Source organism: Streptomyces sp. CA-250714, assembly GCF_050936705.1.
Classification (GTDB): Bacteria; Actinomycetota; Actinomycetes; order Streptomycetales; family Streptomycetaceae; genus Streptomyces.
Genome location: NZ_JBNJMI010000001.1, coordinates 1876448 through 1934118, shown reverse-complemented (window position 1 = coordinate 1934118; position 57671 = coordinate 1876448). Strand labels below are relative to the sequence as shown.

Genomic DNA, 57671 nt, shown 5'->3' with positions numbered 1-57671 from the left:
GCACCATGCTGCTGGGCTCGATGGCCGCGTACGTGATTGCCCGGTTCACCTTCCCCGGCAACAGGTTCATCTTCCTGCTGTTCGCGGGCGGCATGATGTTCCCGGTGATCCTGGCGCTGATCCCGCTGTTCACGATCATGGACAACATGTCCCTGCTGGACACCCGCCCGGGCCTGATCATCGCCTACATCGCCTACTCGCTGCCGTTCACCACCTTCTTCCTCACCTCCTTCTTCCGGACCCTGCCCAGCGGGGTCCAGGAGGCGGCGATGATCGACGGCGCCTCGCACACCCGGACGTTCTTCCAGGTCATGCTGCCGATGGCCAAGCCGGGGCTGGTGAGCATCGGGATCTTCAACTTCCTCGGCCAGTGGAACCAGTACCTGCTGCCGCTGCTGCTCAACAACGAGGACGAGAACAACTACGTCCTGCCCCAGGGACTGGCCGCGTTGACGGTTTCCCAGGGCTATGCGGGAGACTGGGGCGCCCTGTTCGCGGGGCTGACCATCGCCATGGTCCCGGTGCTGGTGGTCTACGCCGTCTTCCAGCGTCAGGTACAGGCCGGACTGACTGCCGGTGCGCTCAAGTAGGCCGCCCCGAACCGGCCGGTCGGGACAGTGATTTCAGGTTGGCCACGAAAGTGGCCTAGACCTGTGCGGCGGAATATGCCGTGAGTAGTCTCTGCGCCGTAGCGGCACGGGGATCACCTCGCCAGGCAGTCGGGGCTCTCCTCGCCCGACGTTGCCTGGGGGATCCGGGTCGCGCCCGGAGTGACGTACCACCTGCGAGCAAGTCGACACCGATGTCGAAGGGTTGAGCAACATGAACAAGAGAGCAGTCGCGGCCGGTGCCGCAGTGCTCGCCATGGCACTGAGCGTCACAGCCTGTGGCGGTGACAGCGGTGGCTCCGGGGACAAGAACACCATCAAACTCGTGGCCGCCGACTACGGCGACAAGAAGTCCAACGCCTCCAAGATCTACTGGGACTCGGTCGCCAAGGACTTCGAGAAGAAGCACAAGGACGTCAAGGTCGACGTCCAGGTCATCAACTGGAACGACATCGACAAGCAGGTCAAGACGATGATCCAGAGCGGAAACGTTCCGGACCTGCTCCAGACCGGTGGCTACGCGGACAAGGTCGCCGACGACCTGCTCTACAAGGCCGACGACGTACTCTCGCCCAAGACGAAGAAGAACCTCATCCCGTCGTTCGCCAAGGCCGGCGAGGTGGACGGCACCCAGTACGGCATCCCGTGGGTCTCCTCCTCCAGGGTGCTCTTCTACAACAAGAAGGTCTTCAAGGAGGCGGGCATCAAGAACCCGCCGAAGACCTGGGACGAGCTGTCCGACGCGGCGAAGAAGATAAAGAGCTCGAAGGCCGCCGACACCCCCTACGCACTGCCCCTCGGCCCCGAAGAGGCGCAGGGCGAGACGATGATGTGGGAGCTGGGCAACGGCGGCGGCTACACCGACAACAGCGGCAAGTACACGATCAACAGCAAGAAGAACGTCGAGACCTTCGAGTGGCTCCAGGACAACCTGGTCAAGCCCGGGCTGACCTACTCCAACCCGGCCACCACCGACCGTAAGACCGCCTTCGCGGACTTCGCCGCCGGCAAGGTCGGCATGCTCAACGGCCACCCGAGCCTGGTCCAGATGGCCAAGCAGGGCAAGGTCGACTACGGCGTCACCGCCATCCCCGGCAAGGAGGGGCCGCTGAAGTCCACGCTCGGCGTCGCCGACTGGATGATGGCCTTCAAGGACGGCGGCAAGCAGAAGCAGATCAAGACCTTCCTCGACTTCGTGTACTCGAAGAAGATGCTGAAGTTCGACGAGATGTACAACTTCCCGCCGGTCACCCAGGACGCGCTCAAGACGATGCAGTCCAACGGGAAGCACGAGGACCTGAAGCCCTTCTTCGACGAGCTGGAGAACGCGAAGTTCTACCCGCTGGGCGACCCGTCCTGGGACGTCGTCTCCGCCGAGATCAAGAAGACCGGCGGCAAGGCGGCCAAGGAGGACCCGAAGAAGGTCCTCGGCGACCTCCAGAAGAAGGCGGAAGAGGCCGCGGCCAACAAGTAAGAGCCGAACGTATTGGTTGCGGCCCGTCCCTGATTCCGCCGGACCCTCGCCGTCGTGGCGCGCCGCCGTTGCGGCGGGAATGGTTCGGGGGCAAGGCCCCCGAGACCCCCGCCGCGCCGCTGCGGCGGGGTCTGGGGCGGAGCCTCCAGGTGCTTTCCCGCCGCAACGGCGGGACACCAGGACGGCGAGGGTTCGGCGGTTGAAACGACGGGCCCAACCACAACGTTCGGTCACTCCGTCGAAAGACGCATGCAAGGAGACCCCGTGTCATTGAAGGCCCCGCCGGTTCGCCGCACTCGCGGTGGGCCGGCCCGGCTCGGCCCGCTTCCCTGGATCGCTCCAGTCGTCCTGCTCATTCTCGCTGTCGTCGTCTGGCCCGTCATCGAGCTGATCAGGACCTCGTTCCTGAACATCAGCATCGCGGGGATCGTGCGGGGCTCGGCCGGCACCGACAAGTACAAGAAGCTCTTCGACGAGACCGACTTCGGGCACGTCATCCTCTGGACCGCGCTGTGGACCGTCGTGGTCGTCGGCGTCACGATGATCGTCTCGCTGGCCCTGGCCCAACTGTTCAACCAGAACTTCCCCGGCCGCCGGATCACCCGCTGGGCGCTGATCGCCCCCTGGGCCGCGTCGGTCCTGATGACCGCCATCGGCTTCAAGTGGATGCTCAACCAGACGGCCGGCGTCCTCAACACCGTGCTGATCGACCTCGGCGTCATCGACAAGTCCAAGGACTGGCTCGGCTCGGCCGGCACCGCCTGGCCGTGGATGATGTTCGTGGCGGTCTTCGTCTCGCTGCCCTTCACCACCTACACCCTGCTGGCCGGGCTCCAGACCATCCCGGCGGATGTCTACGAGGCCGCGCGGATCGACGGCGCGAGCTCCTGGCAGACCTACCGCAGCATCACGCTGCCGCTGCTGCGGCCCGCCTTCCTCGTCGGTGTGGTCATCAACCTGATCAACGTCTTCAACTCGTTCCCGATCATCTGGGCGATGACGCAGGGCGGCCCGGGCAGCGACACCGCGACGACCACGGTGTTCATGTACAAGCTCAAGGAGACGGACATCGGCGAGTCCGCGGCGATGTCGGTGGTCAACTTCGTGATGGTCGTCGTGCTCGTGCTGATCTTCCTGAAGGTCAGCCGGTGGAACGAGGAGGACTGATGGCGACCGCAACACAGACCGCCGGATCCGGCCCCGTCAAGGAGGGGCCCACCCGTCCCGCCAAGCGCGCCGTACGAAAGCCCAAGCGCACCTTCCGGCCGCGCACGCTGGTGATCACCGCCGTCGCCTGGCTGCTCGCGGCGCTCTTCCTCGCGCCGTATCTGGAGATGATCGTCACGGCGCTGCGGCCCGCCGACGAGCTGCGCGACCGCACCTATCTGCCGGACAAGCTGCACTGGTCCAACTTCATCGACGTCTGGAAGGAGTCCTCGCTCGGGGACAACCTCCAGGTGACGCTGCTGATCTCGGGCGGTGCCACGGTGCTGGTGCTGCTCGTCTCGCTCCCTGCCGCGTACTACACGGCTCGGATGCGGTTCAAGGGACGCAAGTGGTTCCTGCTGCTGGTGCTGGTCACCCAGATGTTCCAGCCGACGGCGCTGCTGGTGGGCCTCTACCGGGAGTTCCACCAGCTGGAGATGCTCAACTCGGTCTGGACGCTGATCCTCACCAACGCCGCGTTCAACCTCGCCTTCGCCGTCTGGATCCTGACCGCCTACATCGGGTCGATCCCGGCCGAGCTGGAGGAGGCGGCGATGGTGGACGGCACCAGCCGCTTCGGGGCGATGATCAAGGTGACGCTGCCGCTGGCGCTGCCCGGCGTCGTCACCGCGGTGATCTTCACCTTCATCTCGTCCTGGAACGAGTTCGTGATGGGGCTGACGCTCTCGACCGAGCCGGACAAGCAGCCGCTGACGGTCGGGATCAACAACTTCATCGGCGCCTACACGGTGCAGTGGAACTACCTCTTCGCCGCGTCGGTCGTCGCGATCGTGCCGGTGATCGTTCTGTTCGCCTTCATCGAGCGCCACGTGGTCTCCGGACTGACGGCGGGCTCCGTCAAGTGATGTGAACGGTGCGCCGTTACGGGTCCCCGGCCGTGGCCGGGGACCCAGCGCGTTCGCCCTGCTCCGCTCCGTATGATGTGCCACAAATGAGCACCAGTCGGTCCCAGCCGAGCTCAAAGGGCTTGACGGGAAGATCCGCCGGGGCTCTGCTTAGGGTTCAGATGTTGGAGACAAACGGGGAGTGAACAGTGGTGGAGACTCCGGGGTCGCAGTCCTCGCTGCACCGGGCGAACCTCGAGCGCGTCGTGCGGGCCGTCCGCATGGCCGGATCGCTCACCCAGGCCGAGATCGCCCGCACCACCGGGCTGTCCGCCGCGACCGTCTCCAACATCGTCCGTGAGCTCAAGGACGCCGGGACCGTGGAGGTCACCCCCACCTCCTCCGGCGGTCGCCGGGCCCGCGCCGTCTCGCTGAGCGCCGACGCCGGGATCGTCGTCGGCGTCGATTTCGGCCACTCCCACCTGCGCGTCGCCGTCGGCAACCTGGCGCACGCGGTGCTGGCCGAGGACGCCGAGCCCATCGATGTGGACGCCTCGGCGGAGCAGGGCTTCGACCGCGCCGAGCAGCTGGTACGGCGGCTGGTCGGGGAGAGCGGCATCAGCCCGGCGAAGGTCATCGGTATCGGTCTGGGCGTACCGGGCCCGATCGACATGGAGACCGGCGTGCTCGGCTCCACCGCGATCCTGCCGGGCTGGGTGGGCACCAATCCGCGCGACGAGCTGACCGCCAGGATGGGCGTCCCGGTCTACGTGGACAACGACGCCAACCTCGGCGCCCTCGGCGAACAGGTCTGGGGAGCGGGCCACGGCGCCCGCGATCTCGCGTACATCAAGGTCGCCAGCGGCGTCGGCGCCGGCCTGGTGATCAACGGCCAGATCTACCGCGGCCCGGGCGGCACCGCGGGGGAGATCGGCCACATCACGCTGGACGAGTCGGGCCCGGTCTGCCGCTGCGGCAACCGCGGCTGCCTGGAGACGTTCACCGCGGCCCGTTACGTGCTGCCGCTGCTGCACTCCAGCCACGGCACGGATCTGACCATGGCCCGGGTGGTGCGGCTGGCGGGCGAGGGTGACCCGGGCTGCCGGCGGGTCATCGCCGACATCGGGCGGCACATCGGCAGCGGTGTCGCCAGCCTGTGCAACCTCCTCAACCCCTCGCGGGTCGTCCTCGGCGGTGACCTCGCCGAGGCCGGTGACCTGGTGCTGGGTCCCGTGCGGGACTCGGTGGCGCGGTACGCCATCCCCAGCGCGGCCCGCCAGCTGAAGGTGCTGCCCGGTGAACTCGACAGCCGCGCCGAGGTGTTGGGGGCTCTCGCGCTGGTCCTCAACGAGATGGGCGACACGACGCTGGTCGACGCCGCCGCGTCGGCTGTCGCCTGAGGCCGCCGCCTGAGAGGGTTCGCCGCCTGAGAGGGCTCGCCGCGATGACGGGTGGCCGTCTCGGTGGGCGGTGGCCCGCCGTTGCGCGCGCGGGCAGTTGTCCGGGTGCCACGCCGTCGTGGCTGATCGCGCCGTTCCCCGCGCCCCTTCGGGGCGCTTATGGCTTTCCGTCTTCAACGGATGGCATCGTTGTCATCTCGTTAAGGATTTGCTTATTGACCGCTGAGTCAGTGGCGAGTTGACTTCCCGCTACCTCGGCCGCAACGCCGCGGCCCCATCAGGGAGGTCTCTCAATGCACGCAGCGCTGCGCGGCATCGTCCTCGGCACCGTCACACTCTCGCTCGCCCTCACCACGGCCGCCTGTGGCAGTGCCGACCAGGCGGACGGCAAGGACAGCGGCAAGTCCAAGAAAGGACCGCTGACCATCGGGCTGCTGCTGCCCGAGAACCAGACGGCGCGCTACGAGCGCTTCGACAGGCCGCTGATGGAGAAGAAGATCAAGGAACTGGCGGGCAAGGACACCAAGATCCTCTACGCCAACGCCAAGCAGGACGCCAACGTCCAGCAGCAGCAGGTCGACACGATGATCGCCAAGAAGGTCGATGCGCTGATCCTCGACGCGGTGGACGCGAAGTCCGTCTCCTCCTCGGTCAAGAAGGCCGACGACAGGGACATCCCCGTCGTCGCCTACGACCGCCTCGCCGAGGGCCCCATCAAGGCGTACACCTCGGTCGACAACCCGCGGGTCGGCAGGATCCAGGCCAAGTCCCTCCTCGACGAGATGGGCGACAAGGCCGACAAGGGCAAGATCGTCATGATGAACGGCTCCGTCACCGACCCCAACGCCAAGATGTACAAGGACGGCGCCCACTCCGTCCTCGACGGCAAGGTGAAGGTCGGCAAGGAGTACGACACCAAGGAGTGGAAGCCGGAGAACGCCAACGAGAACATGAAGGGCGCCATCTCCTCGATCGGCAAGAAGAACCTCGTCGGCGTCTACTCCGCCAACGACGGCATGGCGGGCGGCATCATCACCGCGCTCAAGCGGGCCGGCTTCGACAAGTCCGAGCTGCCCCCGGTCACCGGCCAGGACGCCGAACTCAACGCCGTGCAGCGGATCCTGGCGGGCGAGCAGTTCATGAGCGTCTACAAGCCGTACGTCCCCGAGACCTCGGCCGCCGCCGCGTTCGCCGTCGCGCTGGCCCGCGGTGAGTCGGTGGACAAGGTCGCCACCTCGAAGACCGACAGCGAGTCCGCCAAGGACATCCCGACGAAGATCGTCACGCCGCTGCCGCTGGTCAAGGAGGACATCAAGAAGTACGTCGGCAAGTCCGGCTTCTTCACGGCCAAGGAGATCTGCACCGCCAAGTTCAAGAAGGCATGCGCCGAGGCGGGCATCAAGTAATCCCGTCGAGCGGCCCGCACACCCCACCGTTCCGGCGGCCCGCGGGTGTGACGGCCCAGGGGCATAAGGAGTGATTCACGTGTCCGCTACGCCCGTGCTGGCGTTGCGCGGAATCTCCAAGCGGTTCGGCGCCGTCCAGGCGCTCACGGACGTCGAGCTGGAGATCCACCCCGGCGAGGTCGTCGCGCTCGTCGGCGACAACGGTGCAGGAAAGTCCACCCTGGTCAAGGCCATCGCGGGCGTCGGCCCGGCAGACGAGGGCACCATCGAATGGGACGGCCGGCCCGTCCGTATCGACCGGCCGCACGACGCCCAGCAGCTGGGCATCGCGACCGTCTACCAGGACCTCGCGCTGTGCGACAACCTCGACGTCGTCGGCAATCTGTTCCTCGGCAACGAGATCAAGACGCGCACCGTACTGAACGAGGTGGAGATGGAGCGCCGCGCCCGCGAGCTGCTGGCCACCCTCTCCATCCGGATCCCCAGCGTCCGCGTCCCCGTCGCCTCGCTCTCCGGCGGGCAGCGGCAGACCGTCGCGATCGCCCGCTCGCTGCTCGGCGAGCCCCGCGTCGTCATCCTGGACGAGCCCACCGCGGCACTCGGCGTCGAGCAGACCGCGCAGGTCCTCGACCTGGTGGAGCGGCTCAGGGAGCGGGACTTGGGAGTGCTGCTGATCAGCCACAACATGGCCGACGTGCGGGCCGTCAGCGACCGGGTCGCGGTGCTGCGCCTCGGCCGCAACAACGGCACCTTCACGGTGAGCGAGACCACGCAGGAGGAGATCGTCTCGGCGATCACCGGAGCGAGTGACAACGTCGTCACCCGCCGAAACGCCCGTACCAGCGCGCGCACGACGGAGGTGCAGAAGTGACCACCGGCACCCCCACAGACGGCACGCCGGCCGACGGCACGCCCACCGACGGCACCGCGGCCGACGGTGCTTCCGTGAATATCACCAAGGACCCGAGCGGGCCGGTCGAGCACGAGGCGGCCGGGAACGGGACGGCGGCCCCGGACGCTCCCGTCGCGACCGTCGACCCACGGCTGCTGGTGCGCCAGCAGGGCTTCGCCGGTTATCTGCAGGACATGCTGCGCCGGCTGCGCACCGGTGAGCTGGGCTCCCTCCCGGTCATCGTCGGTCTGCTGGTCATCGGCGCGGTCTTCCAGATCCAGGACTCGGCGTTTCTCAGTTCGAACAACCTCAGCGACCTGTTCGTGCAGAGTGCGGGCACCGGGCTGATCGCCGTCGGTATCGTCTTCGTCCTGATCCTCGGCGAGATCGATCTGTCGGTCGGCTCGGTCAGCGGTATGTCGGCCGCTGTGCTGGCCGTCCTCAACATCAACCAGGGCATGAACGAGGTGCTGGCGGTCCTGCTGGCCGTCCTCACCGGTATGGCGGCCGGTGCCGTGCACGGCTTCTTCTTCGCCAGGATCGGCGTCCCCGCTTTCGTGGTCACCCTGGCGGGTCTGCTGGGCTGGAACGGCCTGATGCTGCAGATCCTCGGCCCCAGCGGCACCATCAACCTCGACGACGACGGGCTGGTGGCGCATCTCACCGGCTACTACTTCTCCGACAAGGCGGCGGCCATGGGCCTGGCCACCGTCTGCGTACTGGCCTTCCTCGGCTTCTCCCTGCTGGACCAGCGCCGGCGCAAGGCGGCGGACGTCCCCAGCCGCCCGCTGAGCGAGATCCTGCTGCGTACGGCGGTGCTGGCGATCCCCGCTTTCGCTGCCGCCGCCGTCTTCAACTCCTACAAGGGGCTGCCGCTGGCGGTGGTGATCTTCCTGGGCGTGGTCGTCCTCGGCGACTTCGTACTGCGGCGCACCAGCTACGGCCGCCAGGTCTTCGCCGTGGGCGGGAGCAGCGAGGCCGCCGCGCGGGCCGGCATCAATGTGCCCATGGTGCGGATCACCGTCTACGCCATCGCCGGGACGATGGCGGCGGTCGGCGGACTGTTCTTCGCGTCACAGATCAACGCGGCCAACCAGTCCTCCGGCGCGGGCAGCCTGCTGATGAACTGCATCGCGGCGGCCGTCATCGGCGGCACCAGCCTCTTCGGCGGCCGCGGAAAGACCTGGTCGGCGCTGCTCGGCGCGCTGGTCATCCAGTCGATCAACTCCGGCATGGCCCTGCTGGGCACCGGTTCGGCCCTCCGCGACATGATCACCGGCGCGGTGCTGCTGGCCGCGGTAGTGATCGACTCGGTCTCCCGTCGGACCCAGAAAACCGCTGGTCGGGCCTAGTACGCGGGACAGCCGGGTGCGCAGCCGCACCAATGCGCACGGGTCGGTCCAGGCGCCATGGCGGAGAGCGCCGGGACGCCTGGACCGACATCCGGAACACCGGGACAGAATAGCCGGCCTTTGCCTGCGCCCTGGCTAACGCCTGCCCTGCTTCTGCTCCCGGGCGAGTTCGGCCTGCTCGGACTTCTCCTTCGGTTCGTGCAGCCGCTCGTAGGCCTCCTTCCACGCCGGGTCGGGCTTCTCCTTCTCCGACTTCTCCGACTTCGCGGGAGCGTCGCTCGCGACCGAGGGCGGGCCGGCGGCCTGGGCCTGTGTGCCGGCCATGACCATCGTGAGAGGGGCGGCCACCAGGGCCGCGGCGGCGAGGAGCCGCTTGGGACGGTTCGGCATAGAGCCTCCGGTGAGTGAGAAGGGGGCATAACGGTCACAAGCCATGCCCGTTATGCGAGGATTGGCACAAAAATCGGAGCACGGCTGTCACAAGTCCGCAATTCCGCTGTCCTCTCCCTGGCCGCCCGCTGAACCGGCAGAGCCGCCCGCCGCCGCCCTGTCGCCCCGCCTTCCCCGCTCCGGGACGCCTCCGCGGCTTACGCCGCCGAACGGGTGTCATAGCCCCGCGTCACCTGCGCTTTCGCGCCGCTGTACGCAACCTCGGCCGAACCACGAGGGGCGCCCCGTGCACTCTTGGCGGGGTGCCCCTCGCGCGTGGCCGCCGCCGGGCAGGGCGCGGCATTCGTGTGAGTGAGATGGCACCGTCCGGTGAATCCGGGTGGGGGCGGAACATTAGACTCTGAGGGCACTACCCGGCCGCAGGTTGGGGGAAGATCGGCACGATCCGACAACGACGGCTCGACAGCGTTCGATCACGCTTGACGCAAGGAGGTACGGGTGGCGTTGCTGACCCGCATCAGGGGACCACGCGATCTGGACCGGCTCACCCCGGAGCAGCTGGAGAGGCTGGCCGAGGAGATCCGCACCTTCCTGGTCGAAGCGGTCTCCAAGACCGGTGGCCATCTGGGTCCGAACCTCGGTGTGGTCGAGCTGACCATTGCTCTGCACCGGGTTTTCGATTCGCCTGCCGACCGCATTCTGTGGGACACCGGGCATCAGTCGTATGTGCACAAGCTGCTGACCGGGCGGCAGGACTTCTCCAAGCTGCGGGCCAAGGGCGGCCTGTCGGGGTATCCGTCGCGGGCTGAGTCGGCGCATGACGTGATCGAGAATTCGCATGCGTCGACGGTGCTGGGCTGGGCGGATGGTCTGGCGAAGGCGAACGAGGTGCGGGGGCGGGATGATCATGTGGTGGCGGTCATCGGTGATGGTGCGCTGACGGGTGGGATGGCCTGGGAGGCGCTGAACAATATCGCGGCGGCCAAGGACCGGCCGCTGGTGATCGTCGTCAACGACAACGAGCGGTCGTACTCGCCGACCATCGGCGGTCTGGCCAACCACCTCGCCACGCTGCGCACCACCGACGGCTATGAGCGCTTCCTCGCCCGGGGCAAGGATGTGCTGAACCGGACTCCGGTGGTGGGCAAGCCGTTGTACGAGACGCTGCACGGTGCGAAGAAGGGGTTGAAGGACTTCATCGCGCCGCAGGGGATGTTCGAGGATCTGGGGCTGAAGTACGTCGGTCCGATCGATGGGCATGATGTTGCCGCGGTGGAGTCCGCGTTGCAGCGCGCCAAGCGGTTCGGTGGTCCGGTGCTGGTGCACTGTCTGACGGAGAAGGGCCGCGGTTATCAGCCCGCCCGCCAGGACGAAGCCGACCAGTTCCACGCCGTCGGCGTCATCCACCCCGACACCGGACTGCCCGTCAAATCCTCCGGCGCCGACTGGACTTCCGTCTTCAGCGACGAGATGGTCAAGCTCGGCCGCGAACGGAAGGACATCGTCGCCATCACGGCGGCCATGATGCGCCCCGTCGGACTGCACGCCTTCGCGCAGGAGTTCCCCGAGCGGGTCTACGACGTGGGCATCGCCGAGCAGCACGGGGCGGTCTCCGCCGCCGGGCTCGCCACCGGCGGCCTGCATCCCGTCTTCGCGGTCTACGCCACCTTCCTCAACCGCGCCTTCGACCAACTGCTGATGGACGTGGCACTGCACAAGTGCGGCGTCACCTTCGTGCTGGACCGGGCCGGCGTCACCGGCTCGGACGGCGCCTCGCACAACGGCATGTGGGACATGTCCATCCTCCAGTGCGTGCCCGGGCTGCGGCTGGCCGCGCCCCGCGACGCCGACCAGGTACGCGCTCAGCTGCGCGAGGCCGTCGAGGTGGACGACGCGCCGACAGTGGTGCGCTACTCCAAGGGCGCCGTCGGCCCGGCCGTCCCCGCGGTGCGCCGGGTGGGCGGCATGGACGTCCTGCGGGAGCCCGCCGACGGGGCCGCCGATGTGCTGGTGGTCTCGGTCGGCGCCCTTGCCCCGATGTGCCTGGAGATCGCCGACCTGCTCGACAAGCAGGGGATCACCGCCACGGTGGTGGACCCGCGCTGGGTCAAGCCGGTCGACGAGTCGCTGCCGCCGCTGGCCGAGCAGCACCGGGTCGTCGTCACCGTCGAGGACAACAGCCGCGCGGGAGGGGTCGGCTCCGCCGTGGCGCAGGCGCTGCGGGACGCGGGGGTCGACGTTCCGCTGCGGGACTTCGGCATCCCCGAGCGGTTCCTGGACCACGGGTCCCGCAAGGAGATCATGACGGAGATCGGTCTCACCGCGCCCGATATCGCCCGTCAGGTGACGGGACTCGTCGCCAAGCTGGACGGGCGCTTCGACGCGGAGCGGGCCGAGGTGGCCCGCGACTAGCCGCTTTGCGGGGTGCCCCCTTCGTCCCTGTGCCGGGGAGGGGGTGCCCCTGTCCGTCGTCCGGGGGCTGCGGGGCGCGTTGTTGGTCGCTCGCGCAGTTCCCCGCGCCCCTGACGGGGCGCGTTTCCCCTCGCTGCGAGCCCCCGTGCCGGGTGCCGCTAAATTGGGGGGATGCCGTTGTCCCCTGTCGCGGAGCACCACACCACCGCTGCCAGCGCGAAGGTGGCGAACTGGACGCGGCTTGTCACTGTCCTCGTCGCCCTCACCGTCCTCACCCGTCTCCCGTCCTTCGCGCGTACGCCGTGGAACCCCGACGAGGGCTTTCTGGCGACCCAGGCGCGGCAACTGGCCGATGGGGGAGTGCTCTACGACACCGTTGTGGACCGGAAGCCTCCGTTCGTGCCGCTGCTGTACCGGGGCGCCTTCGCGGTGTTCGGTGACGACTCGCTGTGGCCGCTGCGGGTCGCGGCCGTCCTCGCCGTCGTGGTGGGTGCGGTGCTGGCCGCCTCGCTGGCGGCCCGGCGCTGGGGTGAGCGGGCGGCATGGACGGGCGGTATCTGCTACGTCTTTCTGACGGTCGGTCTGAAGCCGGAGGACACCCAGGCGGCGACGTTCGAGGTCTTCATGCTGCCGTGGACCGTCGCGGCGGTCTGGTACGCGGAGCGGGCCCGCTGGCTCGGCGCCGGACTGGCGGTGGCCGGAGCAGTGCTCTCGAAACAGACCGGTGGTGCCGTGCTGTTGCCCGTGCTGGCGCTGCTGTGGCAGGCCCGCGCGGGCTGGGGGGCCTTCTTCCGGGTCGGTGCCGGAGCAGCGCTCCCGGTGGTGAGCGCTGCTCTCGCTTTCGATCCGGGCCGCTTCCTGTACTGGATCGCCACCGGCTCCGGTTCGTACCTCTCCGCCGACGGAGCCGGGCTCAAGCCGCTGTTGCGCGCGCTCGCGGGGACGGGACTGCTGACGCTCGCCGCCCTCCCGCTCGTCGTGGCCCTCGTCCGCGCCGTCCGCTCCCGGGCAGCCGCGGGGCCCGCCGCCCGTGCCCCGCTCCACGGCACCGCCGACCTGTGGATCTGGCTCGCCGCCTCGCTCGGCGCCGCCACGGTCGGCTTCCAGTTCTTCGGGCACTACTTCCTCCAACTCGTCCCGCCCCTCGCGCTGCTGGGTGCCGCGGCGCTGCACGAGCTCACCGTCCGCGCCGCCACCGTGGCGCTCGCCGCCACCGCGTTCCTGGCGTGTGTGTTCGTCGGCTGGGGCTTCACCGACAGCCGTGCCGAGGTCGACCACGCGCGCCGGCTGGCCGACACCGTGCGCTCCTACACCGACCACAAGGACCGGGTGCTGCTGTGGGGCATGCACCCGGAGGGGTACTGGCTGGCCAAGCGCTCTCCCGCGTCGCGCTATCTGACCGCCGGGTTCCTCACCAACTTCAGCGGCGGCCGGGGCGAGGCCCGGGTGGGGGAGCGGTACGCGATGGAGGGCGCCTGGCCGCACTTCGAACGGGAACTGCGCCGGCGCCCGCCGGAGCTGATCGTCGACGACTCGCGCGGCAAGCGGTACGGCGTCCAGCAGATCCCCACGCTGCGCCGGCACCTCGCCCGCCACTACGAGAAGGTGGCCACCATCGACGGCTCGTCGTTCTACCTGCGCACTCGCCCGGAGATCCGCTCCTCCTCGCGGGCGAGCGGGGTTTCACAGCCCCGCTGACCGGGCGCCTCCGGCGGTCTGTTTCTCAGTTGTTGCCGACTGCTGCCCACTGTCCAGTTCCCGCTCTCCCGTTGATCGTCTGCTGTTTCCCTGCGGAAGTTAGGTTCGCCGCCCCGCGTGCGTCAGGCCGTCGCACGCGGAGACATCCGCACGACGCAGGGAACGGGAGGACAGCTTGTCGTTCGAGCAGGAGTGGGCCGGACTGAAGGCCGCGTACGCGCCCGAGGGGACGGCTCACATGCGCCTCGCCGGGACCGGCGCACACGGGGGCGTCACCGGTGGCGGCGGCGCAGCGAACGGGAAGAAGCGGCTCAATGTGACGGCCCCCGTGCTGCGGGGGCGCGCGGGCCGCGCCGAGACCGTACGGGGCCAGTTCCTCAAGGCGGACGACGAGGTCATGCGCGAGACCGGACAGATCACCGGCACCCTCAAGGGCTTCCGTGCGGATGCCGCGATCGCCACCTTCCAGGAGCGCTGGCGCGACCAGATGTCCTACGTCAAGCAGCAGTTCACCGGCACGTCGTCCGCGCTGCGCACCGCGGCGGGCGCGTTCACCAGCGAGGACCACCGGCGCAAGGCAGAGATCGACGCGGTGGCGGGCGGCAAGGACAGCCACGGCAACGGCACGCAAGGCGGCCACCAGCCGGGCACGAAGGACGGCAGCCACGCCCCGGGCGGGGGCAACCGCTGATGACCGACCAGCTCAGCTACACCGACGTACGGCACGCGGACCTCACCCCGCTGGACGAGGCCGTGGGCAAGTGGAAGAACGCGCCCGGCAAGTTCCAGCAGGTGGCCACCAATTTCAACACCGAGGTCGTCAAGGGCCTGGCCAACTCCGACTGGGAGGGCGAGACCGCCGAGGCGGCATGGCGCAAGTTCCGCGGCGTCAAGGCCCAACTGCTGGCAGCGCAGGAGGAGTCCCGGCGGGTGTACACGGTCCTCTCCCAGGCGCTGGCGAGGTTCCGTGCCGCGCAGAAGGAGCTCAAGGCCATCGAGGACGAGCTCCAGGGTCACAAGCACCTCAAGCTCAACAAGCAGGACGGCTCGGTCGCCCTTGAGCTCACCGCAGCGGAGGAGAAGCACCGCACCGCGTACACGAAGTCCTACAGCGAGGCCATCGCCGGATACCGGGACCGCACCCGCGCCGCCCTCAAGAATGCCGACCAGGCCGACCGGGATCTCGCCCAGGCGCTGACCGCGGACGTCAACGGCACCGAACGCGGCTTCAACGACCATGCGTACAACAGCCTCAAGGCCGCCCGGGAGCACGCTGCCCGGGACCTCAAGGAAGCCCTGCATCTGGCGAAGACCGAGAACGGCAAGATGTCGTCCGACCAGCTGGCGCGGCTCACCACGCTGATCAGCCGGCACAGCCAGGACTCGCAGTTCGCCGAGCAGTTCGCCACCAGGCTCGGCGCCGAGCGGACGCTGAAGCTCTGGTACAACGCCACCCACCCGCACAACCTCGACCACCCCGACACCAAGATCGACGACAAGGCGTGGCTGAAGTCGGCCAGGACGCTCCAGGAGTCACTGAGCACCACACTGGCCACCGCCACGAACGTCCACACCCCGGGCATGCGGCAGTGGCAGCACGACATGATAGTGCTGGGCGACAAGCGCCTGGAGAGCAGCGGCGGTACGACGCATCCGTACGGCTTCCAGCTGATGAGCAACCTGATGCACTCGGGTACGTACGACAGCCGCTTTCTGAACCGTTACGGCGACCGGCTCGTCGACTGGGACAAGAAGCTCAACACCCGGGACAACTACGCCTATTGGGCCAACAGCGCCGACACCGACAACCTCAATCCGCGTGGCGGGCCCGGGGACACCGGCCACGACGCGATGGTCGGCTTTCTGGAGGCCCTGGGCCACAATTCCGGCGCCGCCACCGAGTTCTTCGGCCAGCCCGCCGATGTCAACGGCGTCGTGGACCGGGACTCCGAACTCAACGACCGCTTGGAGTATCTGACCAAGGACCGCAACTGGATCTTCGACGGCAACACCCAGGCGGGTCCGCGGCAGTTGCCGGGGCATGAGGCGCTCGGCCACGCGCTCACCGCGGCCACCACGGGCTACTCCTGGGACGACCCGCAGTTGACCGGGAAGAACCCCGAACTCTTCGAGCACGGCGGCGACCGGCGCACCGCCGCCACCGCCGACGTCATGGAACAGGTCGTCCATGTCTACGGCGGCGCTGACGGGCCCAAGCTGCTGCGCGACCAGCCGGCCATCGCGGGGAGTCTGGGCGCGATGGGCGGCGCCTACGTGGACGACATCAACCGAGCCGTCTCCGGCGTGGGCGACTCGTTGCACAGCGACGGAGCCTTCCCGCCCGGCTACCGGGGCGCCGCGTCGCTCAGCCGCGACCAGGCCGTGGACTTCCTCAGTGTCCTGGGCCAGAACGAGACCTCGCACGGCATCATGAACCAGGCCGAACACCTCTACACCCTCGACCGGTTGGCGCAGCAGCCGCCTTCCGAGAGCGACGAGAACTGGGCCACGGGGCGGCGGGTGCTGCTGACGGAGGCCGAAGCACGGGGAACGCTGGACCATTCGCGGGTCCAGCAGATCGAGGCGCAGTACGCTGCCGACAGCGCCGCCGCCAAGCAGGCCTACCGCGATTCCGGCTCCTGGACCCGTGTCGGTATGAGCTCAGCGGCACCCGCTTTGACGAACGGGGTGCTCAATCTCGTGAGCAAGAGCGGGCCCTGGGGCGTGGTGATTCCCATCGTCTCGGGCGGTGGCCTGGAATTCGCGAAGCTCTTCCACAACGATGTGGTTTTCGGCGGGCCCCATCTTCCTGATCCGCCGGAGAACAAGGATCAGTTCTTCGCCCGCGGTGAGCAGGATCTCGGGGGTACTGCGGAGAAATACCTGGAGAAGTACGGGAAGGGGCCTGATGTAACCGGCGATCTCGCCGACGACATCAAGTCCAAGTACCTGGCCATCGGCCCGCAGGGCAACGCCTTCGAAGGCCGCGAGCCCGCTACGAAGTGAAAAAGCCGCCGCCCTTCCCCGATGAATCGGGGCCCCTGAAGACCGGGGCCCCGGACCAGGACCGGGGAAGGGCAGCGGCTACCGCATCATTCCGGAATGCTGGCGAGCCCGGGAGCCAGGAAGCGGCGGCCGGTGACGCGCTCGCTGACACCCTCGCGGTCGAGATAGGGCGTCACACCGCCGAGGTGGAACGGCCACCCCGCACCGGTGATCAGGCACAGGTCGATGTCCTGGGCCTCGGCCACCACACCCTCGTCCAGCATCAGCCGGATCTCCTCGGCGATGGCGTTCAGCGCCCGCTCCCGCACCTGCTCCTCCGTCAGGGAGACATCCCCGAACTGGAAGAGGGCGGCGACCTCCGGGTCCAGCTCCTGTGTGCCCGGCACGTAGAGGTTCCGCTTGCCGGCCTCGACGACCCGCCCCAGATTCTCCGAGACGGCGAACCGGTCCGGGAAGGCGTCGTGCAGCGTGCCCGCGACGTGGTGGGCGACGGCCGGGCCCACCAGCTCCAGCAGCTGGATCGGCGACATGGGCAGCCCCAGCGGCGCCAGCGCCCGGTCGGCGACCTCGACCGGCGTGCCCTCGTCGATGGAGCGCAGCACCTCGCCGAGGAACCGGGTCAACACCCGGTTGACGACGAACGCCGGGGCGTCCTTGACGAGTACGGCCGTCTTCTTCAGCTTCTTGGCGACACCGAAGGCGGTGGCCAGCGCGGCGTCGTCGGTCTTCTCGCCCCGCACGATCTCCAGCAGCGGGAGAATGGCGACCGGGTTGAAGAAGTGGAAGCCCACGACCCGCTCGGGGTGCTTGAGCTGGGAGGCCATCTCGCTGACGGACAGCGAGGAGGTGTTGGTCGCCAGGATGGCGTGCTCCGGCACGGCAGCCTCGACCTCGGCGAACACCTGCTGCTTGACGCCCATCTCCTCGAAGACGGCCTCGATGACGAAGTCGGCGTCGGCGAACGCGGTGGCCTTGTCGAGGGAGCCGGTCACCAGGGCCTTGAGCCGGTTGGCCTTGTCCTGGTTGACCCGGCCCTTGAGCAGCAGCTTGTCGATCTCCTCATGGCAGTAGGCCACGCCCTTGTCGACCCGCTCCTGGTCGATGTCGGTCAGCACGACCGGCACCTCCAGGCGGCGGGCGAACAGCAGCCCGAGCTGCGAGGCCATCAGACCGGCGCCCACGACGCCGACCTTGGTGACCGGGCGCGCCAGATCCTTGGACGGGGCGCCGGCCGGGCGCTTGGCGCGCTTCTGCACCAGGTTGAAGGCGTAGATGCCGCTGCGCAGTTCACCGCCCATGATCAGGTCGGCGAGCGCCTGCGTCTCGGCCTCGAAGCCCTTGCGCAGGTCGCCGTTCTTGGCGGCGGCGATGATGTCCAGGGCGCGGTAGGCAGCCGGGGCCGCGCCGTGCACCTTGCTGTCGGCGATCTGCCGGCCGCGCTCGACGGCCGCGTCCCACGCCTCGCCGCGGTCGATCTCGGGGCGTACGACCTCGATCTCGCCCTTGAGGACGCCCGCGGTCCAGCGCAGCGACTCCTCCAGGAAGTCGGCGCCCTCGAACAGGGCGTCGGCGATGCCCAGTTCGTGGACCTGCTTGCCCTTGAGCTGGCGGTTCTGGTTGAGCGAGTTCTCGATGATGACGCTGACCGCACGGTCGGCGCCGATCAGGTTCGGCAGCAGCGCGCAGCCGCCCCAGCCGGGAACGAGGCCGAGGAAGACCTCGGGCAGCGAGAAGGCGGGCAGCGCGGCGGAGACGGTGCGGTAGGTGCAGTGCAGCCCCACCTCGACGCCGCCGCCCATCGCCGCGCCGTTGTAGTACGCGAACGTCGGCACGGCCAGATTGGCCAGCCGGACGAAGACGTCGTGGCCGCCCTTGCCGATGGCGACCGCGTCCTCGTGCCGCTTCAGCAGCTCGACGCCCTTGAGGTCGGCGCCGACGGCGAAGATGAACGGCTTGCCGGTGAGGCCGACACCCTTGATCTCGCCGTCCGCTGCCTCCTTCTCCACCTGGTCGATGGCGGCGTTCAGATTGGCCAGCGACTGCGGCCCGAAGGTGGTGGGCTTGGTGTGGTCCAGCCCGTTGTCCAGCGTGATGAGGGCGAACCTGCCCGCACCGTACGGCAGGTCGAGGTGGCGTACGTGCGCCTGGGTGACGACCTCGTCCGGGAACAGTTCGGCCGCACCCTTCAGCAGCTCAGCGGTGCTCATTGTTACTTGCCCTCCCAGTGGGGGTTCTCCCAGATGACGGTCCCGCCCATGCCGAAACCGACGCACATGGTGGTCAGGCCGTAGCGGACATGCGGCTGCTCCTCGAACTGGCGGGCGAGCTGGGTCATCAGCCGTACGCCGGAGGAGGCCAGCGGGTGGCCGAAGGCGATGGCACCGCCGTACTGGTTGACGCGCGGGTCGTCGTCGGCGATGCCGTAGTGGTCCAGCAGCGCGAGCACCTGGACGGCGAACGCCTCATTGATCTCGAACAGACCGATGTCGTCGATCGACAGACCGGCCTTGGCCAGCGCCTTCTCGGTGGCCGGAACCGGACCGACGCCCATCACCTCGGGCTCCACACCGGCGAACGCGTACGACACCAGCCGCATCTTCACCGGCAGCCCGAGCTCCTGCGCCACGTCCTCGGCGGCGATCAGGGAGGCGGTGGCGCCGTCGTTCAGCCCGGCGGAGTTGCCCGGCGTGACGCGGCCGTGCGCGCGGAACGGCGTCTTGAGACCGGCCAGCCCTTCCAGCGTGGTGCCGGGCCGCATCGGCTCATCGGCGGTGGCCAGGCCCCAGCCGGTCTCCCCGGCCTCGGGCGAGGTACGGCGAATGGAGATCGGCACCAGATCCGGCTGGATCTTTTCGTTGGCGTACGCCTTGGCCGCCTTCTCCTGGCTGCGCACCGCGAAGGCGTCGGCGCGCTCCTTGGTCAGGTGCGGGAAGCGGTCGTGCAGGTTCTCGGCGGTCATGCCCATGAACATCGCCGACTCGTCGACCAGCTTCTCCGAGACGAAGCGCGGATTGGGGTCCACACCCTCGCCCATTGGGTGCCGACCCATGTGCTCGACACCGCCGGCGACGACGATGTCGTAGGCGCCGAAGGCGATCGAGCCGGAGGTCGTGGTGACAGCCGTCATCGCGCCGGCGCACATCCGGTCGATGGAGTAGCCGGGGACGGTCTGCGGCAGCCCCGCGAGGATCCCGGCGGTGCGGCCCAGGGTCAGCCCCTGGTCACCGATCTGGGTGGTCGCCGCGACGGCGACCTCGTCGATGCGCTCCGGAGGCAGGTCGGGGTTGCGGCGCAGCAGCTCACGGATGCACTTGACGACCAGGTCGTCGGCGCGGGTCTCGTGGTAGATGCCCTTGGGGCCCGCCTTGCCGAACGGTGTGCGAACGCCGTCGACGAAGACGACGTCCCTTGCGGTACGAGGCACGTTGGCTCTCCTCCAGGTGCGGCCAGGGGTCGGTCGCCCCCCATGCTACTTACCGGTAACCACCTGGCAAGGGGCGACCTGACCGAGGGGCACACGTCACACCCAGGTGCCGGGGCCCGTCACGCGGAAGCGGTCAGCGCGGCCCGCAGCAGCTCCGCCGTCTGCGCGATCTGCCACTCCCGCGCCCCCAGCGCCCGCAGCGCGCCGGAGACCGACTCCACGGACACCTCGGCGGGCGGCTCCCAGCACAGCCGCCGCACCGTGTCCGGCGTCAGCAGGTTCTCCTGCGGCAGGTTCAGCTCCTCCGCGTGCTGGGTGACAGCGGCCCTGGCTGCCGTCAGCCGTGCGGCGGCGGCCGGATCCTTGTCGGCCCAGGAACGGGGCGGCGGCGGACCGTTGGTGGCCTGCGCCTGCTGCGGCAGCTCCTCCTCCGGCAGCGCACGGGCCCGCTCGACGGCGGCCTGCCACTGGTCGAGCTGCTTGCGGCCCACCCGCTGGCCGAAGCCGGGCAGCGCGGCCAGCGCCCGGGCGTTCGCCGGCATGGCCAGCGCGGCCTCCACGATCGCCGCGTCGGACAGCACCTTGCCCGGCGAGACGTCCCGCTTGCGCGCCACCGCGTCCCGCGCCTGCCACAGCTCCCGTACGACGGCCATCTGCCGGCGCCGCCGCACCTTGTGCATGCCCGAGGTACGCCGCCAGGGGTCCTTGCGCGGTGCCGGGGCCGGAGCGGCGGCGACGGCCGCGAACTCCTCCTGAGCCCACTCCAGCTTCCCCTGCCGGGACAGCTCCTGCTCCAACGCGTCCCGCAGATCCACCAGCAGCTCCACGTCCAGCGCCGCGTACCGCAGCCAGGGCTCGGGCAGCGGACGGGTGGACCAGTCGACCGCGGAGTGGCCCTTCTCCAGGGCGTATCCGAGCACGTTCTCCACCATCGCGCCCAGACCGACCCGGGCGAATCCGGCGAGCCGCCCGGCCAGCTCGGTGTCGAAGAGCCGCGTGGGCCGCATACCTATTTCCCGCAGACAGGGCAGATCCTGGCTGGCGGCGTGCAGTACCCACTCGGTGCCGGCCAGCGCCGCGTCCAGGCCCGACAGGTCGGGGCAGGCGACCGGATCGATCAGCGCGGTGCCGGCTCCATCGCGGCGCAGTTGAACCAGATAGGCCCGCTGTCCGTACCGGTACCCCGACGCGCGCTCGGCGTCGACTGCCACCGGGCCGCTGCCCGCGGCGAAGGCGTCGGTCACCTGTGCCAGCTCCCCGGCCGTCACCGTGACGGGCGGGATCCCCTCGCGTGGTTCCAGGAGGGGGACCGGCGCCGGGGCGGAGTCCTGGAGGTGGGCCTGAGCTGCGGATGCTGATGCGGTCTCTTGGGCGTCGGTCACCAGTCAAGGGTATCCGCGCGCACCCAATGGCGAGCGCCCGCCGACGGAACGTTACGTCGGCGGGCGCCCGGAAAGCGGAAGGGTGGGGGGAGGACGGAGGAGTACCGGAGAGTAGGGGGCCGGGGTCAGTGGATGATGCCCGTCCGCAGAGCGACGGCGACCATGCCCGCGCGGTCGCCGGTGCCCAGCTTCCGGGCGATCCGGGCGAGGTGGCTCTTGACGGTGAGCGCCGAGAGGCCCATGGACACGCCGATGGCCTTGTTCGACTGGCCCTCGGCGACCAGCCGCAGCACCTCGACCTCGCGGCCCGACAGCTCCCGGTAGCCGCCCGGGTGCCCAGGACCGCCGGGGCCGCCGCCCGGCCTGCGGTGCATACGCGCGGCAGCCGCCGCGCCGATGGGTGCGGCACCGTGCCGGGTGGGCAGCGGGCCGCCCAGGTTGGTGCGGGTGCCGGTGACGACATAGCCCTTGACGCCGCCGGCCAGCGCGTTGCGTACGGCGCCGATGTCGTCGGCGGCGGACAGCGCCAGGCCGTTGGGCCAGCCCGCCGCTCTGGTCTCGGACAGCAGGCTGAGCCCGGAGCCGTCGGGCAGGTGGACGTCGGCCACGCAGATGTCGCGTGGGTTGCCGATTCGGGGGCGGGCCTCCGCGATGGACGACGCCTCGATCACGTCCCGCACGCCGAGAGCCCACAGATGGCGGGTCACGGTGGAACGGACGCGGGGGTCGGCCACGACGACCATGGCCGTCGGCTTGTTCGGGCGGTAGGCGACCAGGCTTGTGGGGTGCTCAAGGAGAACAGACACCGGGCCTCCTGAGGGGAGTGGCTGTGGGGGACGGAACCGAACGAGTCGGGTATTCCGCGTGAAGGGTCACAGACTCCTTCGGCACCTTCTCCACACCTCTTTAGAGAAAGATCACGAATTAGTGACCTGAATTTCCACAATCCGGTTTCCCCCGGTCATTTTCCGCAGCCGGAAAGATTCCTTTGTCTACACAGAGACCGTTGTCCGCACAGCCCTGGGCCGATGAGTGGAATTGCGCGGCGTCTTTGTAGACAAAACGCCGCACCCGGCGGGAGTGGCTCCCGCCGGGTGCGGCACTGAGGGGGTATGGGGGGTGAAGGGCTAGCGCGGTCCCCTGCGCTGGGGGAGCTGGACGACCGAGGAGCTCTCACCCGTCTCCGGGGGCAACCCGGCGCACTGGCAGAGGAGTTCGCACCAGGCGGTCAGATGCGCGGCCGCGTCCGGGGTGGCGCCCTCGGGGGTCCAGCTCGCCCGGATCTCCAGCACCTCCTCCGTGGTGCGCTCCGCCAGCCCGCCGAAAAAGGCCGAACTCGACCGCGTCACCGTCCCGCTGGGCTCCCCGTATCCGGCACCGCGCGCTTCCAGGGCGCCCGTCAGCCAGGTCCACGTCACCTCGGGCAGCAGCGGGTCACCGGCGATCTCCGGCTCCAGCTCGGCCCGGCCCAGCGTGACGACACGGAAGGTGCCCTGCCAGGACTCCTGGCCCTGCGGGTCGTGCAGCAGCACGAACCGGCCGTCGGCCAGCTCGGTGTCCGCGTCGTCCGGCTCCGTCACCGTCGCCTCCAGCGCGAAGGAGTACGGCGCCAGCCGCTTGGGCGCCGGGAGGGGGGAGAGCCGGACCTCGGGGCGCGGGCGGGTCTCGCTCAGCGCCGCGACAGCCGCCCGGAAAGGCGGCGGAGAGGAGTCCCCGCCCCCGCCGCCGGAGCCTCCCGTCCCGCTGGTTTCTTCCACTCCGCCGGAGCCTCCCGCCTTCGCCGCCCGAGCCGCAGTCATGGGCCGAAGAGTAGGCGGACGGCGGGCTTCAGGCTGGTAGGGACACCCCATTAGGCCATGGGAGACTTCGGGTGTGAGTGGAAACGACCGCCCAGAGGGCCAGCCGACGCAGCCAGCGAACGCCGCAGCGGGTGCTGCGGCGGATTCAGCGTTTCTCCGCGCGTGCCGCCGCGAACCGGTGCCGCACACGCCGGTGTGGTTCATGCGGCAGGCCGGCCGCTCGCTGCCCGAGTACCGCAAGGTGCGCGAGGGCATCGCGATGCTGGACTCGTGTATGCGGCCCGATCTCGTCGCCGAGATCACCCTGCAGCCGGTGCGCCGGCACAAGGTGGACGCCGCGATCTACTTCAGCGACATCGTCGTCCCCCTCAAGGCCATCGGCGTCGACCTGGACATCAAGCCCGGTGTCGGCCCCGTCGTGGAGAAGCCGATCCGCACCCGCGCCGACCTGGAGCGGCTGCGGCCCCTGGAGCCCGAGGACGTCTCGTATGTGACCGAGGCCGTCGGCATCCTCACCCGCGAGCTCGGCGCCACTCCGCTCATCGGCTTCGCCGGCGCGCCCTTCACGCTGGCCAGCTATCTGGTCGAGGGCGGCCCCTCGAAGAACCACGAGCGCACCAAGGCGCTGATGTACGGCGACCCCGAACTGTGGGCCGAACTGCTGGACCGGCTCGCGGACATCACCGCCGCCTTCCTGAAGGTCCAGATCGAGGCGGGCGCCGGCGCGGTGCAGCTCTTCGACTCCTGGGTGGGCGCGCTCGCCCCCGAGGACTACCGGCACAGCGTGCTGCCCGCCTCCACGAAGGTGTTCCAGGCCGTCGCGGGGTACGGGGTGCCCCGCATCCACTTCGGCGTCGGCACGGGTGAGTTGCTCGGCCTCATGGGTGAGGCCGGCGCTGATGTCGTCGGTGCCGACTGGCGGGTGCCGGTGGACGAGGCCGCCCGGCGCGTCGGCCCCGGCAAGGCGATCCAGGGCAACCTCGACCCGGCCGTCCTCTTCGCCCCCCGCGACGCGGTGCAGCACCACGCCGCCCGCATCCTGGATGCCGCGCGCGGGTTGGAGGGCCACATCTTCAACCTCGGCCACGGCGTCCTCCCGGAGACCGACCCGCATGCGCTGACGGACCTGGTCGCGTACGTCCATGAGGAGAGCCGCCGCTGAGGTTGCGGCCGTCGCCCACGCTGCCGGACTCTCACCGTCGTGGTTGCGCGCCGTACCGGCGGAGAATGGGTGGGGGCTCCGCCCCCACACCCCGCTGCAGGGCGCAGGGTGGGCAAGCGCAGCACCGGCCACCGGGCCGCAGACGACGGCGGCGGTCAGCCCTCCCTGACCGCCGCGGCGGCTTTGCGGGCGGCGATCAGGACCGGGTCCCAGACGGGGCTGAACGGTGGGGCGTAGCCCAGATCGAGGGCGGTCATCTGCTCCACCGTCATAGCCGCGTGCAACGCAACCGCGGCGATGTCGACGCGTTTGCCGGCGTTCTCGCGGCCGACGATCTGGACGCCGAGCAGCCGTCCCGAGCGGTGTTCGGCGATCATCTTGACGTGGATCGGCCGGGTACCGGGGTAGTAGCCGGCCCGGGTGGTGGACTCGATCACCACGCTGGCGAAGCGGAGCCCGACGGCGGCGGCCTGCGCCTCCAGCAGTCCCGTCCTGGCGATCTCCAGATCGCAGACCTTGCTGACGGCCGTGCCCACCACGCCGGGGAAGGTGGCGTAGCCGCCGCCGATGTTGGCGCCGATGATCTGGCCGTGCTTGTTGGCGTGCGTGCCCAGCGGCACGTGCTGGGCGCGCCCCGAGACGAGGTTGAGCACCTCCACGCAGTCGCCGCCCGCCCAGATGTTCTGCCGGCCGCGGACCCGCATCGCCAGATCCGTCAGCAGCCCCCCGGACTCGCCCAGCGGCAGCCCCGCCTCGCGGGCCAGCTCGGTAGCGGGCTTCACGCCGAGGCCCAGTACGACCACGTCGGCCGGGTACTCGGCGTCCTCGGTCGCGACTGCGCGGGCCCGCCCCCGCGCGTCGGTGAGGACCTCGGTGACGGCGGCGCCCAGCACCGTCTCGATGCCCATGGAACACATCGCCTCGTGCACGAGCTTGCCCATGTCCGGGTCGAGGGTGGACATCGGCTGTTCGGCCTTCTCCAGCACCGTCACCGCGTAGCCGCGCCGGACGAACGCCTCGGCCATCTCCACGCCGATGTAGCCCGCGCCGACGACGACCGCCCGGCGCCGCGCCGCACCGTCCCCAGTCGTACTCCCGGGCTCCACCCTCTGCTCCAACGCGTCCAGCAGCTGCTGGCCGTCGTCCAGCGTCTGCACCCCGTACACGCCCTCGGCGTCGATGCCGGGCAGCGGCGGGCGCACCGGGACCGCGCCGGTGGCCAGCACCAGCTGGTCGTACCCCACCCAGCGCTCGGTGCCCTCCTCGCGCACGCGCACCCGCTGCCCGTCCACGTCCAGCTCGACAGCCTCGGTACGCATCCGCAGGTCGATTCCGCGCGAGCGGTGCTCCTCGGGGGAGCGGGCGATCAGCTTGTCGCGCTCGGCGACGTCACCGGCCACCCAGTACGGGATGCCGCAGGCGGAGTACGAGGAGAAGCCGCCCCGTTCGAAGGCCACGATCTCCAGCTCGTCAGGGCTCTTGAGCCTGCGTGCCTGCGCCGCGGCCGACATCCCCGTCGCATCGCCACCGATGACCACCATCCGCTCCGCTGCCGCCATCGCGGACGCTCCCTTCACCGTTCGGGCCGTGCTGCCCACCGGACGGGCTGCCACTGACAGGGCCCACGCTATGCGCCGGGTACCGTTCTGCGAGACTTGCCCACATGCACGTACTTGTCATCGGGGGCGGTATCTCCGGGCTGGCCGCCGCGCACCAACTGCTGGCGTCCGGTGCGCGAGTGACCGTGCTGGAGGCATCTTCCCGGCTCGGCGGCAAGCTGCGTGCCGGAAGCATCGCCGGTACGGCCGCCGTCGACCTGGGCGCCGAGTCCATGCTGGCCCGCCGCCCCGAGGCCGTGGAGCTGGCGCGCGCCGTCGGGCTCGGCGAACAGCTGGAGCCGCCCTCCATGGCCGGGGGCGCCATCTGGACGCGCGGCGCCGTACGGCCCATGCCCAAGGGCCATCTGATGGGCGTCCCCGGCGACCCGGCCGCGCTCGGCGGGGTGCTCTCGCCCGAAGGGCTCGCCCGGATCGCCGAGGACGGACGGCTGCCGCGTACCGAGGTCGGCGACGATGTGGCCGTGGGCGAGTACGTCGCCCAGCGGCTCGGCCGCGAGGTCGTCGACCGGCTGGTGGAGCCGCTGCTCGGCGGGGTCTACGCCGGTGACGCGTACCGGATCTCGATGCGCGCCGCCGTACCGCAGCTGTACGAGGCAGCGCGCGGCGAGCGCTCCCTGCTGGCCGCGGTGCGCGCCGTACAGGACCGTGCCGCCGCCGCGCCCGCGCCGCACGGGCCTGTCTTCATGGGCATCGAGGGCGGCGTCGGGCGGCTGCCCCGGGCCGTGGCCGACGCGTGCGCCGACAAGGGCGCCGACATCCGGCTGAGCACGCCGGTGCGCGAACTGCGCCGTGCGCCCTCCGACGGCGGGTCCGGCTGGCTCGCCGTCACCGAGCACGAGGCGCTGAGCGCCGACGCCGTCGTACTCGCCACCCCCGCACCGGCCGCCGCCCGGCTGCTGGCCCCGCACACCCGCGCCGCCGCCACGGTGCTCGACGAGGTCGAGTACGCCTCGATGGCGCTGGTCACCCTGGCCTTCCGCAGGTCGGAGGCGGACCGTATCCCGGACGGCAGCGGCTTCCTGGTGCCCCCCGTGGACGGCCGCGCCATCAAGGCCGCCACCTTCTCCGCGCACAAGTGGAGCTGGGTCGCGGCGCAGGACCCCTCGCTGTTCGTGCTGCGCACCTCGCTGGGCCGGTACGGCGAGGAGCGGGTGCTCGAGCGGGACGACGCCGAACTGGTGGAGCTGTCGCTGCGCGATCTGCGCGCCGCCACCGGGCTGGACGCGCGCCCCGTGGACACTCTCGTCTCCCGCTGGGACGGCGGTCTGCCGCAGTACCCGGTCGGACACCTCCAGCGCGTCGCCGCCGTCCGGGCAGCCACGGACGCGCTGCCGGGACTCGCGGTGGCCGGCGCCGTCTACGAGGGCGTGGGCATCCCGGCCTGCGTTGCCAGTGGACAGCGCGCGGCCCGGCACGTACTGGAATCAGCTGAGTCGGTCAACGAGAACGGTGAGAAGACACGCCATGAGTGAGGCACCGCAGAAGTCCCCCAACGCGGGCAAGAAGGCCAAGGACCTCAACGAGGTCATCCGCTACACCCTCTGGTCGGTCTTCCGGCTGCGCGAGGTGCTCCCCGAGGACCGCGCCGGATACGCGGACGAGGTGGAGGAGCTGTTCGCCCAGCTCGCCGCCAAGGACGTGGTCGTCCGCGGTACGTACGACGTCTCCGGGCTGCGGGCCGACGCCGACCTGATGATCTGGTGGCACTCGGAGGACTCCGACGCCCTCCAGGACGCCTACAACCGCTTCCGCCGCACCAGGCTGGGCCGCACGCTGGAGCCCGTCTGGTCGAACATGGCGCTGCACCGCCCCGCCGAGTTCAACAAGTCGCACATCCCGGCGTTCCTCGCCGACGAGGAGCCGCGCGCCTATGTGAGCGTCTACCCCTTCGTGCGCTCCTACGAGTGGTACCTGCTGCCCGACGAGGACCGCCGCCGGATGCTCGCCGACCACGGCAAGATGGCCCGCGGCTTCCCCGACGTACGCGCCAACACCGTGCCCGCCTTCTCGCTGGGCGACTACGAGTGGATCCTCGCCTTCGAGGCCGACGAGCTGTACCGCATCGTCGACCTGATGCGGCATCTGCGGGGCTCCGAGGCGCGGCTCCACGTCCGTGAGGAAGTGCCCTTCTACACGGGCCGCCGCAAGCCGCTGGGCGAGCTGGTCGCGGGTCTGGCCTAGCCCCTCAGCGGGTCGCCCGGGTGTTGGAGACCGGCAGCGCCGGCTGCCGGGCTCCCGGCTTCGGCTCGGGCCGGGCACCGCACTCCGCGCGGGCGCCCGGCGTCTTGCCCTCCAGGAGGTACCGCTCGATATGTGCGTCCGCGCACGGGTTGCCGCCGCTCACCCCGTGGTTGCCCGCACCGCGCTCGGTCACGAGTGAGGAGCCCGCCAGCCGGCGCTGGGTCTCCACAGCTCCCTCGTACGGGGTGGCCGCGTCCCGGGTCGCGGCCACCAGCAGCACGGGCGGCAGCCGGCCGAACTCGGCGCGGACGTCCATCGGCGTGCCCGGCTGCGTCTTCCAGTAGGCGCACGGCAGATTCATCCAGGCGTTGTCCCAGGTGTTGAACGGCGCCACCGCCGCCGTGGCGGTGTTGTCCCGGTCCCAGCGGGCCCAGTCCCGCGGCCAGGGCGCGTCCTGGCACTGGATCGCGTTGTAGACGGCGTTGCCGTTCTCCTCGCTCTTCGCCGCCTTCATATCCGGCGCCGCCGCCTTCACCAGCGCCCTCGGGTCGCCCTTGCGGAAGTCCGAGAGAGCCCGCGCGTACGGCGCCCAGGTGGCGTCCGCGTACCCGGTCTTCAGGAACGTGGCCACCAGTTCCTTGGAACCGACCGTCCCGCCCGCGGGCGTACGGTCCACGGCGGCGCGCACCGCGTCGAAGGACGCCTGCACCTGCTCGGCGGTACGCCCCAGCCGGTAGGTGTCGTCGTGCCGGGCGACCCAGGTCTTCCAGTCCCCCCAGCGCCGCTCGAAGGTCCGGTTCTGATGGAGGTTGGCCTGGTACCAGACGTTGTCGGGGGAGGGGTCGACGATGCTGTCCAGCACGAGGCGGCGGACGTGTCCGGGGAAGAGCGTCGCGTAGACCGAGCCGATGTACGTGCCGTAGGAGACGCCGAAGTAGGTGAGCTTGCGCTGCCCCAGAGCGGCGCGCAGCACATCCAGGTCGCGGGCGTTGTTCGGCGTCGTGTAGTGCGGCAGCCGGTCGGGCTGCGCCCTGGCGCAGCCGGCGGCGTAGGCGGCGGCCTTCCGGTTCATGGCCTGCTTGAACGCCCAAGTGGGCTGCCGGGGAGAGGAGTTGGGCCCCTTGAGGAACTGCTGCGGGTCCTGGCAGGAGAGCGGTCCTGAGCGGCCGACGCCGCGCGGCGCGTAGCCGATGAAGTCGTAGCGGGCGTTGAGGCGCTTCCACAGGCCGCCGAGCTTCGGGTAGAGGGCGAAGCTCATTCCGTTGCCGCCCGGCCCTCCCGGGTTGTAGACGAGCGGCCCCAGGTGCTCCCCGGATGTGCCCGTGGCCCGGGCCCTGCTGACGGTGAGGGGGATCTGCTCGCCGTCCGGCCGCGAGTAGTCCACCGGGACCCGGACGGTGCCGCACTCGACGGAACCGGGCAGCCGGTCGGCGGCGGGGCAGGGCTGCCAGCGGATGCCCTCGTCCGCGGCGTCCTCGGCCGCGACCCGGACGCCGACCGCTTCCGGCACGCTGCGCGCGGCAGCGGGAGCTGTATCAGAGGTGGCCGAGGCCGCCGCCGAGGCGGACAGCAGAGTGAGGGTCAGGGCACCGACTGTGGAGGGGATCGCTGCTGCGCGCACTGAGGCTCCCGCTGTGTGTCGCTGTCGCTCCGTCAGCCGTGCCCCGGGGCACCGCCGCTCATATTGGATGCTCAGCGGCTCATACGCAGATGTAAAGCATCCACTCGCGGTGTCGCGGAACACCCCTCGGATGGGCCGAGCGCCTGCCCCGGCTGCCGCGGGCTCAGCGCGGGCCCGGTCCGGTGCGGTGCTTGTACCAGCGCTTCAGTTCCCGGCGCGGGCGGCGGGGGAGCCGGGCCTCCTTCAGCACGTACGCCGCGAAGTTCAGCGCGTCCCAGCGGTAGTTGGCGTCCATGGGGCGCCCCGTCGCGTACGCGGCGAACAGGTTGCGGTACTCCGGCTCGCCGAGGAGCTGCGGCAGCTCCGGCGCCACCTTGGCGACGATGTCGGCGCGCTTGGCCCGCAGTGCCCTCGCCTGGATCTCCAGCCTGTCCCGGTCGAAGCCGGGCGGCGCGGGTCCGTCGGCGACCAGCGCCGACAGCAGCGCCGCCTGTGCCCGGCCCAGTCGGGCCCGCGCGTCATCGGACACCTGCGGCCTCCTCACCGGCGGCGTGGACCACGGCGCTGATCCGGTCCAGTTCCCCGGCCAGCTCGGCCACCGGCGGGAAGTTCTCGTCCCGCTCCAGCAGCACCCCGGGCGGCACCGTCCTGGCGCACAGCTCGGCCAGCACGTCCAGCACCGGCTGGGTCACCGGATGCCCGTGGCTGTCGTGCCAGACGCCACCGCGTTCGACGCCGCCCGCCACATGGACGTACGCGAGCGCCTCCAGCGGCAGCCGCTCCAGTGCGGCCACCGGGTCCTCGCCGCGGTTCACCCGGTTGGTGTGCAGATTGGCGACGTCGATCAGCAGACCCACGCCGGTGCGCTCGACCAGCTCGGCGAGGAACTCGCCCTCGCTCAGCTCCTCGTCCGGCCAGCTGATGAGCGCCGCGATGTTCTCCACCGCCAGCGGCACCGGCAGCGCCTCCTGCGCGATGCGGATGTTCTCGCACAGCACGTCCAGCGCGTCCCGGGTACGGGGCACCGGCAGCAGATGACCGGCCTCCATCCGGGGCACCCCGGTGCCCTCGCCGCCGGCCCTGACGAACGCGATGTGCTCGGTCACCAGCGGAGCGCCCAGCGCCTCGGCGCACTCCGCGAGCGCAGCGAGCCGCCCGGGGTCGGGGCGCTCGGCACCCCCGAGGCCGAGCGCCACCCCGTGCGGCACCACCACCGTGCCGCGCTCCCGCAGCCGCAGCAGCGACTCGGGCAGATGGCCGGGGCAGAGGTTCTCCGCGACCGCCTCCACCCAGTCGATGCCCGGCAGTGCCTCGATGCCGTCCGCGATCTCCGGCCGCCAGCCGATCCCGGTGCCCAGTCTCTCCATGCCTCGCTCCTCCCCCGTGGCCGCGCTCTCCGGGGCCGCGCCCCCCGTGGCCGCGGCCCCGTTGCTGCAAGAGCACTCCTGCTCCCTCGGCGCGGGTTCATGCCCGGCACCCGGCAGCTCAGAGCTGAACTTGAGCTTCAGTGGCTCGGCGGGGCGCCGTGGGGCGCCGAGACCTCGACGAACTCCGCGCGTTTGCGCTCCGTCAGCCGCAGTATCGGCACGGCCTTGTTGCGGGGGTTGCCGTTGTTGAGGAACGAGAGGAAGCCGCTGCCGCCGGGGACGCTGTCGTCGAGGTTCATCTTGTGGAACATCCGGCCGACCGACTCCCCGGTCACCTCGCCGCCCCACTGCGCGGCCATACTCACCCCGCGGGCCGCCGTCAGGACGGCGTCGTGGGACATGATGGCCTGCCCGTCGTCGCGGGCGTCGCGGGGGAACCAGCGGTCCAGCTCGCCCCCTTCGCGGAACTTGCGGGCCGTGGCGGCGGAGACGGCGCGTTTACCCGCCTCGCCGCTCTGCCACATGTCGGGATGCGCGAGCCCGGTGTACAGCACCTCGACGCCGGTGCGGTGCGCCCGCTCCAGCTCGTGCGCGGTCAGGTTCGTGGTGTCGTCGCCGGTGACGACGTGGAACTCCTGGTCGGTGCAGGTGCGGTTGGCGAGCGAGTCCAGGAAGTGGGTGAGATGTCTGCCCCGCCCGGCGAAGAAGACCACCTCGGGCTTCTGCCGGCACAACTGGCTCGTCATATGCCGCAGTTCGTTCTCCCAGCCGGTACGTGCCGACGAGTCGAACGTCAGCTCCTCGTCCGCGACGATCCGGTGCTTGCCCTTCTTGTCGGGGAACGCCTTCTCGAAGGCCGGCCCCAGCGTGTTCGCGTAGTGGTTGGTGCGGGCGATGTCCTGCACGATGACCGCCGTACGGAACTTCTGGCGCCGTAGATATCCGGCCGCGGCCCGGGCCTCGTCGGTGTTGGTCGGTGCCACGCGGACGAATCCGTCGATGTCGCGGAAGTTCGTCGCGGACATCGTGCTGGCTGCCATCGCGATCCGGCGCTTCTCCAGCGCGCGCAGGGTGCGAAGGTTGTTCGCCGTGCTCGGCCCCAGACCGGCGACGGCCACCAGCCGGTCCGGTGCCTCGGTGCGCTCCGCGAGCCGGTCGACGACGTGCTGCCAGTGTGCGGAGGAGCTGCCGGGGTTGGCGATCAGCAGCCGTATCTTGGGGGAGCCGCGCAGATCGCCGGTGTTGTGCCGGCGCTGTGCCAGATAGGCGCCCTCCAGCTCGTGCCGTACCGACTCGTCGGAGTTGCTGTCGTCGTCCGTGAGGGTGAACGTCGTCAGATAGGCGACGGAGACATAGCGCTCCTCCTCCTTGGCCACCCGGTCGTTCTCCGCCTTGATCCGCTCGGTGACTGACCGCAGATGCGGCGCGAAGACGTGGCTGCCGTCCGTGACACCGACACACTCCCGCTTCCCCGGCCGCCTCTCCACGTCGGCCTTGACGACCCCGTCGGCGCAGCGCGCATTCCGTTCGCTGACCCACTGGTAGGTGAGTGGTACCGCCACCCCCAGCACGGCCAGCGCCACCACGACGGCGAGTACGCGCTTGACGATATGCAGCGGCCAGGTGATCCGGAACATGCCTTCACCCTTCCTCGGCCCACGTCTGGGGGTGGATCCAACTGCGGTAGCGCTCGGCCTCATTGAGCAGGTGCAGGCTCTCCCCGCGCGGATGCTCCTGGGACAGCCGCTCGAACCGGGCGGCCAGCGCAGGGCCGAGCCTCATCTCCGGGTCGACCAGCGGGTCCTTCCACAGCCAGCGGGCCACCAGCAACCCGCGTACGGCCGCCTCCAGCGGGGCCCCGGTTGCCGAGGAGGAGTGTGTGAGGGGGCCGAGGAGGTCGCGGTAGACCTTGTCCTTGGGCACCCTGTTGGGTGCGGACGAGACGGTGTTGAGCTCCGCCACCCAGCGCGATGTGTCCACCGCCTCCAGGCGCCGGGCCAGGAAGTCGGTGACCTCGTCGATCTCGTGCAGGGCCAGCCGGTGGTACATCGCGCGCACCGGCTGTCCCTCGGCGGTGTAGTGGTCGCTCAACCGCTGGTGTGCCGCCGCCCAGTCGGCGGGCCGCTCGGCGAGCCGCCACAGCAGCAGCCGCCGGGGCCACGGGTGGAGCACCGGACGGTCGCCGGGGCGGCCGTGGGCGAGCAGGAACCCGGTGTGGGCCTTGGTGAACAGCGAGCCGGAGGCCTCGGCGCCGCGTGCCGGGCCCGAGCCCTCGCCGAACACCTGGCAGCCGACGGAGAGATCAGGAGTTGCCGCGCATCTCTCCAGCGTCGCCCGCTCCGTCTCGTCGAAGCCGTCGAGCAGCGGGCCCAGCGCCGCGTCCACCAGCGGAACGCCCACCTCGCCGGGGGCCGGGGGCGGCGCCGGCGTGGGCCGCGGGCCGCCCGGCCCGGCGCCGTACCGTCCCGGTCCGCCGGGCCGGGGTGGGCCGGGCACCGTGCGCTGCGGTGGTGTCCGGGCGGGCAACGTCCTTACGGGGACCGTACGTTCGGGCAGTCGGCGCAGCCACGCCGCCCGCTCGTGGCCGCCGCTCGCGGGGAGGTCCGCCTGGTCCAGCAGCGTCAGCACCTGCTGTACGGCACGCGGCAGCCCGCAGGTGAGCCGGTGCACGAACGGGGCCAGCGCCGGGTCGCGCTGCGGCCGGTCCGACAGCCTCGTCCGTACCTCGTCCAGCGTCAGGTCCCGCAGCCGCAGCGGATACCAGTGCGCCCCGCTCCCCGGCGGCCTGCGCTCGCGCCAGTCGGAGAGCCCCGCGTGGTCCGGCGGTTGGACCGTCCAGCCCCACGGTTCCCCGGAGGGCGGGCCCCAGCCCGGCAGCCATTTGTTGGTGCTGGCGACGACGGTGAGCGGATCACCCGCTGCCGACTCCGGCAGGCCCGCGCCACGGGCCGCCGCCCAGGTGTCCTCGCGGGTGGCCAGCAGCAGTTGCAGGAAGCGGCGGCCGTGCTCCGTATGGCATCCGTCGAGCAGCAGCAGATACGAGCACGGCGCGAACGACAGCTCCGCGTTCCGCCGCAGGTCCTCCAGGAACGCCGCGAACAGGATCAGGTCCAGCTTCTCGGTGTCCTCGGCGGAGCCCCGGCGCCAGTGGTTGAGCTCGACCACCGCGTCCCACGGGTTCGAGCCGCCGGTCAGCCGGTGGCCCGCGTACCAGCGGGCGCTCTCGGCGAACCGGTGCCGCGACAGCAGCCCGGACACCATACGGGCACCGTCGCGTGCCGCCCCCATCACCATGTCCTCGAACACCGCGGGGATACCGGCCGGCAGGCCGAGCGCCGACCCGCCCACCTGGAGGAAGCCGGACAGATAGTCGCCGTAGTTGTCGAACGTACGGTCCTCGAAGCGGCCGACGCGGCGGTGGAGTTGGCGCCGCTGGTCGCGCAGCGGCACCGTGCCGAGGTCCCCGATGTCGCTGTCGGACACCAGCAGGCCCAGCGTGAGCCGCGGGAAGCGGGAGACCCGGTAGCGGGCCAGCTTCCGCTCCAGCTGCCGGGCGATCAGACCCAGTGCGTACCGGGGGCGCAGCGGCTGCTCGGAGCCGAAGTTGAGGTAGGCGAACGGGGCCTGGTCCGTGCCGAACCGGGCCATCAGCGCTCCGTGTGCCTCGCTCGCACCGGAGCCGCGGGGGCCCAGCAGCACGATCACGGGGCGCTCCGCCTCCGGCGGCAGCGCCAGGCATTCGCCGACCAGCCCCACCAGCCCGGCGGGGCCCGTTGGGATGGTTGACCCCGCGCCCCCCTGATACGCCTGCGTCATTTCTCGCACCCCCCGATGCGTCCTGTGATGAGGATGCCACTTTCCGTGGCGGAGTGGCAGGGGGTGCCCCTGGGCGTCGTCTGCTGGCTGCGGGGTGCGTTGTGGTTGGGCGCGCAGTTCCCCGCGCCCCTCCGGGGCGCGGCTACCTCGTACCCGGGTGCTCCGCGACCACCGTGCAGGAGCCAGGGGCGATCTCGGTGAAACCCGCGTCGCGGACCACGGGGAGGCCGCTGGTGGTCAGCTCGGCCCAGTGCGCCGCGTGGTGGGCCGGGCGCACGGCGAGGGGGAAGCCCGCATGGTGCCAGGCCGTCCGGGCGGTGGTGTCCAGCTGCCACCAGGCCAGTTGCGCGGCGTGTCCGGCCTGCGCCATCGCCTTGCCCGCCGACATCTCCACTTCGGGGTTCAGCCACAGCACGGGCGTGCCGGCGGCGGGTGCGGCCGGCGGCTGAGGGTCGTCCAGCTCCGTGCCCGAAACCTGGAGCCGTGCCAGCTCCTTGGGCCAGCCGTCCAACGGCACCGGCGGAAAGACCCGCACCTCGGCCGTACGACCGGCCACGGTGATCCCCTCCAGCGCCTCCGTACGCCGCCACTCCGCGCCCCGCGCCCGCCGTACGACCTTGCGGATCTGGCGCTCCTCCCACAGCCGCACCCGCTTGTGCCACTCGCCGGTCTCCTCGGCCGTGCGCGGGTCGGACAGCAGCGTGAGCACCGCGCGGGCGGCCGTCTCCAGCGCGTCCGTACGGGCCGGCGGTGCGGCGCGCTCGATACGGACGACGAGGGGCAGGACGAAGCGCTCGGGTTCGGCGGGGTGCGGTGCTGCGGAGTCTGGAACGGTCACCTGTTCAGTCTGCCAGCGGCCGGTGCCACTCCTATGATCTGGGCCATGAGGCTGGAGGGCGTGGGACGGCGCTACCGGACGGGCGGGCCCTGGGTGCTGCGCGGGGTGGACCTCGAGGTGCCGGCGGGCACCCTGGTGCGGGTGGAGGGCGGCAACGGGAGCGGCAAGTCCACGCTGCTGCGGCTGGTCGCGGGGATCGACGCGCCCAGCGCGGGCCGGGTCCGCGGGCGCCCCCGTACGCGCGGCTACGTCCCCGAACGCTTCCCCGCCGCACTGCCGTTGACAGCTCTCGGCTACCTCACCCACCTGGGCCGCGTCCGCGGGCTGAGCACTCGCACGGCCGCCCGGGAGGGCGCCGCCTGGCTGGAGCGGTTCGGTGCCCGACAGTACGCCGACACCAGGATGCGGGAGCTGTCCAAGGGCAGCGCCCAGAAGGTCGCCGTCGCGCAGGCCCTCGTCGGCCGCCCCGATCTGCTGGTGCTCGACGAGGCATGGACCGGTCTCGACCAGCCCGCGCGCGAGGTCCTCGACAGCGTGGTGCGGGAACGGGTGGCCGAGGGCGGCGCCGTGGCGTTCGTCGACCACGACCCGGCACGGCTCGCCGGGGCCCCGGACCTCACCGCGCGGGTCGCGGCCGACGGCCGGGTCGCGGTCGCCGGGCCGGGGCGAGGTGTGCGGCGGCCTCCGATGACGCGCATCGAAGCGCTGGGGGCGCCCGGCGCCGGGGTGCCCGACGGCTTGCCGGGCAGCGCGCGGTGCCGGCTCGCGCCGGAGGGCCGGCTGTTGCTGACGCTGCCCAGCGCGGCTTCCGATACGGCGCTGCGGGTGCTGTTGGCCGCCCGGCCCGGCTGGCACGTGAGCTCCGTACAGCCGCTGGGACCGCTCGGGGAGGGGAACTCCGTATGAGGGCGACGCTCGCGCTCACCCGCTATCAACTCGCCCTGCTGGCACGCTCCCAGCGGTGGCTGGCGCCGCTGCTGCTGTACGCCGGGCTGCTGGCCGTCGGCGTACGGCCGGGCCAGCCGCTGCTGGACTCGCTCGGCCTGGCCGCCGCCGCACTGCTGCCCGCCGCCGCCTGGCTGGTGCGCAGCTGTGTGACGGCCGAGCCCGCCGCGGCCCGGCAGTGCGCGGCTGCTGCTGCCGGGGCCTGGCGGGTGCACCTCGCGGGTGTCGCCGCCGGGGGAGTGGCGGCACTGCTGTTCGGGTGTGCGGGGGTGGGGGTGGTGGCCGGGATGAGTGCCCCGCGGAGTACCGACGGGACCGCCACCGTGCCGCTGCTGCCCGCGGTGGGCGCGGGGCTGTGCGGGGTGCTGGCGTGCGTGCTGACGGGGGCCGCCGTGGGGGCCCTGGGCAACCGGCCGTTGATCCGGTCCCGTGGGTACGCGGTGAGCGCCACGCTGCTGGGGAGCGTCGCCGCCCTGGCGCTGGGGGCCTCGCCGGCCAACGCCGCGGTACGCGGATTGGTCCGCGGCTCCAGCCAGGGAGAGGTCCAGGTCCCGTGGCTCGCGCTGCTCGCCGCGGTCGCTGTTGCGACCCTCGCCGCGGTTGCGGCGTGCGCCGTGGCTACCCGCCGCGAGTGAGGCCCCCTTTTCCCGCCGCAGCGGCGAGCGACCACCGGAGTCGTGTCCGGCGGTGCCGGGCCGGTGGAAGCCCGCCGCTGTGGTCGGTGGAGTTGGCCGGGTGCGCGGTGCGTTGTGGCTGGTGGGGGCACCTCCCGGCCGGAGGCTGGGGGAGCAGTTCCCCGCGCCCCTAGCGGGGCGCAGCCCTCAGTGTTTCCAGGGCCCCGTAACCGCGAACGTCGTGCCCGGCTTGTAGCAGTTGACGTACATGGTGCGGGCGTCGGGGGAGAAGGTGACGCCCGCGAACTCGCCCCACTCCGGCTCCTCGGGGGTGCCGATGTTCTGGGCGCCCCGTGCCATCGGGTAGACCTTGCCCTGCCGGGTGAGGCCGAAGACGTGCTGCGCGCCCTCGCCGTCCTCGCACACCATCAGACCGCCGCTGGGGGCGAGGCAGATGTTGTCCGGTTCCTCGCCGGGCAGCTGCACATCGGTGTCCGGCCCGAACACGATGACGAGTGTGAGGCGGCGGCGCCGCGGGTCGTAGCGCCAGATCTGCCCGAAGTGGTCCCCCTTCGAGCCCTCCTCGCTGCGCGCGTAGCTGGACACGAAGTAGACGCTGGAGCCGCCCCAGTAGCAGCCCTCCAGCTTCTGCGCGTGGGTGATGCCGCCCTTGCCGAAGTCCTGGAACCGGATGGGCGTTTCCTTGGCGAGCGGATCGGGGACCTCGACCCATTCGATGCCGTCGAAGGAGGTGCCCGTCTCGGTGACGGCGGAGAGGTCCGGCACGCCCGGCACCCGCATGGCCTCCAGCTTGCCGCCCGCGTGCAGCGAACCGTGACCGCCCTTGGGCTTCTTGGGCAGGAAGCGGTAGAAGAGGCCGAAGGGCCTTTCGAACGCGTCCTCGGTCTCGTACACGACGCCCGTGCCCGGATCGAAGGCGACGGCCTCGTGCTGGAAGCGGCCCATGGCCTTCAGCGGTTCGACGGAGGTGGGGCGGCGGGGGTCGAAGCCGACTTCGAAGATGAAGCCGTGGTCCTTGGTGTAGCCCTCCTCGCCGGCCTTGAACTCCGTCTCCTCGCAGGTCAGCCAGGTGCCCCAGAGGCTCGGCCCGCCCGCGCAGTTGGTGGAGGTGCCCGCGATGCCGACGCGTTCGGTCCGTACGTCGTTGTCGCCGTCCACCTCGAGGACGGTGCAGCCGCCCTTGGCGGCGGGGTCGTAGGTCAGGCCCTCGACGGTGGGGACGGGCACCCGCGCGTCCATCCGGTTCTCATGGTTGCGGACCAGCCAGGTGCGCCCGCGGCGGGACCCGGCGAAGGCGGCCATGCCGTCGCAGTTGCTGGGCACTTTGCCCTCGCCGGAGCGGAGAGGGTCGCCCTCGCGGGAGAGCACCTTGTAGCGGAAGCCCTTGGGCAGGTCGAGCAGCCCGTCGGGGTCGCGGACGAGCGGACCGTAGCCCGCGCGGCCGCCGGTGGCCTGGGCGGCGGCGGTCCCAGTGAACAATTCCGAGAGCGCGCCGCTGAAGGCGACTGTGGCCCCAACCGCTCCGGATCTGGCCAGCACTTGGCGTCTGGTCGTGGACATCGGACACTCTCCCTGTTGGCGGACAGGTGACCAAGTGTGTGTACCACGGGTATCAGTGTGCGCACACTGCTCAGGACGCAACCGGCGCAAAGGCCGGGGTGGTCACCGGCGCAAACCCGATCATGTCACCGGCGGCTCCGGATCAGCTGGTGACCAGTTCGCCACCGTCGCGCGCGAGCGCGGTCAGCCGGGAGATCGCCCGAAAGTACTTCTTGCGGTAGCCGCCCTGGAGCATGTCCTCGCTGAACAGCTTGTCGAAGGGCACTCCCGAGGCCAGTACCGGCACCTCGCGGTCGTAGAGCCGGTCGGCGAGCACCACCAGGCGCAGCGCCGTCGACTGGTCGGGTACCGGGGCCAGGCCGGTCAGACACACCGCCTGTACGCCCCTGACCAGTGCGCCGTAGCGGCTGGGGTGGACGCGGGAGAGGTGGTCCAGCAGCGCGGGGAAGTCGTCCAGCGAGGCGCCGGGTATCCGGTGCGCGGCGCGGCTGACCTCCGCGTCGGCGTACGGCTCGGGCGCCTCGGGCAGCCCGCGGTGGCGGTAGTCCTCGCCGTCGATGCGCAGGGTGCGGAAGTGCGCGGACAGACCCTGGATCTCCCGCAGGAAGTCGGCGGCGGCGAATCGCCCCTCGCCCAGCTTCCCCGGCAGTGTGTTCGAGGTCGCCGCCAGCGCCACGCCGTTCTCCACCAGCCTGGCCAGCAGGCTGGAGACGAGCACCGTGTCACCCGGATCGTCCAGCTCGAACTCGTCGATGCACAGCAGCTGGTGGCTGCTGAGGGTCTGCACCGTCTGCTGGAAGCCCAGAGCTCCCACGAGGTTGGTCAGCTCGACGAAGGTGCCGAACGCCTTGCGCTCCGGCGCCGCGGGCGCCGCGTGCCACAGGGAGGCGAGCAGATGTGTCTTGCCGACGCCGTAGCCGCCGTCCAGATACACCCCGCGCGGCCCGGCGGAAGACCCCCGCGACTGCTTCGGTACGCGGCGGAACCAGCGCTTCGGTCCGCCGTCGGTTCGCGCAGCGCCGCCGAGGCTGTCCGCGAACGTGCTGAGCACGCCTACCGCCTCGGTCTGGCTCGGCTGCGCGGGGTCGGGTATGTAGGTGCCGAAGCGCACGCCGTCGAAGCGCGGAGGCGGCACCATCTCGGCCACCAGCTGGTCGGCCGGTACGTGCGGCTCGCGCGCGGTGAGGGCGACGGGAGCGTCGTCGGGCCCGCTGGTCGCGTCGGAGCCGGCCTCGGATATCTGCGCTTCGGTCGTTGACACGATTGTCATGCTAGTCGGCCAACGCCCGCGGGCGTGCGGCCCGCCGGGCGTGCGCCGTGCCACACTGCGCGCATGCGACGCCTGTTCCCTCCGAATACACCCCCCGTATCAGCGCCGGGCGCCCCAGCATCCGCCCCGAGCGCCCCGGCTTCCACATCGAGCGCCCCGAGCGCCCCGGCGCCGGACAGGCCGGCCCCGGAGTGGAGCATCGAGGAGATCGCCGACGAGTACGCCTACCCGCCGGTGGGCGAGGGGGCCGGCGTGGCCGATCGCTGGCTGCGCGGCAACATGGTGGCCTCACTGGACGGCGCCATCCACCACGGCGGCCGCTCCCAGCCGCTCTCCTCGAAGGCCGACATGTGGATCTTCGGGGTGCTGCGGGCGCTCGCCGACGTGGTGGTCGTCGGCGCCAGGACCGTACGCCAGGAGGGCTACCGGCCCGCCAAGCGGCGCAGCGGCTTCGCCGACCGCCGGGCCGCCGCCGGGCAGTCGCCGGTCCCGGCCATCGCCGTGGTCAGCGCCAGCCTGGAGCTGGACTTCTCGGCGCCGCTGTTCACCCAGCCCGTCGTACCCACCCTGCTGCTCACCGGGAGCGGTGCCCCAGCGGACCGGGTGGCGCAGGCGAGGGAGGCCGGCGCCGAGGTGATCTTCGCAGGTGAGGGCGGGGCTGCGGACCCGTCGCGGGTGCCCGGACTGCTGGCCGAGCGGGGGCTGCGGCGGCAGCTGACCGAGGGCGGTCCCACTTTGCTTGGGGAATTCGCCGACGCGGGGGTACTCGACGAGCTGTGTCTGTCCATCTCCCCCCGGATCGTCGCCGGCTCGGCGCCGCGGATCACCAACGGGCCCGTGCTGCCCGATCCCGACGAGTTCACGCTCGAGGGAGTACTGGAAGAGGAGGGGTTCCTCTTCACGCGTTACCGTCGGTTGCGAACCATCACGGAATGAGACGTTCCGCTTATCTTTCGCTGGGCAGACTGACAACCGCAGGACCCGCGGGATCACCGCAGCAGGGTTTCTTGCCGACCGTTCGACCGGAGAAAGGGCGCCCGTCGTGATCACGACAGTGCTGATGATCGAGAAGCCGCTGGTGTCCGCCGACGCGGAGATGGTGACGACACTGCACGGTGAGGAGCCCGTCTCCTTCGTCGTCCTCATGCAGCCGCGTGGCGATCAGGACCGGCTGCTGCGAGCGCTGGACGATGTGGCGCTCGGCGAACTGGACCAAGTGGTGCGCGAGGCCGAGGAGCCCGAGGGCGGCGAGGCGGTCGGCCCCGCGGAGCAGGCCCTGGAGCTCTCCCTGAAGCGCCTCAGAGACGCCGGCTGCGAGGCCGTCGGCCAGATCATCGAGCAGCACCCCCTCGACGTCCTGAAGTCGGTCGCGGAACAGACCCGCGCCGACGAGGTCATCGTCCTGACCGCCCCCCACCTGGTCGAGGAGTTCTTCCACCGGGACTGGGCCTCCCGGGCGCGGCACAAGGTGGGGGTTCCGGTGCTGAAGCTGTTCGCACACAACGAGTAGGGAGGGGCGGCCTCTCGCGGCCGGGGGCCGCTGTCCCGGGGGATGCGGTCTGCCGGGGGGTGCACCGCATAGGCTTGCGGCGTCCCGTCACGCCGAGCCAGCAGGAGAAGTCCGCATGACCGCTGCCGCCACTCCCTCCCTCCCCTCCGCCATGGAGCGGCCGCACTTCGTCGGGATCGGTGGCGCGGGGATGTCCGGCATCGCGAAGATCCTGGCGGTGCGCGGCGCCCGGGTCGCGGGCAGCGACGCCCGGGAGTCGGCGACGGCCGACGCGCTGCGCGGTTTCGGCGTGACCGTCCACATCGGTCACGCCACCGCGCACCTGGCCCCCGACGCGACCGTGGTGGTCGTCTCCAGCGCCATCCGGGACGACAACCCGGAGCTCGTCGAGGCGAACCGGCGCGGCCTGCCGGTGCTGCACCGGGCCGATGCGCTGGCCGCGCTGATGGAGGGGCTGCGGCCGCTGGCCGTCGCCGGTACGCACGGCAAGACGACGACCACCTCGATGCTCGCCGTCAGCCTGGCCGACCTGGGCCTGGACCCCTCGTACGCGATCGGCGGCGACCTGGAGGGCCCTGGCTCCAACGCCCACCAGGGCACGGGGGAGATCTTCGTCGCGGAGGCGGACGAAAGCGACCGGAGCTTCCACAAGTACGCGCCCGAGGTCGCCATCGTTCTCAACGTGGAGCTCGACCACCACGCCAACTACGCGTCCATGGAAGAGATCTACGAGTCCTTCGAGACGTTCGTCGGCCGCATCGTGGACGGCGGCACCCTGGTGATCTCCGCCGACCATGAGGGCGCGCGGGAGCTGACCCGCAGGCTGCGCAGCGCCCCGCGCGACCGTGCGCTCACCATCCGTACGTACGGGCTGGCCGAGGACGCCGACGTACGGGTTCGCAAGATCGCTCCGAAGGGGCTGACCAGCGAGGTCACCGTCGCGTTCGACGGTGCGGAGCTGACCTTCGACGTCTCGGTGCCCGGCAGCCACTACGCACTCAACGCGGTGGCGGCGCTCACCGCGGGTGCGGCGCTGGGGGTGCCGGCCGTGGAGCTGGGGCGCGGGCTCGGCTCGTACACCGGCGTCAAGCGCCGCCTCCAGCTCAAGGGGCTGACCCGGGGCGTGCAGGTGATCGACTCCTACGCCCACCACCCCACCGAGATGACCGCCGACCTGGAGGCCATCAGGGGCGGCGCGGAGGACGGCCGGGTGCTGGTGGTCTTCCAGCCGCACCTCTTCAGCCGTACCCAGGAGCTGGGCAAGGAGATGGGGGAGGCCCTGGCGCTGGCCGACGGCTCGGTCGTACTGCCGATCTACCCGGCCCGCGAGGACCCGATCCCCGGCGTGACCAGCGCACTGATCACGGACGCCGCGCAGGCGGCAGGTGCTGCCGTACGCGCCATGGACACGCCCGCCGAGGCCGTGGAGGCGATCGTGGGAATGGCGGAGCCCGGCGATCTCGTTCTCACCATGGGCGCGGGTGACGTCACGGAACTGGGGCCCAGGATCCTCGCCCGGCTCGCGGAGTGACCGGCGGCCCCGTACCGCCCGCACCAACCGCCCGTATCCGAACCAGCGCTCGAAGAGCCCAGGAGCCGAGAGTGCTCGACGAGCCGAGGAGCCGAGGAGCCGAGGAGCCGAGATGGCCTACGAGATCGACAAGCCCGAGGAGCAGTGGCGCGCGGAGCTGACGCCCGAGGAGTACCACGTGCTGCGCGAGGCCGGTACGGAGCGCCCGTTCACCGGTGAGTACACCGACACGGAGACCACCGGCGTCTACGAGTGCCGGGCCTGCGGCGCCGAACTGTTCCGCTCCGACACCAAGTTCGCCTCCCACTGCGGCTGGCCCAGCTTCTACGACCCGGCCGACTCGGCCGCCGTCGAGCTGCTGACCGACCGCTCGATGGGCATGGTCCGCACCGAGGTCCGCTGCGCCCGCTGCGGCTCCCACCTCGGTCACGTCTTCGAGGGCGAGGGCTACCCCACCCCGACCGACCAGCGGTACTGCATCAACTCGGTCTCGCTGCGGTTGGTGCCGGCGGAGTGACGGAGGGGTGACGCGAGCCCCGGAATCGACCAACAGGTTCAGGGCGCCTGCACATCGCCGCAGTGGTGCTGCTCGGCGGACTGGAGGTCGCCGTCACGGCGGCGGCGAAGTCCCGGCGCTGCTCGCCGGACAGCGCTTTCCCGCCCGAACCGCGGTCCAGGCGGGCGGTGACCAGCAGGTCGGCTGCGGCGGGCGATCTGCGGTGTGAGGCGGCGGGTGCGGGCTGTCGGCGGGGACGAACTGGTCCTGAACCTATGTACGATGCCGCGCTGTGACGATAGGAACCCATGGGGCGACGCCGTACGGTGGCCCACCGCCTCCATCGATGATCCCGGCCAAGGACGTGCGGCCTCGGCGTATCTGGTACCTGGTTGCCGCGTTGCTGGCGCTTGCGCTGGCAGGTAGCGGGGCCGCCGTCCTGGTGGTGACGGTGAAGGACGCGGTCAGCTCGGTCGACACCGCGCGAAGCTTCCCCGGCGGCGGCTCGCAGACGTTCAGCCTCACCGAAGGGGAGACCAAGGCGATCTTCGTCTCCCAGTCCGGGAAGGGCCAGGTCAACTGCAGGATCCCGGAGATGCGGTCCGGGTCCATGACCCGGCCGGACAGCACCTTCCGGGTCACGGCTGGGTCCCGCACCTGGGAGCGTGTCTTCGAGGTGAAGCCAGGCAGCAGCGGCGACTACTCGCTCACCTGTACCTCGGAGCGCCAAGCCCAGTTCGCGATGGGGGACAAGCCGCGTGTGGGAGCCACTGTGGGCGTCACCTTCGCAGCGTTCGCCCTCTTCTTCGCCGCGCTGGCCGCAGCCGTGACCATCAGCGCCGTCACCGCCATCCGCCGCAGCAGCCACCGCCGCCAACTCGCTGCCGCGTTGGCGCCATCACCGCAATGGGGCCAACCCGCTTTCGGCCCGCCCCCAGGGCCGCCGCCCGGCCCGCTGGCGTGAAGCGTGTTGCGGAGGGCGTGATCTGGTTGGTCGACCCGGCTTCACGATGTTCGGGGTTATTGGGGGTGGGCTGGTACTCCAGTCGTAGATCGTGATCTTCACGTCTGATTCGCGGCTTGTCGTCGGTAATCGCTGGCCAGGGCATTCGTGCGGAGCTTCCCCGCGCGGGTGGTGAGTTCATGTGAGCGGGCGATGGCTGGCACGTGGCCGACCTGGGGTTGTTCCAGCGCGGAGCGCAGGTTTGGGTTGCCGCCGTGACCTCGTCTGCCGCGACCCAGTCGGCGCGGTGCCCGTCATCGGGGAATCGGTCGATCATGCGGGCGGCCGGCTCCGGCTTGGTCGCGAAGACGGTGTCCTTGTCCCAGCCTGCGGCCCGGCAGCGATCTGGGTCGCGCGTCCAGGAGTGCGGGATGTGCACCTCCCGGTTCACCGCCGCGTGCCCGTGCAGTCCCGCGTGGACGAGGTGGGCAGCGACTTGCGCGTTTTCGGTCCTCCTGGTGGTGCCGGTGCGTTGGCGTTGGACGCCGACGGTGTGCGTGCCCTTCTTCACGTCTCCGGTCTCGTCGCTCACCAGCACTGCACCCTCGTCGTGCAGATGCTCCAGCAGCTTTGCGTGGCAGCTCCGGCAGCATCCCCAGCCTCAGATCCCGTACCCGGCGCCGGGGTTCGACCCCGGCTAACCGGCTGGCTGTCCGGCTCATCAGGCCCTCGAACGCTTCCTGCCAGCGGGCAGGGTCTCGGCTGTGGCCTGCGGTCACCGCAAGATCGTCAGCCTTCACACACCGATGAGCAGCGATGGCCGCAGCCTTCCCGTAGCCGATCTACGAGCAAGATCAAGGTCTATGGCTGGAGGTCGTGCTGGTACCAAGTGCCTGACTTGCCGCCGAGATCGGCCGGGGTGGCAGGGCCGACCGGGACGAATCCGGCCTTGGCCAAGACTTTCCGGGACGCGGCGTTGTCGTGGGAGGTGGCTGCCCGCAGTGTGCGTAGGCCGTGCCTCGCGGTCGCAATCCGGCACAGCTCCCGGACGGTTGCGGTCGCCACGCCGCGGCCGGTGACCTGCTCCGCGACCCGGTAGCCGAGTCTGGCAGTGCCGTCCTCCAAGTCGTACAGGTTGAACCTGCCGAGCACCGAGCCGTCCTCGGCGACGAGCACGTAGAAGGCGCAGATGCCGGCCTCCTGCTCGGCCAGCGAAGCGTTGTACCGGTCGGTGAACTTGTCGAAGAAGTCGTCGCCGCGGTCGGAGATCGAGGCAGCGAAGTAGGTGCGGTTCACCAGCTCGAAGGCCAGAACCGCCGGGGCGTGGCCGGCATGCAGCCGCTTCAGCTCAGGCATCGCGCGACTCTAACCCGCTCGCGCGCTGACGCCACCTGAGTTTCTGCCAGTGGCAGACAGCCCCGAGACCAGGGCACATAACGATCTATGGCTGGAGTACTAGTTGTGCCAAGTGCGGCGGTTTGGGTGGCGTAATGCATCGGTGCTGGACAGCCATACGTTCGCTGGATAGTTGCTGATTCGGCCTGACGTCCGTCAGCGGCATTCGGTATTCGGCATTCAGGGGCAGGAAACTCCGATCCGCTCTTCGAAACCTGCTGGTCTTTATGGCCCGTTTCAGTTCGAGTTCGGCGGAGGAATAGAGGCCGTGCCGACGACGGAGTAGGGGTTCTCAGATAGGTTCGTCGCCCTCCAGGAGGGCCAGGTCGGATTTGACGAGGGTTGTGGTCACGAGGAGTTCGGTGATCAGGTTGTGGTTGAGTGCGTTGCCGACGGGCTGGGGGATTTCGTCTTCCATCAGTCCGGGCACCGTGCAGCTGAGCCTTGTCCGTACGCAGGCGACGACGCGTGCCGCCCGCTTCCCGGTCCATGATTCCGCCGGGCGCAGATCCGTCAGTTCGGCCGCGACTTCGGCCCAGGTGAGCGGCTGCGGTTGGGGGTCGTTGCGCAGATAGCGCTGGGCGAGGCAGACCAGGACCAGCTTCTCGGTCGCGGTCAGATCCCACACCTCGCCGTCGTGCGTGGCGGCCTCGCGCACACCGTCGTCCCCCGCGCCGGGCGTCGGTGTGGCGATACGTACCTCCAGCAGGTGCTCCCGTTTGGGGCCGACGATGAACAGTGGGGTGAATCCGGACGGGAGCTCGACCCGGTCGCCACCCAGCACCAGGCGGGCGCCCGGGAGCCGGATGGGTAGCCGCCCGGTGTTGTTCAGCACCCATCGCGAGTGCTCGCGCGTGATGTAGCCGTGCCTGCGGCTGACGCGCGGGTCGTCCGGCGCGACACAGACATGCACTTCGGGTTCGTTGCGGCCGAACACGAGGGGGAACGCGGCGTCAGGGGCCATGCTTATACCGCCGTTGACGCCCATGACGAACAGCGTGCCGGGCTGCGCGGGCGGAATGCCGCGAGACAGGCTTCCGTAATCCTTCGGCAGCAGGTTGACCTTGCTCGGTGGCCGTGGCGGCGACAGCGTCATCGGCTCTGCCTCCCCGTACAAGACGCTCGAAAGCACGCCGGCCGCTTCGTGATGTGCGGGGTCCCGGCGCGGGCCGTTCCCGTTCCGCTGAACTGACATGACCATAGCTCCAAGCGTCCGAACGAACTCCTACCACGAATGGCCCGCTGCCGCCCCGGGGGACAGGGCGGCAGCGGGACGGCGGATTACGGCGCGGGCGCCGGTGCGGGTTCCGGTGCGGGCTCGGGCGCGGGTTCCGGAGCGGGTTCCGGTTCCGGTGCGGGTTCCGGTGCGGGTTCCGGCTCGGGTTCGGGCGCGGGCTCGGGCTCCGGTGCGGGTTCCGGCTCGGGTTCGGGCGCGGGCTCGGGCTCCGGCTCGGGCTCCGGTGCGGGCTCCGCCTCCGGCTCCGGTGCAGGCTCCGGCTCGGATTCTGCCTCGGGCTCAGGAGCGGGCTCCGGCGCAGGTTCGGGCTCCGCCTCGGGTGCGGGCTCGGGTTCCGGTTCCGGCTCGGGGGCGGGCTCCGGCGCAGGTTCCGGCTCCGGTGCCTGTTCCGCCTCGGGCTCGGGGGCGGGCTCTGGTGCGTGTTCCGCTTCCGGCTCGGGCGCAGGCTCAGGCGCGGGTTCCGGCGCTGACTCCCCTTCCGGTTCGGGAGCGGGCTCCGGCGCAGGTGCGGGCTCCGGCTCGGGTGCCGGGGGTGCGGGAGCTTCTCCTTCCGGTGCGGGCGGAGCTTCGCCCTCGGGCGGTGCCGGGGCTTCTCCTTCGGGTGCGGGCGGAGCCTCACCTTCAGGCGGTGCCGGCGCTTCACCCTCGGGTGCGGGCGGAGCCTCACCCTCAGGCGGTGCCGGGGCTTCGCCTTCAGGTGCGGGCGGTGCCGGGGCTTCACCTTCCGGCGCGGGCGGAGTTTCGCCCTCGGGGGGTGCCGGAGCTTCGCCCTCAGGTGCGGGCGGTGCCGGGGCTTCACCCTCGGGTGCGGGCGGTGCCGGGGCTTCTCCCTCGGGCGCAGGCGGAGCGGGCGCTTCACCTTCCGGCGCGGGCGGAGCCTGACCCTCAGGCGGTGCCGGAGCTTCACCCTCAGGTGCGGGCGGAGCCGGAGCTTCTCCCTCGGGTGCGGGCGGAGCCGGAACTGCCCCTGCAGGTGCCGCGGGCGGAATCTCACTCTCGGGCGGTGCCGGAACTGCGCCTTCCGGCGCGGGTGGAGCCTGACCCTCGGGCGGTGCCGGAACTGCGCCTTCGGGTGCGGGCGGAGCCTGACCCTCAGGCGGTGCCGGAGCCTCACCCTCAGGTGCGGGCGGAGCGGGGGCCTCGCCTTCAGGTGCGGGCGGAGCCGGGGCCGCACCCTCGGGCGTCGGCGGCACGGGTGTAGTCGGCAGGGCAGGGGTCTCACCTGCAGGTGCCGGGGGTGCCGCCGGAGCAGGAGGCTGGCCCTCGGGCGCAGGCGGACCTGGAGGTGCCGGAGTCTCACCCGCAGGCGCAGGCGCAGGCGCAGGCGCAGGCGCAGGCGCAGGGGTCGGGGCGGGGGCCGGGGCAGGCGCCGGGGCCTCACTCCCAGGCGGCGGGGCAGGAGCCTCCGGAGCCGGAGCCGGAGCCACCGGTGCCCCTGGCGCCGGAGCCGCTCCAGGCGGCGGCGGTGCCTGAGTCGCCGCCCGCGCCGCCTCCGCACGCTCCTCCTCGGCACGTGCCAGGTCCGAAGGTGACGAGCCAGGACCAGGCGGTGCCGGCTGTGGCGCCAGCTCCGAGATGGTGCCCAACGGCATATTGGGAAATATGCCGTTGTTGATCGGTCCGGGGATATACGGGGCTGGGCCGTTCCCTTGGCCGGGTGGTTTGGTGACGCCCGCGGAGACTTCGCCCCGAGTGGGTTGGAACGCCGGGTTGAGCGGGTCCTGCGACGGGTCCGGCGGAATCCCGCCGTCCATGTCACGTATGGCCCTCTTGTACTCGGGCGAAGCGTGCTCGTTGAAGTAAGCACTCGCGTTCCACAGGGCGCCCAGGGCACCGGTTGCGGGTGGAATCCGCTTGAGGATCCCCTTTGGTTCGTCCTTTGCGCCATCTTCGCCCTCTGGTTCGGGAAGCGGGCGGACCTTATCCGGGTCCCGGTAACCCTCAACGGCATCCACGGCCTGATCAGGCATCATGAAGGCGGTGTAGCCGCCGTCGAACGTGCGCCCCAAGAAGTCGCCCCAATTCCACTCGGGACCGGGAGCGGGCTCGTCCGCGAGGTCCTTGTCAGGCGTCCCCCCACGCTCTGGTGCCGCAGGGGCTGGGGGTTCGCCCTGTGCGGGCGGGGCGGGAGCCGCAGCCGGTGGTCCGGATTGGTCGCCCTCCGGGGCCGGTGCCCCGGGTTCGGGGGCCGGCGGCGGCACGGCCTCCGTTCGGCCGTACAACTGGTCGTACGGCGATTCCGCCTTGTCGTCGGCCCATTCCCCGGAAATGAAGTCGGACAGAGGTGAATCGGAAGGGCGCAATCCCGGACCCTGGCGGGTATCCGGGTTTCCGGCTTGCGGGCCCGCCGTGGACGGCTCCGGCTCCTGCGGCGGAGGGGGCGGCGCGGGCTCGTCCGAGCCTTCCGGGGGTGTCGTGGGCTGCGGAGGCGTCGTCTCATTGATGTGTTGCTGCTGTTGCTGATGGTCCCGCGCGGTCGCGGCGTGTGCCTGGCCCGGCTGCAGGCCCGCCGGCAGCAGCCAGGCACCGACCCCGAGCGCCCCGGTCACCACTGCCGTACGAACCAATTGGCGGTCCCACAGCGGCTTCTCATTCCGCTCCGACCGCGACAGCGAGAACACCGACCGCGCCGCCTTCGCCGGCTCACCGGGCTCACCGGGCTTCTCGGCACCGACCGTGCCGGACACCACGGCGTCCGTCAGCTGACCCACCGTGGCCACCGGTACCTCGATCACCGCACCGCCGCGCTGATACGAGCGCCTCGTGTCCCCGGGCTGCACCGCCATGTACGTGACACCCCCGACGCCGGCCAGTTCCCCGACGTCGACGATCAGCACCACGGCTTCGGACAGCTGCACACCGGTGTGCTGCCGATCCCACCAGGTCCGCAGCCGCCACGCGGCCTCCGGTGCGGCGAACTGGTCCTCGTACATCGGCGGTACGAGCACCGGCGCATCGGCGCCGGCCTCGGTCAGCCGCGATTTCAGTCCCACCGCGACGGAGTTGGCCAGTTGAAAGTTTCTGACCAGCACCAGAAAGGCGTGATCCGGGTGCTGCTGCTCCGGCGCACCGGAATGATCCGGAACTCTCCGACGATGCATACGTGGCCCCTCTTCACGGCTGGACGAGGCGAGCCGGCCCGTGCGCCTCTGGACGTGGCCCGACAAGTCCTGGTCTCTTGGTGCGGTGACGTTAGGGGACGCCGCGCGGGACCGGTCCCAACCCGCTGGTAACCGATGAGCCGCGCCCCTGACGGGGCGCAGCCCCCATCGCGGGACACGCCGCTAGCGCAGCCCCGCCGCCGACTCCGGCGGCAGCCACAACGCACTGTCCGTGACCCGCGTCTCCGGGTCCCATGCGGCGAGCAGGGTCGGCTGCACCGCGGGCAGCGGGACCCGCGCCGTACGGTCCGCGGACAGGTTTACCGCGACGTACAGCGGGCCGTTCCGCAGCAGCAGCCATCGGTCGTCGTCGCCATCCGCGTAGCGGACGTCGGCCTCGCCCAGTGGCAGGTGGGACAGCACAGGATGCGAGCGGCGTACTCCGAGCAGCGTGCGGTGCCAGTCGAGGAGTCGGGCGTGCGGCTCCCCGGAGGGCTCGTTCCAGTCCAGGCACGAGCGGCGACGGGTGGCCGGATCCTGCGGGTCGGGGATGTCTTCCGCGTCCCACCCATGGCGAGCGAACTCCCGTCGCCGCCCCTGCCGTACGGCCTCGGCCAGCGCAGCGTCCTGGTGGTCGGTGAAGTACTGCCAGGGGGTGCGGGCGCCCCATTCCTCGCCCATGAACAGCATCGGCGTTCCGGGCGCGAGCAGCACCAACGCGGCGGCGCAGGCCAGCAGTCCGGGCGAGGCGAGCGCGGACAGCCGGTCGCCCAGCGCGCGGTTGCCGATCTGGTCGTGGGTCTGCCCGTAAGCCAGGAAACGGTGTGCCGGGGTCTCGGCGGCGCCGGGGCGGCGTACGGGCCGGCCGTGGCTGCGGCCGCGGAAGCTGGAGTACGTACCGTCGTGGAAGAACGCGCCGGTCAGCGTCTTGGCGAGGGCGGCGAGCGGGTCGTGGGCGAAGTCGGCGTAGTAGCCGTGTGCTTCGCCGGTGAGCGCGGTGTGCAGGGCGTGGTGGAAGTCGTCGTTCCACTGGGCGTGCACGCCGTGGCCGTTGGCGCTGCGCGGGGCTGTGGTGCGGGGGTCGTTCAGATCGGACTCGGCGATCAGGAACAGCGGGCGTCCGGTGTGGGCTGCGAGGGTGTCGACGGCTTCGGACAGCTGGGCGAGGAAGTGTTCGGCGCGGGTGTCGGCCAGCGCGTGGACGGCGTCCAGCCGCAGCCCGTCGAGGTGGTAGTCGCGCAGAAAGGCCAGCGCGCTGCCGATGAGATGGGCACGTACCTCGTCCGAGCCGGGCGCGTCCAGATTGACGGCCGAACCCCAGGGGGTCTGATGGCGGTCGGTGAAGTACGGTCCGAACGCGGGCAGCTGATTTCCGGCCGGGCCCAGATGGTTGTGGACGACATCGAGGACGACGCCGAGCCCGTGCCCGTGTGCGGCGTCCACGAACGCCTTCAGTCCGTCCGGCCCGCCGTAGGGCTCGTGCACGGCCCACAGCGCCACACCGTCGTAGCCCCAGCCGTGGGTGCCGGGGAACGGGCAGACGGGCATCAGCTCGATATGGCTGATCCCCAACTCGGCCAGGTGGCCGAGTTGTTCGGCGGCGGCCTCGAAGGTGCCCTCCGGTGTGAAGGTGCCGATGTGCAGTTCGTAGAGGACGGCTCCGGGCAGCGGCAGCCCCCGCCACGGGTGCCGCCAGGTGTAGGCGTCGTGGTCGACGACGGCGCTCAGCCCCTCGGGTCCGTCGGGCTGGCGGCGCGACCGTGGATCCGGCAGCACGGGACCGCCGTCGAGGGCGAAGCCGTAGCGGGTGCCGGCGCCTGCCGGTGCCTCCGCCTGCCACCAGCCCCGGTGGGTGGGCGAGGGGGTCATCGGAATGCCCGGGGCGGGCGGCAGTTGCAGGGTGACGGTTCGCGCGGTCGGAGCCCATACGTCGAACAGCATGCGGTCCATTGTTGCCCGGCGCCCGGCGGCCTGTCGTCGGCCGGGCGCCCTAACGTGCCGCCGCCTCAGGCGTGTTGGTGCAGGCCGCGTCCCGCCAGTGTCAGGAAGGTCTCGCCCACGGCCTCGCTCAGCGTCGGGTGGGCGTGGATGTGCTGGGCGATGTCGGCGGGCGAGGCGTCCCAGGCCACGGCCAGCTGGGACTCGCTGATCATCTCGGAGACGTGCGGGCCCACCAGGTGGACGCCCAGCACCCGGCCGTCCGGACCCGGCTCGGCGACGACCTTCACCATGCCGCCCTGGCCGTGCACCATGCCCTTGGCCGTGGCGGTCAGCGGCAGCACGTTGCTGACCACCTCGAACCCGGCGTCCCTGGCCGCCGCCTCGCCCAGTCCAACGGAGGCCGTCTGCGGACTGGAGTACGTCACCCGAGGCACGGCGGCGTAGTCCACCGGGCGGGGCCGGAGTCCGGCCAGCGTCTCGGCGACCACCAGCCCCTCAGCGAAGGAGGCGTGCGCCAGCCCGAGGGAGGGCGGCGGAAGCAGATCGCCGACGACGAACACGCCGGGTACGGCCGTCTCCAGCGTGGCCCAGTCGGCGGGCGGCACGAAGCCGCGCTCGTCCGTGGCCAGTCCGGCGGCGGCCAGGTTCAGCCCGTCGGTGACCGGAACGCGGCCCACCGCGACCAGCAGCCGCTCCGCCGCGATCACCGTCTCGCCCCCGCGCGCCGGCTGCACCCGCGCTTCGATGCCCGCACCGGACTGCTCCGTGCCGGTCCGGACACCCGCACCGGACTGCCCCGTGCCGGTCCGGATTCCCGTGCCGGACTGCCCCGCGCTGGTCCGATGCGTCCCCGTACGGCGTGCGTCCGTCAGCCGGGCGCCCGTCAGCACCGTGATGCCGCGCTTCTTCAACGCGCGGGTCAGATGGCGGCTGACGTCCTCGTCCTCCAGCGGAAGCAGCCGCTCCGCCGCCTCCACCAGCGTGACCTCGGCGCCCATGGAACGGTGGAACGAGGCGTACTCGACGCCGATCGCGCCGCCGCCCAGCACCAGCACGCTGCTCGGCAGACCCGGCGCGAACAGCGCGTCGTCGCTGGTGACGATGTGCTCGCCGGTCGGCTCCAGACCCGGCAGCGTCCGCGGCCTGGACCCGGTCGCCAGCACGAGGCCGCGCCGTGCCGTCCACCGGCCGCCGCCGGCACCGGGGACGTCGACCTGGACGGTGCGCGGGCCCGCCAGCGTGGCGGTGCCCCGTACGACCGTCACGCCCGCTGCCGAGAGCTGGCCCTCCACTCCCTTGTGGTTCCGCGAGACGATGTCGTCGCGGGTGGCGACCAGCGCGCTCCAGTCGACGCTGTCCAGCGTCGCCTTGACCCCCCACCGCTCCCGCGCCTCCGCCACCCCGTCGACCAGCTCCGCGGCGTGCAGCATCGCCTTGCTGGGCACACAGCCCCGGTGCAGACAGGTGCCCCCGACCAGATCGCGCTCGACGAGGGTGACGCCGAGCCCTAGGTGTGCGGCGCGAAGTGCCGTGCTGTAGCCGCCCGTTCCGCCGCCGATGACGATCACATCTGTGGTGTTCCCGCTCATGACCTCAGCCTCCGCCCGGTGTGAGGATGAGTCCAACGCAATGCTTCTATGGTTGCGATGAAGAACGTTCATGGCTTCTGCCCTGGGGCGGCGGGGGGCCGAGGGAAGTGGGTCCTGTGAGTCTGCGGCAGATGGAATATTTCGTCATGGTCGTCGAGGAGACGTCGTTCACTCGGGCCGCCGAGGCGTTGCACGTAACGCAGTCGGCGCTTTCGCACCAGATCAAGGCGCTGGAGCGCGAGGTCGGGGGGCCGCTGCTGGAGCGACTGCCGCGCGGGGTACGGCTGACGCCGATGGGCCGGGCCTTTCTGCCGGACGCCGAACTCGCCGTACGCAGCGCCCGCCAGGCACGCCGCGCGGCGCGGGCGGCGGCCGGTGCCGGTGGCGGCGAGCTGGAGATCGCCACCGTGCACGGACTCGCGGTCGGCGTACTGACGGAGGCCGTCGCCCGGATGCGGCGGCTCCACCCCGCGGTGGCGCTACGGCTGCACGAGTACGTGACCGAGGAGGAACTCCGTGAACGGATGGCCCGGGGCATCGCCGACGTCGGGGTCGGCTTCCGGCTCGACGACTGGCCGGGCCCCTCCTGGCAGATCGGCGAGGAGAAGGTCGTCCTCGTCGTCCCGCCCGACGACCCGCTGTGCGTGCGGGCGGGCGCGGACGGCGAGCCCGTGAAGCTTGAGGAACTCGCCGACCGCGGATGGGTGCGGTGCGGGATGGAGCCGTGGATCGAAGGGCAGCAGTTCCTCGACCGCGTCTGCGGGCAGGCCGGGTTCACCCCGCGAACGGCCGTGCGCGTGGAGCACCCGACGACGGCCGCCCGCATGGCAGCCGCCGGTGCGGGGATCTGTCTGATCTCGGCGTACCTCGCCCCCGATTTCGTGCCCTCGGGCCAACTGGTCGACGTCGGCCCGCCCTGGCACCGCCCGCTGACCGCCTTTTGCCGCTCCCAGCCGACGGGGGCGGCGGAGGCCTTTATCCGGCTGCTGAGTGAGGGAAGTCGCAGCTGTTCCGGGTAGGGGGTGCCCCTGCCCGCCGTCCGCGGGCTGCCGGTACGTTCTGGTTGCTCGCGCAGTTCCCCGCGCCCCTTCGGGGCGCGGTCTCGTCCCCCTGCGCTGCGCTTGGGCAGTTGCGCCAGGGGCGCAGGGTGGGCAAGCGCAGCCCCCGGAGACGCCCTAAGAACTCCTAACGGAATGACTTCAGGCGTAAAGTAGGCTCCCGCCATGACGCTCGCGTACTGGGAACGGCACCGCTTCGACGACCCGGCGGTGGCGGCCAACCGGGACGAACTGCTCAAGTCGGCGGACGAGAACCCGGACCCGTACGCCGCCTTCCTCAGCCTGCTGCGCTCCGGGCGGCGGGACGCGGTGTGCACGGCGCTGGAGTACTTCCACTACGAGAACCGGCAAGCCCGGTGGGGTTTCGGCAACCCACTGGACGAGTACGCCGCGGAGGTGCTGGACCGCGCCAGGTGGGTGCTGCGCGGGACGCCGCTGCCGGAAGCGCGAGGGCAGGACCGGGCCAGCGCGCTGTGGGCGATCCAGAACCACGCCGAGGCTGCGGACGCCCCACTGATCACTGCTGCGCTGCGCGCCGTGGACGGCGACACTGTCGACGATGGCGCCGTGTCCGCCGCCGGGCAGTGCCTCTACGCCTGCGATGTTCCTGAGGACCCAGAACTTGTCGCCCAGCTCGGCGCGATGGCCCTTGACGACGACCGCCCTCTGCGAGTCCGCGTGGCGTGCGCAAGGGCGCTGGCCTCGGCGGAGTCTGAACAGGCCGCCGAACTCGCGGTGCGGATGACCGACTCCTCGGAACTCAAGCTCCAGATGGCTGGCGCCCTTGTCCTCACCGCCCACCTCGACACGCATCGCCCCCTCCTCGAACGCCTGGTGGCCACCTGGCCCCCCAACACTCCCGAGGCAGACGACATCCGGGACGCCTTGGAGGAGGACGAGGATGACGCGGGACGTGCTCATAGAACTTCCGACGAAATGATCTCCGAGGTGGTTGGATCACTCCGGGACCGGTGATCTGGGGGTGCGGGGTGGCTCGGCCGAAGCCGTGGGAAGTCGATGATGCGTTGTGGGCGGTGGTCGATCCGCTACTTCCGAAGGTGGAGCGTCGGCCCCGGAACCCGGGGCGCAAGCGGCATCCTGACCGGCTGGTGTTCCAGGGCATCCTGTTCGTGCTGCACACTGGGGTCGCCTGGGAGCACCTCCCGCAGGAACTCGGTTTCGGTTCGGGCATGACCTGTTGGCGCCGACTGGCCGAGTGGACCGAGGCCGGGGTCTGGTGTCGGCTGCATGAGGTCCTCCTGGCCAAGCTGCGCAGTGTGGACGCCCTGGACTTCTCCCGGGCCGCGGTCGACGGCTCTCACATTCGGGCGTTAAAGGGGGCTCCAGGACCGGACGAAGCCCCGTTGACCGGGGCAGGACGGGCAGCAAACACCACCTGATCACCGACGCCACCGGCATCCCGCTCGCCGCCACTCTGACCGGCGGCAACCGCAACGACGTCACCCAGCTGATCCCACTGCTCGAGGCGGTTCCGCCTGTGCGGGGCAAGCGTGGCCGGCCCCGGCGCCGCCCGGACGTGGTGCTGGGTGACCGTGGCTACGACCACGACAAGTACCGTCGGCTGGTCCGGGATCTCTGCGTGAGGCCTTTGATCGCCCGCCGAGGCACCGAGCACGGCTCCGGGCTAGGCACCCAACGCTGGGTTGTGGAGCGCGCGTTCGCTCACCTGCACTGGTTCCGCCGCTTGCGGATCCGCTGGGAGGTACGCGACGACATCCACGAGGCCTTCCTCACCCTCGGATGCGCAATCATCTGCTGGCGACGCCTGAAGTCATTCCGTTAGGAGTTCTAAGCGTCCTCCCGGATGAGCAGCGCCACCGGTGCGCTCCCGAACAACCGGGAGAGGGGGACGGTACCCGTCAGCTTCCGCGCGGGACCACCCCAGGCGGGGTGCCAGTCACCCGGCGGCAACGTCAGCCGCGTGTCGCCCCAGCCGCCGCGCCGCTGCAGGCGCAGGGACAGCCGGGTGACCGCCGTCAGTACGGCACCCGTACGCACGAAGGCGACGCAGTGCTCCGCCATCTCGCCCTCCGCCAGGAGTGGTTCGTAAGTTGCCGCCTCCAGGAACAGCTCGGGCCGCCGGCGGCGTAAGCCCAGCACGGTGGAGGTCAGTCGCGACTTCTCCGTGTCGAGAGCGCTGCCGCTCCCGGCAAAGGTCGCCGGGGCCCGGTTGTCGGGGTCCACCAGCGCACGGTAGGTGTGCTCGGTGCCCTGGTAGAGCTCGGGTACGCCGGGCATGGTGAGCTGGAGCAGCGCGGCACCCAGCACATTGGCGCGTACGTACGGGGCGAGCTCCGCCGCGAAGCCGGCCAGCGCACGCGCGCCCGCGCTGTCCCGCTGGGCGGTGACGAAGTGCTCGACAGCCGCTTCGTACTCCGCGTCACCCTCCGTCCAGGTGGTCCGCAGCCCCGCTTCGCGTACGGCTTTCAGCAGTGCGGGCACCAGTCGTTCGGGCGGCGGGGGGAACGTACCGAGGGCGAGGGCTGTCTGCCAGTACACCCACGCCGTATGGCGGTCGGGCGCCCCGGAGACGTCGGTCTG

43 protein-coding genes and 2 pseudogenes (2 of these 45 running past the window's edge) are annotated in these 57671 nt (G+C 71.0%); 25 read left to right on the top strand and 20 right to left on the bottom strand.

The annotated features are described in order from the left end of the window. The 8 genes from ACQEU8_RS08635 to ACQEU8_RS08600 all read left to right on the top strand — a co-directional run. Positions 1 to 590, top strand: partial view of a carbohydrate ABC transporter permease gene (locus ACQEU8_RS08635; protein ID WP_433098525.1) — the 3' portion only. 376 nt of this gene lie to the left of the window's left edge; the window shows 590 of its 966 coding nt (coding positions 377-966); the start codon falls outside the window, past its left edge; the stop codon is at positions 588 to 590. Positions 591 to 822: 232 nt separating this feature from the next. Then, positions 823 to 2082, top strand: coding sequence for an extracellular solute-binding protein (locus ACQEU8_RS08630; protein WP_433098523.1), 1260 nt, complete (start codon positions 823 to 825; stop codon positions 2080 to 2082). A 264-nt stretch (positions 2083 to 2346) separates the two neighbouring features. After that, positions 2347 to 3249, top strand: a complete 903-nt coding sequence (locus ACQEU8_RS08625) for a carbohydrate ABC transporter permease (RefSeq protein WP_433098521.1) — start codon at positions 2347 to 2349, stop codon at positions 3247 to 3249. Continuing rightward, positions 3249 to 4154 carry a carbohydrate ABC transporter permease gene (locus tag ACQEU8_RS08620; RefSeq protein WP_433098519.1) on the top strand — a complete coding sequence of 302 codons (906 nt, stop codon included), beginning with the start codon at positions 3249 to 3251 and terminating at the stop codon, positions 4152 to 4154. The genes ACQEU8_RS08625 and ACQEU8_RS08620 overlap by 1 nt, the downstream gene beginning before the upstream one ends. A 191-nt stretch (positions 4155 to 4345) precedes the next feature. Then, on the top strand, positions 4346 to 5533 hold the full coding sequence (locus ACQEU8_RS08615; protein WP_433102237.1) for an ROK family transcriptional regulator: 1188 nt from the start codon (positions 4346 to 4348) through the stop codon (positions 5531 to 5533). A gap of 293 nt (positions 5534 to 5826) precedes the next feature. Continuing rightward, entirely contained in the window at positions 5827 to 6939 is a 1113-nt protein-coding gene (locus ACQEU8_RS08610; protein WP_433098517.1) for a substrate-binding domain-containing protein, read from the top strand. A gap of 70 nt (positions 6940 to 7009) precedes the next feature. After that, on the top strand, positions 7010 to 7810 hold the full coding sequence (locus ACQEU8_RS08605; RefSeq protein ID WP_433098515.1) for an ATP-binding cassette domain-containing protein: 801 nt from the start codon (positions 7010 to 7012) through the stop codon (positions 7808 to 7810). Between the two features lie 74 nt (positions 7811 to 7884). Further along, positions 7885 to 9183, top strand: coding sequence for a sugar ABC transporter permease (locus ACQEU8_RS08600; protein ID WP_433102235.1), 1299 nt, complete (start codon positions 7885 to 7887; stop codon positions 9181 to 9183). A 135-nt stretch (positions 9184 to 9318) separates the two neighbouring features. On the opposite strand, the gene ACQEU8_RS08595 is transcribed toward ACQEU8_RS08600, so the two are convergent. After that, the gene (locus ACQEU8_RS08595) at positions 9319 to 9573 is read right to left on the bottom strand and encodes a hypothetical protein (protein WP_433098513.1); all 255 of its coding nucleotides are present in this window, start codon (positions 9571 to 9573) and stop codon (positions 9319 to 9321) included. Positions 9574 to 10071: 498 nt separating this feature from the next. Between ACQEU8_RS08595 and dxs the strand changes: the two genes are divergently transcribed. The 4 genes from dxs (at position 10072) to ACQEU8_RS08575 (ending at position 16689) form a co-directional block, all read left to right on the top strand. Next, the gene (gene dxs / locus ACQEU8_RS08590) at positions 10072 to 11985 is read left to right on the top strand and encodes a 1-deoxy-D-xylulose-5-phosphate synthase (RefSeq protein ID WP_433098511.1); all 1914 of its coding nucleotides are present in this window, start codon (positions 10072 to 10074) and stop codon (positions 11983 to 11985) included. A gap of 171 nt (positions 11986 to 12156) precedes the next feature. Further along, on the top strand, positions 12157 to 13683 hold the full coding sequence (locus ACQEU8_RS08585; RefSeq protein ID WP_433098509.1) for a glycosyltransferase family 39 protein: 1527 nt from the start codon (positions 12157 to 12159) through the stop codon (positions 13681 to 13683). 175 nt (positions 13684 to 13858) lie between these two features. Then, positions 13859 to 14374 carry a hypothetical protein gene (locus ACQEU8_RS08580; RefSeq protein WP_433098507.1) on the top strand — a complete coding sequence of 172 codons (516 nt, stop codon included), beginning with the start codon at positions 13859 to 13861 and terminating at the stop codon, positions 14372 to 14374. Then, complete coding sequence (locus ACQEU8_RS08575) at positions 14374 to 16689, top strand: hypothetical protein (protein ID WP_433098505.1); 2316 nt, start codon at positions 14374 to 14376, stop codon at positions 16687 to 16689. The genes ACQEU8_RS08580 and ACQEU8_RS08575 overlap by 1 nt, the downstream gene beginning before the upstream one ends. 86 nt (positions 16690 to 16775) lie before the next feature. Here ACQEU8_RS08575 and ACQEU8_RS08570 read toward each other — a convergent pair whose 3' ends face one another. The 5 genes from ACQEU8_RS08570 to ACQEU8_RS08550 all read right to left on the bottom strand — a co-directional run bounded on the left by ACQEU8_RS08570 (position 16776) and on the right by ACQEU8_RS08550 (position 23294). Continuing rightward, complete coding sequence (locus tag ACQEU8_RS08570) at positions 16776 to 18896, bottom strand: 3-hydroxyacyl-CoA dehydrogenase NAD-binding domain-containing protein (RefSeq protein WP_433098503.1); 2121 nt, start codon at positions 18894 to 18896, stop codon at positions 16776 to 16778. A gap of 2 nt (positions 18897 to 18898) precedes the next feature. Next, the gene (locus ACQEU8_RS08565) at positions 18899 to 20113 is read right to left on the bottom strand and encodes a thiolase family protein (RefSeq protein ID WP_433098501.1); all 1215 of its coding nucleotides are present in this window, start codon (positions 20111 to 20113) and stop codon (positions 18899 to 18901) included. 119 nt (positions 20114 to 20232) lie between these two features. After that, entirely contained in the window at positions 20233 to 21495 is a 1263-nt protein-coding gene (locus ACQEU8_RS08560; RefSeq protein ID WP_433098499.1) for a ribonuclease D, read from the bottom strand. Between the two features lie 125 nt (positions 21496 to 21620). Further along, positions 21621 to 22301, bottom strand: a complete 681-nt coding sequence (locus ACQEU8_RS08555) for a response regulator transcription factor (RefSeq protein ID WP_099884917.1) — start codon at positions 22299 to 22301, stop codon at positions 21621 to 21623. A gap of 321 nt (positions 22302 to 22622) precedes the next feature. Continuing rightward, entirely contained in the window at positions 22623 to 23294 is a 672-nt protein-coding gene (locus tag ACQEU8_RS08550; protein WP_433098497.1) for a DUF3000 domain-containing protein, read from the bottom strand. A gap of 73 nt (positions 23295 to 23367) precedes the next feature. Here ACQEU8_RS08550 and hemE point away from each other — a divergent pair, with 73 nt between their 5' ends. After that, positions 23368 to 24456 carry a uroporphyrinogen decarboxylase gene (hemE, locus tag ACQEU8_RS08545; protein WP_433098495.1) on the top strand — a complete coding sequence of 363 codons (1089 nt, stop codon included), beginning with the start codon at positions 23368 to 23370 and terminating at the stop codon, positions 24454 to 24456. Between the two features lie 155 nt (positions 24457 to 24611). On the opposite strand, the gene ACQEU8_RS08540 is transcribed toward hemE, so the two are convergent. Beyond that, positions 24612 to 26015 carry an FAD-dependent oxidoreductase gene (locus ACQEU8_RS08540; protein WP_433098493.1) on the bottom strand — a complete coding sequence of 468 codons (1404 nt, stop codon included), beginning with the start codon at positions 26013 to 26015 and terminating at the stop codon, positions 24612 to 24614. Between the two features lie 104 nt (positions 26016 to 26119). Here ACQEU8_RS08540 and hemG point away from each other — a divergent pair, with 104 nt between their 5' ends. Together hemG and hemQ are read left to right on the top strand one after the other, a co-directional pair. Next, positions 26120 to 27547: a protoporphyrinogen oxidase gene (gene hemG / locus ACQEU8_RS08535; protein ID WP_433098491.1), complete on the top strand. Its 1428-nt coding sequence runs from the start codon at positions 26120 to 26122 to the stop codon at positions 27545 to 27547. Beyond that, complete coding sequence (gene hemQ / locus ACQEU8_RS08530; protein WP_433098489.1) at positions 27540 to 28256, top strand: hydrogen peroxide-dependent heme synthase; 717 nt, start codon at positions 27540 to 27542, stop codon at positions 28254 to 28256. The genes hemG and hemQ overlap by 8 nt, the downstream gene beginning before the upstream one ends. Positions 28257 to 28260: 4 nt before the next feature. Here the strand turns inward: hemQ and ACQEU8_RS08525 are convergent, their stop codons facing one another. The 5 genes and pseudogenes from ACQEU8_RS08525 to ACQEU8_RS08505 all read right to left on the bottom strand — a co-directional run bounded on the left by ACQEU8_RS08525 (position 28261) and on the right by ACQEU8_RS08505 (position 35898). Next, positions 28261 to 29877 (bottom strand): alpha/beta hydrolase, encoded by a 1617-nt coding sequence (locus ACQEU8_RS08525; RefSeq protein ID WP_433098487.1) that lies wholly within the window; start codon positions 29875 to 29877, stop codon positions 28261 to 28263. Positions 29878 to 30040: 163 nt separating this feature from the next. Then, positions 30041 to 31244 (bottom strand): annotated as a pseudogene (locus tag ACQEU8_RS08520) (DUF692 domain-containing protein). 137 nt (positions 31245 to 31381) lie between these two features. Beyond that, positions 31382 to 32881, bottom strand: coding sequence for a branched-chain amino acid ABC transporter substrate-binding protein (locus ACQEU8_RS08515; RefSeq protein WP_433098485.1), 1500 nt, complete (start codon positions 32879 to 32881; stop codon positions 31382 to 31384). Between the two features lie 4 nt (positions 32882 to 32885). Further along, positions 32886 to 35060: a hypothetical protein gene (locus tag ACQEU8_RS08510; protein ID WP_433098483.1), complete on the bottom strand. Its 2175-nt coding sequence runs from the start codon at positions 35058 to 35060 to the stop codon at positions 32886 to 32888. Between the two features lie 142 nt (positions 35061 to 35202). Beyond that, complete coding sequence (locus ACQEU8_RS08505; protein ID WP_433098481.1) at positions 35203 to 35898, bottom strand: peptidyl-tRNA hydrolase; 696 nt, start codon at positions 35896 to 35898, stop codon at positions 35203 to 35205. A 45-nt stretch (positions 35899 to 35943) separates the two neighbouring features. Here ACQEU8_RS08505 and ACQEU8_RS08500 point away from each other — a divergent pair, with 45 nt between their 5' ends. Then, complete coding sequence (locus tag ACQEU8_RS08500; RefSeq protein ID WP_433098479.1) at positions 35944 to 36804, top strand: ATP-binding cassette domain-containing protein; 861 nt, start codon at positions 35944 to 35946, stop codon at positions 36802 to 36804. Continuing rightward, positions 36801 to 37478, top strand: a complete 678-nt coding sequence (locus ACQEU8_RS08495) for an ABC transporter (RefSeq protein WP_433098477.1) — start codon at positions 36801 to 36803, stop codon at positions 37476 to 37478. The genes ACQEU8_RS08500 and ACQEU8_RS08495 overlap by 4 nt, the downstream gene beginning before the upstream one ends. 186 nt (positions 37479 to 37664) lie before the next feature. Here the strand turns inward: ACQEU8_RS08495 and ACQEU8_RS08490 are convergent, their stop codons facing one another. Both ACQEU8_RS08490 and zapE read right to left on the bottom strand, forming a co-directional pair. Continuing rightward, positions 37665 to 39038: an alkaline phosphatase PhoX gene (locus ACQEU8_RS08490; protein ID WP_433098475.1), complete on the bottom strand. Its 1374-nt coding sequence runs from the start codon at positions 39036 to 39038 to the stop codon at positions 37665 to 37667. 142 nt (positions 39039 to 39180) lie between these two features. Beyond that, positions 39181 to 40308, bottom strand: coding sequence for a cell division protein ZapE (gene zapE, locus ACQEU8_RS08485; protein WP_433098473.1), 1128 nt, complete (start codon positions 40306 to 40308; stop codon positions 39181 to 39183). Positions 40309 to 40371: 63 nt separating this feature from the next. On the opposite strand from zapE, the gene ACQEU8_RS08480 reads away from it, so the two are divergent. From ACQEU8_RS08480 to ACQEU8_RS08460, 5 genes are all read left to right on the top strand, one after another. Beyond that, positions 40372 to 41244: a pyrimidine reductase family protein gene (locus ACQEU8_RS08480; protein ID WP_433098471.1), complete on the top strand. Its 873-nt coding sequence runs from the start codon at positions 40372 to 40374 to the stop codon at positions 41242 to 41244. A 106-nt stretch (positions 41245 to 41350) separates the two neighbouring features. Further along, positions 41351 to 41818 carry an indole-3-glycerol phosphate synthase gene (locus ACQEU8_RS08475; RefSeq protein ID WP_433098468.1) on the top strand — a complete coding sequence of 156 codons (468 nt, stop codon included), beginning with the start codon at positions 41351 to 41353 and terminating at the stop codon, positions 41816 to 41818. 115 nt (positions 41819 to 41933) lie between these two features. Further along, positions 41934 to 43349 (top strand): UDP-N-acetylmuramate--L-alanine ligase, encoded by a 1416-nt coding sequence (gene murC, locus ACQEU8_RS08470; protein ID WP_433098466.1) that lies wholly within the window; start codon positions 41934 to 41936, stop codon positions 43347 to 43349. Positions 43350 to 43461: 112 nt separating this feature from the next. After that, on the top strand, positions 43462 to 43866 hold the full coding sequence (msrB, locus tag ACQEU8_RS08465; RefSeq protein ID WP_433098464.1) for a peptide-methionine (R)-S-oxide reductase MsrB: 405 nt from the start codon (positions 43462 to 43464) through the stop codon (positions 43864 to 43866). Positions 43867 to 44137: 271 nt separating this feature from the next. Further along, the gene (locus ACQEU8_RS08460) at positions 44138 to 44809 is read left to right on the top strand and encodes a serine/arginine repetitive matrix protein 2 (RefSeq protein ID WP_433098462.1); all 672 of its coding nucleotides are present in this window, start codon (positions 44138 to 44140) and stop codon (positions 44807 to 44809) included. Between the two features lie 113 nt (positions 44810 to 44922). Here the strand turns inward: ACQEU8_RS08460 and ACQEU8_RS08455 are convergent. The 5 genes and pseudogenes from ACQEU8_RS08455 to ACQEU8_RS08435 all read right to left on the bottom strand — a co-directional run. After that, positions 44923 to 45567: pseudogene (locus tag ACQEU8_RS08455) on the bottom strand (transposase); the annotation flags it as partial. 82 nt (positions 45568 to 45649) lie between these two features. Then, positions 45650 to 46144 (bottom strand): GNAT family N-acetyltransferase, encoded by a 495-nt coding sequence (locus tag ACQEU8_RS08450; protein WP_433098460.1) that lies wholly within the window; start codon positions 46142 to 46144, stop codon positions 45650 to 45652. Between the two features lie 331 nt (positions 46145 to 46475). Beyond that, positions 46476 to 47279 carry a hypothetical protein gene (locus ACQEU8_RS08445; RefSeq protein WP_433098458.1) on the bottom strand — a complete coding sequence of 268 codons (804 nt, stop codon included), beginning with the start codon at positions 47277 to 47279 and terminating at the stop codon, positions 46476 to 46478. Between the two features lie 3425 nt (positions 47280 to 50704). Continuing rightward, on the bottom strand, positions 50705 to 52462 hold the full coding sequence (gene treZ, locus ACQEU8_RS08440; RefSeq protein WP_433098456.1) for a malto-oligosyltrehalose trehalohydrolase: 1758 nt from the start codon (positions 52460 to 52462) through the stop codon (positions 50705 to 50707). 65 nt (positions 52463 to 52527) lie between these two features. Beyond that, positions 52528 to 54051, bottom strand: a complete 1524-nt coding sequence (locus ACQEU8_RS08435; protein WP_433098454.1) for a dihydrolipoyl dehydrogenase — start codon at positions 54049 to 54051, stop codon at positions 52528 to 52530. Between the two features lie 116 nt (positions 54052 to 54167). Here ACQEU8_RS08435 and ACQEU8_RS08430 point away from each other — a divergent pair, with 116 nt between their 5' ends. The 3 genes from ACQEU8_RS08430 to ACQEU8_RS08420 all read left to right on the top strand — a co-directional run bounded on the left by ACQEU8_RS08430 (position 54168) and on the right by ACQEU8_RS08420 (position 56913). Continuing rightward, complete coding sequence (locus tag ACQEU8_RS08430; protein WP_433098452.1) at positions 54168 to 55070, top strand: LysR substrate-binding domain-containing protein; 903 nt, start codon at positions 54168 to 54170, stop codon at positions 55068 to 55070. Between the two features lie 204 nt (positions 55071 to 55274). Further along, positions 55275 to 56084 carry a hypothetical protein gene (locus tag ACQEU8_RS08425; RefSeq protein WP_433098450.1) on the top strand — a complete coding sequence of 270 codons (810 nt, stop codon included), beginning with the start codon at positions 55275 to 55277 and terminating at the stop codon, positions 56082 to 56084. 14 nt (positions 56085 to 56098) lie between these two features. Beyond that, a protein-coding gene (locus ACQEU8_RS08420; protein WP_433098448.1) for an IS5 family transposase occupies positions 56099 to 56913 on the top strand; the annotation gives its coding sequence in 2 pieces (ribosomal slippage) (positions 56099 to 56441 and positions 56441 to 56913; 816 coding nt in all). A gap of 5 nt (positions 56914 to 56918) precedes the next feature. Here the strand turns inward: ACQEU8_RS08420 and treY are convergent. Beyond that, positions 56919 to 57671, bottom strand: the 3' end of a protein-coding gene (gene treY / locus ACQEU8_RS08415; RefSeq protein WP_433098446.1) for a malto-oligosyltrehalose synthase. 1668 nt of this gene lie beyond the right edge of the window; only the last 753 of its 2421 coding nucleotides appear in the window; its start codon lies off the right edge, out of view; its stop codon occupies positions 56919 to 56921.

Coding starts and splice junctions, on each gene's coding strand:
- ACQEU8_RS08630 (WP_433098523.1), top strand. CDS start 823: ATGAACAAGAGAGCAGTCGCGGCCGGTGCCGCAGTGCTCGCCATGGCA.
- ACQEU8_RS08620 (WP_433098519.1), top strand. CDS start 3,249: ATGGCGACCGCAACACAGACCGCCGGATCCGGCCCCGTCAAGGAGGGG.
- ACQEU8_RS08610 (WP_433098517.1), top strand. CDS start 5,827: ATGCACGCAGCGCTGCGCGGCATCGTCCTCGGCACCGTCACACTCTCG.
- ACQEU8_RS08595 (WP_433098513.1), bottom strand. CDS start 9,573: ATGCCGAACCGTCCCAAGCGGCTCCTCGCCGCCGCGGCCCTGGTGGCC.
- ACQEU8_RS08585 (WP_433098509.1), top strand. CDS start 12,157: ATGCCGTTGTCCCCTGTCGCGGAGCACCACACCACCGCTGCCAGCGCG.
- ACQEU8_RS08575 (WP_433098505.1), top strand. CDS start 14,374: ATGACCGACCAGCTCAGCTACACCGACGTACGGCACGCGGACCTCACC.
- ACQEU8_RS08570 (WP_433098503.1), bottom strand. CDS start 18,896: ATGAGCACCGCTGAGCTGCTGAAGGGTGCGGCCGAACTGTTCCCGGAC.
- ACQEU8_RS08550 (WP_433098497.1), bottom strand. CDS start 23,294: ATGACTGCGGCTCGGGCGGCGAAGGCGGGAGGCTCCGGCGGAGTGGAA.
- ACQEU8_RS08540 (WP_433098493.1), bottom strand. CDS start 26,015: ATGGCGGCAGCGGAGCGGATGGTGGTCATCGGTGGCGATGCGACGGGG.
- hemG (WP_433098491.1), top strand. CDS start 26,120: ATGCACGTACTTGTCATCGGGGGCGGTATCTCCGGGCTGGCCGCCGCG.
- hemQ (WP_433098489.1), top strand. CDS start 27,540: ATGAGTGAGGCACCGCAGAAGTCCCCCAACGCGGGCAAGAAGGCCAAG.
- ACQEU8_RS08515 (WP_433098485.1), bottom strand. CDS start 32,881: ATGTTCCGGATCACCTGGCCGCTGCATATCGTCAAGCGCGTACTCGCC.
- ACQEU8_RS08510 (WP_433098483.1), bottom strand. CDS start 35,060: ATGACGCAGGCGTATCAGGGGGGCGCGGGGTCAACCATCCCAACGGGC.
- ACQEU8_RS08500 (WP_433098479.1), top strand. CDS start 35,944: ATGAGGCTGGAGGGCGTGGGACGGCGCTACCGGACGGGCGGGCCCTGG.
- ACQEU8_RS08495 (WP_433098477.1), top strand. CDS start 36,801: ATGAGGGCGACGCTCGCGCTCACCCGCTATCAACTCGCCCTGCTGGCA.
- ACQEU8_RS08490 (WP_433098475.1), bottom strand. CDS start 39,038: ATGTCCACGACCAGACGCCAAGTGCTGGCCAGATCCGGAGCGGTTGGG.
- zapE (WP_433098473.1), bottom strand. CDS start 40,308: ATGACAATCGTGTCAACGACCGAAGCGCAGATATCCGAGGCCGGCTCC.
- ACQEU8_RS08480 (WP_433098471.1), top strand. CDS start 40,372: ATGCGACGCCTGTTCCCTCCGAATACACCCCCCGTATCAGCGCCGGGC.
- murC (WP_433098466.1), top strand. CDS start 41,934: ATGACCGCTGCCGCCACTCCCTCCCTCCCCTCCGCCATGGAGCGGCCG.
- msrB (WP_433098464.1), top strand. CDS start 43,462: ATGGCCTACGAGATCGACAAGCCCGAGGAGCAGTGGCGCGCGGAGCTG.
- ACQEU8_RS08450 (WP_433098460.1), bottom strand. CDS start 46,144: ATGCCTGAGCTGAAGCGGCTGCATGCCGGCCACGCCCCGGCGGTTCTG.
- ACQEU8_RS08445 (WP_433098458.1), bottom strand. CDS start 47,279: ATGACGCTGTCGCCGCCACGGCCACCGAGCAAGGTCAACCTGCTGCCG.
- treZ (WP_433098456.1), bottom strand. CDS start 52,462: ATGCTGTTCGACGTATGGGCTCCGACCGCGCGAACCGTCACCCTGCAA.
- ACQEU8_RS08435 (WP_433098454.1), bottom strand. CDS start 54,051: ATGAGCGGGAACACCACAGATGTGATCGTCATCGGCGGCGGAACGGGC.
- ACQEU8_RS08425 (WP_433098450.1), top strand. CDS start 55,275: ATGACGCTCGCGTACTGGGAACGGCACCGCTTCGACGACCCGGCGGTG.